Below are 57,671 nucleotides of genomic sequence, written 5' to 3'. Positions count from 1 at the left end.
TAACAATGTCTGCTTGTGATTCTTCAGCTGCTTTATACACCGCTTTTTTTATTTCATCAGTAATATGTGGAATAACTTGTACAGTTTTACCGTTATAATCTCCACGTCTTTCTTTTTTTATAACGTCGTTGTAGACTTTTCCAGTCGTAATATTAGATCTTTGAGTTAATTCTTCGTTAATAAATCTTTCATAATGGCCTAAGTCTAGGTCAGTTTCTGCTCCGTCTTTTGTTACAAAAACTTCTCCATGTTGATAAGGACTCATAGTACCTGGGTCTATGTTCAAGTATGGGTCAAATTTTTGCATGAATACAGAAATCCCTCTATCTTTTAGCATTCTTCCAATACTTGCTCCGCTAATTCCCTTACCTATACCAGAGACAACTCCTCCAGTAATAAAAATAAATTTACTCATTACTCCTCCTATAATTATATTAATGATGAATATATGTCTTGAATATCACACAAACTATAATTTTTTTTGTAAACAAATTTTTCAAGACCGTCGTGTATTTCTCTGATTTCTTCAATTAATGGACTAATTTCATATTGAAAATATTTAGCCTTTTCGTATTTAGATTCAAAATCAGATTTTTGTATCATTTCTTCCAAATTATTTCTTTTATTGATGATTTCATTTAAACCATTTTTTAATTTTTCTTGAGTGGAAATTAAACTGTCTATACTGCATTTTTCAATTAAACTTGTGTTTTGAAGAAGTTGTTTTGAGAATGCATTAATTACAAATTTATCTAACATGTAAATCAAAGTCTTCGCTTCAATTCCATGAGTTGTTATTACATCTTCCAATCCAACATCGTAGATTGCATGTAATTCTTCCTCACTTAGTATACCACAAAAATCCTTGATGGATTCTTCTGAAATCAAGGAATACAAAGAATCAAAATAATGAACTAAATCCAATAAACCTCTCTTCTTCGCTTCTTCTCTCCAAAGTTCTGTGTAGTTGTCTTGTCTGTACAAAATATGTTTGTGATTTTTCAAAATATTGACAACTTCTGATTTAATAAATTGTTCTATATTTTCATTTTGAGATTTGAATTTTTCATATACTCTTTTAATTGCATTTGCATACATTGTATTTAAAACTATGTTCACATCGCTTGCACTATTTGAAGAGCCTAACATTCTAAATTCAAATTTGTTTCCACTGAAGGCAAATGGACTTGTTCTATTTCTGTCTGTCATATTTGGCGGAATGTAATCAAATCTATTTATCGAAAATTCAGGATAATTTCTGACAATTTCTTCTTCATTCATAAGAGAGTTAAATGTTTCTTCAATATCTTCCCCCAAATCCATAGATATTATTGATGGAGGTGCTTCATCTCCTCCTAATCTATAGTCGTTGGAAGTAGTGGAAGATGCAGATCTTAAAAGTGCTTGTGATTTGTCTACAGCTTCTATCAAACATGCTGTGAATATCAAAAACACAAGGTCATTTTCCATGTCTGCTTTTGGTGAGAATACATTTCTACCATGATTTGTAACTAATGAATAATTGTTATGCTTACCAGAACCATTTACGCCTTTGAATGGTTTTTCATGCAATAAACATACCAAATGATGCTTTCTAGCTGTAGTTTTAAGTATTTCCATTACCAAGTGGTTATCATCTACAGAAATATTTGCGTTTTCAAAAAGAATTGCTACTTCGAATTGATTTGGAGCAACTTCATTGTGCTCAGTCTTAGCGTATATTCCAAGTCTGAATAATTTCTCGTCAACATCTTTGTAGAATGCTTCAACTCTTTGTGGAATTGAACCGAAATAATGGTCAGTAAGTTCTTGTGATTTTGGTGCTTGTGCTCCTAAAAGTGTTCTTCCTGTATTAATTAAATCAATACGTTGTTTGTATACATTTTCATCTATAAGGAAAAATTCTTGCTCCAATCCGATTTTGACTTTCATTCTGTAACAATGGTCATCAGAAATCTCGTTGTAAAGTTTAGTAGCATAATCTGACAAATAATCCAAACTTTTAAGTAGTGGTAATTTTTTATCTAAAGTAGTTCCATCATAAGATACAAATACCGATGGTATATACATAATATTATCTACTATAAAAGTGTTAGATGTACAATCCCAATAAGTATAACCTCTTGCTTCAAATGTTGATCTAATTGATCCTGTAGGAAATGATGAAGCATCTGGTTCTCCTTTAATTAATTCTTTTGCTGAAAATCTATTAATTGGAGTATTATCGTCTCCTCTATCCAAAAATGAATCGTGTTTTTTTGCTGTTAATCCATTTAATGGTTGAAACCAATGACAAAAATGAGTGGCTCCTCTTTCAATTGCCCATTTTTTCATAGCATGCGCAATTATTTCTGCTGTTTCAATATCAAGTAAATCTTCTTTTCTAACTGCGTTTTTCCATTTTTGATAAATCGGAAATGGTAGTGAATCTTTCATTTGTCTCTTATCAAAAGTGTCAATTCCAAAAATTTTGTTTGTATCCATAATACCTCCATGTATTAAAATAAAAAAAATTGGCAATCAAAGAAAGCCAATTTATGAAAAACAAAAATAGTGTTTTTTTTATTATATTTAATCACAGTTTTGTTGTCAAGTATTTTATTGTTTTTTCTTATTCTTTTTTATGATTACTTGCATTTCAGAAGCATCGCTTGGATTGATAGGAATAAGTTTGTTAGTAGCTTTGGAATTTTTCAAAGTTAATTCCAAAAATCTCTTATCTTTGGAGTATTTCCATTGTTTGATGTCTTCATATTCAGCCAAAAATCCATTGAAATAAATCCCTTTATCTGTAAATGAGATTTTTTCGAATGTTAAATAAATGAATATTACTCCAAGTAATATATAAATTAATGGGAACCATGTTTTTTGTTGGTAAAGATACAATAATCCCAATATTACAATTGAATATGATGCAACCATCATTAAAACTCTTTTTCTTTGGTTAAAGTTTTTGATGACTCTACCAATATTTTTTTTGACTTTGTATACATTGTACATTTGCTTCAATCCAAAAAGCAAAATCAATATATACATCACATTAATAATATTTTGTGCGCTCATTATTTCTCCTGATTTTCTATATTGTTTTCTATTTCTTCGTCTTTTTTTCTTACATCGACTAATTCTTTTGGTTCATTTTCGTGAATTTTAGTCTTAGTGTATTTGTCAAATATAGCTTCGAATTCTTCTTGTCCAATAGTTTCTTTTTCTAAAAGTCTGTTTGCCAATGCATGTAACAAATCGATGTTTTCATTTAAAATATTTAAAGCTTTGTTGTACGCTTCATCGATTAGTTCTCTCATTTCAGAATCAATTTCATAAGCTATCTTGTCAGAATACTGCTTGTTCTTACCAAGCTCTTCACCTAAAAATACTTCAGAGTCATCTCCACCGTACATCATAGGTCCCAATCTTTTACTCATACCGTATTTTGTTACCATTGCATGTGCAATTTTTGTTGCTCTTTCAATATCGTTACTTGCTCCAGTGGAAATATCGTCAAGCACAACTTCTTCTGCTGCACGTCCACCTAAAAGCGAAATCAATTTGTGTTGCATTTGTCTTTTAGTCATAAATTTCGCATCTTCTTGTGGAAGATATGCCGTAAATCCTCCGGCTCTTCCTCTAGGAATAATTGTAATCATGTGAACTTTGTCATTATCTTCCAAGAATCCGGATACAATCGCATGACCTGATTCGTGATAAGCTGTAAGCACACGTTCTTTTTCTATTACAACTTGTGATTTCTTTTCTGGACCAGCAACAACTTTTATAGATGCTTCTTTGAACACTTCATTTGAAATTTCTGCTTCATTATTTCTTGCTGCAAGAAGTGCTGCTTCATTGCACAAATTTTCTAAATCAGCTGGAGAAAAACCAGTAGTTGTTTTTGCAATATTCTCCAAATCCACATCTGATTTAAGTTTTTTATTTTTTGTGTGAACTTTTAATATTTCTAATCTCTCTCTCACGTCTGGAAGTCCCACATAAATAGTTCTGTCAAATCTTCCAGGTCTCAACAATGCTTTATCCAAAATATCAGGTCTATTAGTAGCGCTCATTACAATTACGCCTTCATTTTTTCCAAAACCATCCATTTCAACAAGTAATTGATTCAACGTTTGTTCTCTTTCGTCATGGCCTCCACCAAGTCCTGCTCCTCTTTTTCTACCTACTGCATCTATTTCATCGATGAAAATGATACAAGGAGCATTTTTCTTAGCTTGTTCAAACAAATCACGAACTCTTGATGCACCGACACCAACAAACATTTCGACAAAATCAGAACCAGAAATACTGAAAAATGGAACCTTTGCTTCACCTGCGACTGCTCTCGATAAATATGTTTTACCAGTTCCTGGAGGCCCCACTAACAAAACTCCTTTAGGAATTCTAGCTCCGATATCAATATATTTCGAAGGATTTTTCAGAAAATCTACTATTTCCATCAATTCCTCTTTTTCTTCTTTTAACCCCGCTACATCAGCAAACACAACCTTTTCTTTTGAATCTTGGTTGAGTTTTGCTTTTGATTTTCCAAAATTCATAGCCTTAGAATTTCCAGAGTTTTGCGTTTGATTCATAAACATAAACCAAATTATTCCAAGGCCCACTATAATTAATATAGTTGGCATTATATCAACATACCATGGTTTGCCAGGATCTTTTTCGGTCTTCAATACGATTTTGTTGTTTTCAACAGATTCCTTCAGATAATTATTGTAAAAAACTTCCCACATTTCTGGGGGCATATACATTCTAAAAGGAGTACCCTTGCTATCTTTTAGAACGCCTTTTATATCATTTCCTCTTGCAACAATTTCTTTAACATTATCTTTCGTGACATTTACAATCATTTCGTTGACAGTAAAATATTTTGTGCTCAATGTATTGTTTTGAGTCATAGTCACGAAAAAAGCTATTAAAATAATTGGAACAAGATAAATCGCTAAACTTTTAGTTACTTTTTTCATTAAATCTCCTTTTCATAAAAAGATTTCTTCAATACGCAAATATCTTCAATATTTCTAAATTGTTGTGCAAAATCCAATCCATAACCAACTATAAATTCATTAGGTACTGTAAAACCTTTGAATTGAACATCAACTTCGTTAGTTCTTCTTTCAGGTTTATCCAAAAGACTCGCTATCTTAACTGATTTTGCTTTTCTATCCATTAAGTTTCGAACCAAATAACTTAATGTGCGACCACTGTCCACAATATCTTCAACTATAAGGATATTTTTGCCGGCGATGTCTTCTTCCAAATCTTTGATGATTCTTACAGTTCCACTCGATTCTGAAGAATGCCCATAACTTGATACTGCCATGAAATCTATTCCAACTTCTAAGTCGATATTCAATGTTAAATTACTCATAAACATCGCTGCGCCTCTTAGAATACCAACTACGATAAGTTCTCCCTTACCTCTGTATTCTTCAGTGATTTCTTTTCCTAATTCTTCAATTCTTTTGTCGATTTCTGATTTTGGTATTAGCACCTTTTCGACTGCATCACATAAATTACTTTTCATAAGTCACCTCTATAACTAAAACTTCTTTGCTGTTAGAATTTTTCATATACAAATTTGATCTTTTCAACGACAAAATAGCATATACATTTTCTTCATCGCTCAAAATGGGATAATTATCGCGTTCAATTTGTAAAACTTTATTATCAATAAATACATCTTTAATTTTCTTGGTAAATCCCTTTAATTTAATTCTATCTCCATTTTCTCTTCTTCGTAAAACAAGATTATGTGATAGAATTTTAGAATCAAAAACCATTTTATTTCTTGAAGGTTTAATATTAGTATCTTTTGTTAGATAACTACTAATTTTAAAATCCCCAAAAATAATTGTCCCAAGTTCAAATTTTACAATTTGATTTTTTTTGTAGTCTACATTTTTCCTAATTATTACTTTATCATAACTTTTGAAAAAACTGTAGTCTTTAAATATATATTCCCTGCCGTTTTTTAAATCAAATAATTCTATAATATTATCTATATAAGCCATTCTAATGTTTTGGTTAGACCCATTTAATTCAATTAAAAGTTTTCTAATTATATTTCTTTGAATAGAGATTTTTTCGATTTCAAATAATTTTACATCTATAGAATATTCACCATTTCTTTGACTAACTAATTTTTCGAATTTAAGATTAGTAATATCGTCAATTATTTCTTTTGAATCTTGTAAAATATTTATAGTCCTATATATCGATTCGTTTATAGAATTATTGAAATTTTCTTGAATATATGGCAACATTTCAAGTCGGATTTTATTTCTTTTAACATCGGCTATGAAATTTGTCTCATCAGTTACGTACTCAATATTATTGCTATCTAAATAATTTAGGATTTCATTTTTTGATACATCTAAAAGTGGTCTTATTACATTTTTGTTTCGATATTGTATTCCACACAATCCATCAATTCCACTTCCCCTAAACAAATGTAAGAAAAAAGTCTCCACCTGATCGTCCAAGTGGTGTGCTACAGCAATCTTATTGAAATTCTCTGTTTCTAAAATTTTATTGAAACAATTATATCTTAAAATCCTACCACTGTCTTCCAAACTAATAGAATTGTCGATAGAAAATTGTTTCATATCTACTTTTTTTGAAAAAAATTGAACATTTTTTTCTTCAGATATTTCCCTTGAAAAATTTTCATCTCGATCGGCAGTAACTCTGTAAGAATGATTAATGTGGCATGTTTTTATCTCAAAATCTAAATCATCTTTTAGTTGGTATAAAACATTGAATAATAATACTGAGTCTGCACCACCTGATAATCCTATCAAAATTTTGTCGTTTTTTTGTATTAAGTTTTCTCTGATGATAGTATTTTTTATTTTGTGTATCAAATCCATAATAATAAAAAAGCCGCATAAATCTGCGGCGTTACTCCTAATTATACTTTCTTTTCTTCGAAAACTTTTTATTCTCTCTTTGTCTAATGGAATCTAATCTCTCGTTACTTTCTTTCATAAACTTAGAAAGTAAATCATCAAAAGTTGATTCTTTGTTAGATTCTTTGTTTGAATTCTTATCATCTTCTGAATATGTTTTCTTTGAAAATTCTTTTTTGTGTTCTTTTTTCGGAAGACATTCCTTTATTGAAAAGCTAACCTTATTATCTTCAATGCTCATAACTTTACATTTTACTACATCATTAACTTTTAACACATCTTCAACTTTTTCTATGTAATCATTAGAAATTTGTGAAATATGAACTAATCCTTTAGTTCCGTCTTCGCATTCTACAAATGCCCCAAACTTAGTAATTCCTGTTACTTTACCTTCAACAATATCGCCCACTGATATAGACATACGCAATATCTTCCTCCTAATATAATACTATATACCAGTATATACTACTAAAAAAACGGTGTCAATAATTATTTATCAGGCTTTTTGTCAAAAGTTGGCGACGGTGTAAAATTTGTATCTTTTTTTGGTTTTTCCTTTTCATCCTTAATCAAAACTTCGTTAGGTTTTACCATACCTAATTTTTCTCTGGCATATTTTTCTATCAACTCAGGATTGTCTAAGTTTTTGGAATCTTCAGATAATTTTTTTATTTCTTTTTCAAGTTCATCCTTCTTTGTTTGTTGTTCCAACTTAACATTATTAATGTTTCTGATTTGAATTTGTTGTTTAAAAATTGTAAATAACAACGTAACACAAGCAAAAATAGTTACCACTGAAACTATTATTCTAAATTTATTAACGTTTTTTCTTCTTTTTCTTATCTGATTATCCCTGGCATTCATTTTAATCTCCTAAAGTTTCAAACATTTTATCTGCATCGTCTTTCTTTGGATTATCTATCAATTCAGTAACCTTTGCCTTTAAAACCGATTGAGCAAAACTTATTTCAATTATATCTCCGACTTTTACGTTGTCTCCAGGTTTAGCGATTTTGTCATTGATTTTCACTCTTTGGGATTCACAAGCAGTTTTTGCTACAGTTCTTCTTTTAATAATCCTTGAATTTTTTAAAAATTTATCTAATCTCATCTATTTCCTTATTTTCTATTCCTTCTAGTATTAATTTATAATCCAACTCTGATTCTACATTCTTGTAAATTATTTTATCATGTTTTTTTATGATTGCAGATTTCATTTTATCATTTCGATAGAAACAATAAATATCACAATCATCCACATTATCATTGAAAGATTCTCGATCAATAAAAAACATCGCTTTTACAAATTCTTTTGATTTTCTTCTGATTTTGTAAACGCCATTTTTTTCTTTTTCAAATTTTTCCAATATAAGCTTAATATCTTGTAAATTATCGACAATAAAATCAGCTTTGTCTTGTTTAAAATTAAATCTATTCTCTCTTCTGGCAATTACTGTTAATCCTGCATTCTTTGCAGAATCAATACCGTAATCAGAATCTTCAATTGCAATAGCATCTTTGGGACGTATTCCCAAAATCTCACATGTTTTAATGTAAATTTCAGGATTTGGCTTTGATTCTTTAAAATCCTCACCGCTTATTACCGCATCAAATTCATCCTTTATATCTAATTCTTCTAAAACATTGTTAATAGTTTTTTTTGGTGATGAAGATGCTAATGCAATCTTAAAATTTTTTCTTTTTAGTTCTTTTAGTAATGGATAAAATCCATCCATTACTATAGAACTGTAGTTTATTTTATCATCATCGATGTATTTTTTCATCAAACTATATACTTCCTCAGGTTTTCTATGAAGTTTTGATTTCAAAAATTCATCGGTTTTTTGTTGACTCAAACCAGCGAGAGAAAACAAATCCTCTTCAGATATTTCGACGTCAAAATCTTGAAGTACTTTTTTGAAAAAATCAATATAAATTACTTCGCTATCAATTATTACGCCATCCATATCAAATATTACAGTATTCATTTCCTACCTCTAAGTTTATTGTACCATATTACCGTTATAAAATCTTGGCTGCTCCACGATAAACTAACCCAGCTATTGGATCAATAGTCAAAATTTCTTGATCTTTGATTTTACTTACAGCATCTTTACATCCTACAATCGTTGGAATTCCCAAATGCAATCCAACAATTGCAGCAGGTGATGTTAGGCCACCTTCTTCCACAATAATTGCAGAAGCTTTTTGAATATATGGAACGAATTCTCTTTCCAAACTGTACAATACAATTGCATTTCCATCTTCAAATTTAGAAGCCAAATCTTCTACACCTTTAGCAACTCTAGCTTTTGCAGTAACGGATTTTTTACCAATTCCTGTTCCTTCAATCAAAATATCTCCAATTGTGTGTACTTTTAATAAATTCGTAGTTCCAGAAACTCCAACCGGAAGACCTGCTGTGATTATAATTAAATCTCCTTCGTGAACCAAATCTTTTTTGATACCCGCAGAAATTGATCGGTCAATTACTTCATCAGTGTTTTCGCTCAATTCGCTAAGAACTGGATGAACACCCCAAATTAAAGATAGTTTTCTCATTACACTTTCTAATGTTGTAGCTGCAACTATTGGTGACAACGGACGATATTTTGAAACATTTCTAGCTGTTGAACCTGAAGTTGTAGCTACTACAATCGCATTTGCCCCCAATTGTTCACTAATACTTCTAGTTGCAATACTTATTGCATTTGTTGTTGTAATGTCCAACCATTTCAACCTTTTATTCGCAGCTTCTTTAAACTCTTCAGAATTTTCAGTATTAATTGCGATATCATTCATAACTTTTACTGCATTTACTGGATAATTTCCCGCTGCAGTTTCTCCAGAAAGCATAACAGCATCGCTACCGTCCAAAATCGCATTCGCTACGTCTGTAACTTCCGCTCTGGTTGGTCTTGGGTTTCTAATCATAGAGTCTAACATTTGTGTCGCAGTTATAACTGGTTTTCCAGCTAATGAAGTTTTCTTGATTATTTCTTTTTGAACAATAGGCATAATTTCAGTTTGGATTTCTACACCTAAGTCTCCTCTTGCTACCATAATTCCATCAGAAGTGTTGATTATTTCGTCCAAATTATCTACGCCTTCTTGTGATTCAATTTTAGATATTATTTTTATGTCGTTTCCGTTATTTTCTTCTAAAATTTTTCTAATATCTAATACGTCTTGTGATTTTCTGATAAAAGATGCAGCTATATAATCAATTCCATTCTCAATTCCAAATTTTATATCTGAAATATCTTTTTCAGTGATTGCTGGTAATTTTATTTTTGAATTTGGAATATTGACTCCTTTTTTGCTCTTCAAAATACCGTAGTTGTTAACTTTGCAAATCACATCTGTATCTTTGATTTCTAAAACTTCTAATTCAACTAATCCATCATCTATCAATACTTTCTTCCCTATATCCAAATCATCAGCAAGTCCTTTGTAGCTCACAGAACAGATATTTTGATCTCCAGTTACATCTCTTGTAGTTAATGTGAATTGATCACCAATTGAAAGTTGAACTTGATCAACTCCAAAATCTCCCAATCTAATTTCGGGACCTTTTGTATCTAACATTATTGCTATTGGTAAATCCAATTCTTCTCGTGCTTGTTTTATGTTTTTTATTCTTTGTAAATGCTCTTCATGACTTCCATGTGAGAAGTTCAACCTACACACATTCATTCCACTTTGCATTAATGTTTTTAAAGTTTCTAAAGAATCTGATGCCGGACCTATAGTACATACTATTTTAGTTTTCTTTAACATATTTACTCCTATCTATATTGAAATTTCCTTAGATATGTCGTACAAATCTTCTCTGAAATTTCTTTTTGTTGCTACTGCTTCATCTATTGGAACTGTGATTATCTTATTGTCTTTCATAGCTATTGCTAATCCTGTTTTTTCTTCCATGATTAATTTTACTGCCAAATTTCCCATTTGAGTTGCCATTAATCTATCAAAAGTACAAGGTGTACCTCCACGTTGAACGTGACCTAAAATTGTAACTTTTGTCTCAACTCCTGTTTTTTCTTCAATTATGTCTTTAATATCGTAAGCTCCACCGACTCCTTCAGCAAGCATGATTAAATGATGAAGCTTTCCCCTTTTTCTTCCTCGTTCTATCTTTTCTGTAACTTCATCGATATTTAATTCTACTTCAGGAACTAGGATTGATTCTGCACCAGATGCAACACCTGAATAAAGAGCAATATCTCCACAATTTCTTCCCATAACTTCAATTATATTTGCTCTACCATGGCTTGAAGATGTATCTCTTAATTTTGATATCGCATCACTTACTGTTTCAACGGCAGTAAAAAATCCAATCGTATAATCAGTATAACCCATATCGTTATCAATTGTACAAGGAATTCCAATCGTAGATATTCCTATTTTGCTTAGTGCACTTGCACCTTTAAATGAACCATCTCCCCCTAAAACGACTAGTCCATCTATTCCGAAATCCTTTAATATTTGTGCGCCTTTGTTTTGACCTTCTTCAGTTTTAAATTCATTACATCTAGCAGAACCCAAAATAGTTCCACCTCTGTGGATAATATCTGCAACTGAAGACACATTCATTTCGTAAATATTTCCATTCATAAGACCATCATATCCAGATCTTATTCCCATTACTCTTATTCCATTGTAAATACAAGTTCTAGCTATGGAACGAATGCAGGCATTCATTCCAGGTGCATCGCCACCACTTGTCAGTATTGCTATTGTTTTCATAATTAACCTCTATTTTAAAACTACATTTTCTCTTCCTAATAATGAAACTAATTGATCAATAGTATTATCTTCACAAGAAATTCTAAATTCATTTCCAAGCAAGTAGTTTTGTTTCTTTTCTTCAAAATATATATTTGATTGAGTATTTCCTTTGCTATTGAGTAGTACTGGTTTGACTTTATCCACGATATAACTTGGCATATTTTTTGTAATTCTTAAAAATAATTTTGGCTGTGTTTCATCTTGCTTTTCAACGTTTGGAATGGTTTTGATACTTTGAATGTTATCTACCAAAATTTTTGGATCTTCTCCTTCAATAATATTCAATCTTCCACTCACAATCAAAATTTCATCTTCATTTAAAATATCTGAATATTGTTCGTACTTTTGTGGAAAAACTATCAATTCCATAGTTCCATACAAATCTTCAAATTTAACAAATTCCATTATCTTTTGATTTTTGGTGAATTTTTTATTGATTAATTCAATTATTCCTACGACTTTAACTCTTTTCCCGTCGAAGTTTTTCTCATTGTAAGCATCATCTTCTAAGTCCCCTGTAGAAAAATTAGAATATTTCTCTATCATGTTCGAGTAAGTTCTTAAAGGATGGTCTGATAAATATATACCCAATACCTCTTTTTCCATTCTCAAAAGTTCTGATTTATCGAACTCTTCTCTTCTAGTAAAATCGTCTCGTTCATCTTCATCTTTAGACTCAAACATATCAAACAAATTTGATTGACCAGGTACGTTGTTTTTTAAACCGGATTGAACTGAGTCAATGATAGATTGATATTGAAGCATTAATGTCGCTCTTGTTTCTCCCAAAGATGTAAATGCTCCCGCTTTTATTAACGATTCAATCGATCTTTTATTTATAGCTGATTTATCTTTTGCATAAATTCTTTCCACAAAATCTCTAAAACTTTTGAATTTACCATTTTCATTTCTTGAAATAATTGTTTGCTCTATTAAATTCGTTCCTACATTTTTTATAGCTTTCAATCCATAAATTATAGAATTATCTTTCACATCAAATTTATCTAAGCTGTAATTGATATCTGGCGCCTCAATTTTTATGTCCAGTCTTCTTGCTTCTTCAATATACAACGAAAGTTGTGAAGTGTTTCCCATAACCGAAGATATAAGCGCTGCTAAGAATTCTACTGGATAATAATATTTTAACCAAGCCGTCCTCATTGCTACTAATGAATAAGCTGCAGAGTGAGATTTGTTGAATGCATACTTTGCAAAGTCTATCATCAAATCGTAGATTTTATTTGCAATATCCTCACCGACTCCTCTTCTAATAGCTCCTTCAATCAAAATATTTCCATCTTCATCTTCTTTTCCAAAGATAAATTCTTTCCTACCATCTTCCATAACTTTCATTTTTTTCTTACTCATAGCACGTCTCAAATTGTCAGCTTCGCCCAAGCTAAATCCTGCAATTTTTTGTACAATTTGCATAACTTGCTCTTGGTAAACAATCGTACCGTAAGTTGGTTTCAAAATATCTTCAAGTAACGGAGATAAATATTCAACATCTTTTTCATTGTGTTTATTGTGAATGTAAGTCGGAATTTCATTCATTGGACCAGGCCTAAACAAAGCATTTGCAGCAATTAAATCGTCAAATTTAGTTGGCTTTAATTCTTTTAAGAAATTTCTCATGCCTTGTGATTCAAATTGAAATATTCCCAGAGTTTGTGCAACTGTAAACATTGACAAAACTTTAGGATCATTTTCGTCCATATCTTCAAAACTTACATCTATATTTTTATTTTTTTTGATAAATTTCATGCAATCACTGATTACAGTTAAAGTTCTAAGGCCCAAAAAGTCCATCTTCAGCAATCCGAGCTCTTCAAGTTCTGTCATATTGAATTGTGTAATGACAGCATCTTTGTTAATTGCCAACGGAACATATTCCATGATTGGGAGCTTGGATATAACCACACCAGCTGCGTGAGTAGATGTGTGACGTGGCATTCCTTCAACTCTTCGTGCAACATCGACTAATTTTTTTACATCACGGTTTTCTTCGTAAGCTTTTCTAAATTCCGGAGAAATTTCAAGTGATTTGTCAATATTAATATTCAAAAGATTAGGAACTTTCTTAGCCGTGTCATCCACTGTTTTAAAATCCATAGCAAGAACTCTTCCAACATCTCTTATTGCATTTCTAGCTGCCATTGTTCCAAAAGTTACAATCTGAGCAACCTTATCTTCGCCGTACTTATTAACTACGTAATCTATTACTTCTTCTCTTCTTTCATAACAAAAATCTATATCAATATCTGGCATAGAAACACGTTCAGGATTCAAAAATCTTTCGAAAATTAAATTGTAATCTAGTGGATTGATATCTGTAATTTCTAAGCAATAACTTATAATACTTCCAGCTGCAGAACCACGTCCAGGTCCAACAGGAATTCCTTGTGATTTTGCAAATCTAATAAAATCCCATACGATTAAAAAATAATCGACATATCCCATCTTTTCAATTACAGATAGCTCATATTCGCATCTTTCTTTCGCTTCTTCTAATCTGTCATCATTTGAAAATCTTTTTTCTAGTCCGTCAAAAACAAGTTTTTTTAGATAGCTACTGTTTGTAAAGCCGTCAGGAATCGCAAAATAAGGTAGATGAAGATTACCGAATTCAAGTTCAACATTACACATTTCTGCAATTTTTTTCGTGTTTTCGATTGCTTCGGGATAATCTTTGAACAAATCTCTCATTTGTTCTTCACTTCTTAGAAAAAACTCCCCTGGAATGTAGCTCATTTTATTGTCTTCTTCGATTGTTTTGCCTGTTTGAAGGCAAATCAAAATATTGTGTATTTTATAATCTTCTTTTTCAATATAATGAACATCATTAGTACACACAAGTCTGATATCTAATTCCTTAGCGATTTTTGGAATATTTTCCATAACAACCATATCTTCTCGTGAAGAATGGTTTTGTAATTCTAAGTAAAAATCTTCTCCATAAATATCTTTTAGTTCCTTTGCAACATCTTTTGCCTTATCATATCCATATCTAATTAGAGATTCTTGTACTTCTCCTTTCAAACACGCAGACAAAGCAATGATTCCATCAGAATATTTTCTCAAAGTATCCTTATCCACTCTTGGTTTATAATAAAATCCTTCAACATATCCAAGTGACACAATTTTCATCAAATTAGAATAACCTATTTGATTTTTAGCCAAAAGAACTAAATGATTGTAGAATTTATTTTCTGGATTTTTAATTTTATGATCCTTATTAGTCGTGTAGATTTCACAACCAATAATAGGTTTTATGTTTCTTTTTTTGCATTCCTTATAAAACTTTACTGTTCCAAACATACTACCGTGATCAGTAATAGCGATGGATTTCATTTGCAATTCTTCAACTTTATCTAAAAGTTTTTCTATTGGAGAAAATCCATCTAGTAAACTGTATTCTGTATGAACATGTAAATGCGTAAACGTATCTATCATTTCAAACTCCTTTAGCCTTATTTTATAATAAGTTTGGTTATTTTAAAAGAAAAATTGCTGACAATTATAAATCATCAGCAATTTTTTTAAGTTTATTAAGTCTGTAACTAACTCCAGATTTTGAAATCTTAGGAGTCATCATTTCTCCTAATTCTTTTAATGAAACATCTGGATTTTCTATTCTGGCATAAGCTAATTCCAACAATAGTGGATCTAGCGATTCAAGACCTATCGTGTTTTCAATTTTTTCTATTATAAGCTTTTGTTTCAAAGCAGCATCAACCGTTTTATTCAAATTTGCTGTTTCAAAATTAAACCTTCTGTTGACATTATTTTTTATATCTTTGAATGCTCTGATATTTTCAAGTTTTAAAACACTATTATATGCTTTAGCCAAACTCAAAAAATCAGAAATTGCTTCAGCTTCTTTGATATACAAAACATAATTTTCACTTCTCTCAAAAATAGAAGATTTTATTCCAAAACCTTGAAGTAAATCTTTTACTTGATTACCAACATTTTCTTGCTTGAAAATCATCTCTAAATGATACATTTTTGATGGGTCATAACAAAAACCCGTACCCAAAAAAGCGCCTTGTAGGAAACTAATTTTCTTGATATTAGAATCAATTAATTCTTCATCAATTCCCAAATCAAAGTCAAAAGGGCTAGTTGAAGTGTGCGTATCTTCACAAAATTGTTTTGATATCTTATCATCAATCAATATTTCGTAGATATTTTTCTTACGAAGATTATTGTTGTGAATAACTTTCATATCACATTCATAATTGTAATGTTTTTTTAAATTAGAAAAGATCAATCTTGCAACTGGATTACTTTCTGTTTTTAATGTAATCTTTACACCTAATGAATTATAATTTAAAGTTCCTATTGTTTTAGTAAAAGCTGATAGCATTGCCAAAACATCATAGTCATCAAGATTACTTATTATTTCAGTTTTAATATCAGATGAAAAGCTCATATCTTTACCTTTTTTCTATAAACGATTTAGCTGTTTTTATCATATTTTTTTCTGCGCTGTGACGCACATATCTTAAAGCTTTGTCGAGATTCATAAAATCTCCTTCTGCAAAGCCTTCTTCTCTTTGTGGGATAATATTATTATCTTTCGTTACCATATAAAAATAGTGAACTGTTTTAAGAACTTTCGTGCCATCCATATGTCTGTATTTATATTTTACATATCCAATATACTTAACAATCTCAGCTCTTAGTCCCGATTCTTCAAAAACTTCTCTAATTGCAGTTTCTTCTAAGCTTTCTCCTTTCTCTACCCTACCTTTAGGAAGAACCCATTCACCACGGAACTTTTTAAGCACAGCAACATTACCATTATTGATAACAACCCCACCTGCACTTATTTCTTCCATATATCCTCCTGTATTTTATTTTGAAAATCTAATACTATTATAAACTGAATTGAAAATATTTAAAAGTCAAAGCAAAATTTAAAAAATAATTTGAATTTTTGTAAAATAAATTCATTTAATTTCAACTACTATATATGATACAATAGTAATAGGAAGGTGTGAAATGAAGAAGAACAAATTAGAAGAATATATAGATAACGCTATAAGCGACAATGATTTTTCGAAAGTTGGTGAAATAATAGAAAAATCTATTGATATGGCGTTAGATTTATCAAAAAACGGTTTAAATGTAGTTATGAACACATTTAATCTAAAACCTAAACCGAAACAACAATATCTGGCAAACAAAGACTCTAAATTAGTAACTCAAAAAAAGATTAATCCAAAAAGTTATTTTGCACTAAGAAATATTAGTTATGCTATAGGCGCTATGACTTTATTTGGCTCTGTCTCATCGTTGACCCATAGTTTACCCGATCTGTTTTCTGGTATTATGGTAAGCTTAGCTTTTGGTGTTGTGGGATTTTTGTCACATATTCACGCATCAAAATTACAACGATTTTTAAGATACAAAACAGAAATTGGAGACAATAAAATTTTAAGCGTAGAAGATTTTGCATCGGCTGTTAATCTTCCTGTTGAAAAATGTAGTAAGGAACTAATTTATTTCATAAACAAAAGATACTTCCCTCAAGCTCGTGTTGTGGAAAACGGTCATTTGTTTTTATTGGACAGGACAAGCTACGATGCATACAAAGCTCATTACTTAGATGAAAGCAAATCAGAAGAAAACCAAAAAGAGATTGAATCTAACAGAGATATTACTAATTATATTACGATAACTGAAAATTTAATCACATCTGTAAAGGATTTTGATTTCAAACAAGATGTCATTAAATTAAAGGATTTGTTAGTGTCGATAAATAATCAAATTCAAAACGAAAATTCTGATGTCAATGGGCTTAATAAATTCGTTGATTATTACACTCCAACTGCTATAAATTTGGTGAAAAATTATATTCAATTTGAAAATGAAAAGAATGATATATTAAGCGTAGAAAAATCAAAAAATGATATTAAAAATGCTATTCAAAATATCAATAAAGCTTTTTCAAAGCTTTTAACAGATTTGTACAGCGATGATATTTTGAATATTAACTCGGAAATCGAAGTTATGAATACTTTGTTGTCACAAGATGGATTGATTGAGAAAAATACTATGTTTAAGAGAGGTGCTGAATAATGGAAGATAAACCTATAAAATTGACTTTAGATGTAGAAGAACCTACGCTTGATGAAGTAAAAGAAGATGAAGTTTTTTACCCTGAATTTGAACAAAAAGTTAACCTTACTCCTGAAGAGCAAAAAACAGTTGATGAATTTGTTAAACAAATTGATTTATCTAATTCCAACATAGTTTTACAATACGGAGTTGGAGCACAAAAGAAAATCGCTAGTTTCTCTGAAAAAACATTAAATTCAGTAAAGACAAAAGATTTGGGAGAAGTTGGTAATCTTTTATCTTCCGTAGTTACGGAATTAAAATCATTTGACGAAACTGAAGATAAAGGTGTGTTTGGATTTTTCAAAAAAGGCGCCAATAAAATTACTGCATTGAGAGCAAACTACGAAAAAGCAGAGAAGAATGTAGATGAAATTTCAAAAATTTTGGAAAATCATCAAATTACTTTGATGAAAGATATTTCATTATTAGACCAAATGTACAAGCTAAACGAACAATACTTCAAGGAATTGAGTATGTACATTCTTGCTGGGCAAAAGAAATTAGATCAAGTAAGAAATGAAGAACTTCCGAATATGCTTAAAGAAGCTGAAAATTCTCCTAACTCAATCACTGCACAAAAAGCAAATGATTTGAGAGATTTAGCTACCAGATTTGAAAAGAAACTTCACGATCTTGAACTTACAAGAATGGTAAGTTTACAAATGGCTCCACAAATAAGAATGGTTCAATCTTCAAATGCTGTCATGGTTGAAAAAATTCAATCCACAATAGTCAATACAATTCCAATTTGGAAAAACCAAATGGTTTTATCATTAGGCGTTTACCATAACTCTCAAGCTGCAGAAGCTCAAAAGAAAGTTTCTGATTTGACCAATGATTTGTTGCGTAAAAATGCTGACACATTGAAGATGAGTACTATAGAAACTGCAAAAGCAACCGAAAGAGGAATTGTTGATGTCGAAACAATTAGACACACTAATGAGCAACTTATCAGTGCATTAGATGAAGTGCGCAATATTCAAATAGAAGGTCATGAAAATAGAATAAAAGCAAAACAAGAATTAATGGCAATGGAACAAGAATTAAAAAACAGACTGTTAAATAAACCTAATTAATTTTTATGGGGTGATATTTTAATATCGCTCCTTTTTTGTTGAAATTTATACTTCTTTATAATAAAATATACTAAATTATAAATGGAGGTCTTATGAAAGATAAAAAAAAAGTTTTTCACTCAATGGGAATTTATAAACTTCTTTACACATTAGCTGGATTACTGATGGTAGTGGCGTTTTTATTTAATTCTCCGACAGAAATTTTTAACGGTTTGATAACTATAATTAAAAGTCCCTGTACTTTAATTACTGATTATATGTATTTAGCAAATATTGGAGCAGCATTTTTTAATGCTGGCTTGATTTGTCTATTATCAACTATTTTATCACATAGTTTTAATGTTGTTATTTCTGGTCCAGGAGTTGCAGCTGTTTTCACTATGACTGGATTTGCTTTTTTTGGCAAAAATATTTTCAACACAATTCCAATAACTATTGGAGTGTTAATTTATGCAAAAATAGAAAATACATCAAGAGCATCTGTAATACTTCCAGCGTTATTTGGTAGTGCATTAGGCCCTCTAATTAGTGAAATAGCATTTGACTCAAATTTATCTATTGTACATTCAATTATATTAAGTTATTTAGTTGGAATAAGTATAGGAATTATTATGGTTCCTTTATCCGGAACTTTTTTGAGATTTCATCAAGGTTATAACTTATACAACATGGGATTTACAGCAGGAATTGTTGGAATGCTCTATGTAGGAATTTTAAGAATGTTTAATGTGACTATAAAATCTGTGAACTTAGTATATCCAGTTAATGATATAAGAATAATAATATTTTTGTATTTGCTTTTTATTTCCATATTTTTGTTAGGATTTATAAAGAACAATTTATCCTTCCATGGATATGAAAATATAATGTACAATTCGGGTAGATTGGCGACGGATTTTATATCGCTTGATGGTTTATACCAAACGATGATTAATATGGGCATTATGGGACTAATTGCGACAAGCTACATCATAATTGTAGGTGGCAAGATAAGTGGACCAATAATAGGAGGAATTTTTACTGTAACAGGTTTTTCTGCATTTGGTAAACACCCTAAAAACACTATCCCTATTTTAATTGGTGTATTCTTAGCATCTATTCTAAATACAGTTAATCCTCTATCTACATCAAGCCTTTTAGCTGCTTTATTTGGAACGACTCTTGCTCCAATTGCTGGTGAGTTTGGATTTTTCAGAGGTGTTTTAGCTGGATTTTTGCACATGGCCATGGTTTTAAATATAGGAGTTGTTCACGGCGGAGTTAATTTGTACAATAATGGTTTTTCAGGTGGATTTGTCGCCGGAATTTTAGTTCCAGTATTTAGTGAAATGGATAATTTTTTAATGAGAGTGAGGTTAAAAAACGATGATTAGTAACGAAGAGAAAAAAGCAAAATTAATCGTGTCAGAAATTTTAAGTTATTTTTTCATGTACGACACAAAAAGTATAAGAATTGATTCGGAATTCAAAGACGATAAATTAATAATTATTGCCGAAGGAATGCCAACAAAAACACCACAACATCTTGAAGATATGAAAAGACTTATAAATGTAAGCAGATCTCCTCAAATTGAAGATTATTATGCAAATTTATTGGGATGGGAATCAGATTATAACGATATAAATCTTCTTGGCTCAATGGTTGACTCTGGAATAATTTCTTATGATGGAAAAATATTGAGCTTTTATGTAGAGCGTAATTTAATTTAGTGGAAATTTAAAAGGTAGTGTGAATTTCACACTACCTTTTATATTGCTTTCCTTTTACATAAAGTAAACAAACCCTCATACACGAATATCTAGACTACAAAAATTGTTGATTTCTAAATTTCAAAATCCTAAAATCGCAAACTCGCTAAGCGCTCAAACAATGCGATTTTAAACGGATTATTCAAGTTGAAATCAAATCAATTTTTTTCGTATGATATTCTAAGTATGAGGGTTTATAACTTTAAAAGATTTCATTTACTAGAATTCAATCACTTTAATTGCTCTATTAAAGTGCTATATCATCTTTCAAATAAGGAATTCCATCTGCTGTAGGCGCTTTTGTTTTTCCACCAAATAGTATCAATACAACTAATGTTGCAACATAAGGAATCATTGATATTAATTCTGATGGTATTGGTAGATTTGTTCCTCCCAACACAACAGATATTGATTGAGCGAATCCGAAGAATAGAGCTGCTAACATAACACCTTGTGGAGTCCATTTTCCGAATATTACTGTAACCAAAGCTATAAAACCTTGTCCAGCAACTAATGCAGGGAAGAATGAAGATACAAGTGAAATAGACATTGTAGCTCCACCTAAACCAGCCATAAATCCTGAGAACAAAACTGCCATGTATCTAACGAAAAATACATTTATGTTCAAAGTTTCTGCTGCTTTCGGATGCTCACCAACTGCAATCAATCTCATTCCCCATTTTGTTTTGTACATAAATATATAAATCAAACATACTAATACAAATACCAAATATACTGTAGCAGGTAATGAAATTACGTTAGCCAAGAATTTGTTTTGAATCCCATCAAATAATACTGGAATTTTGAATTGTGGTTCAATTGGTTTCGTTTGAGTTGCTCCATCGAAGAATATTCTAGAAACAAATAAAGCAACACCAGGTCCTAAATAATTTATAGCTATTGCAGAAATAGTTTGATCTCCTGCAAATGTGATGGATACAACTGCGTGAATTAATGCAAATACCATTCCACTTAGTCCACCACACAAAAATGCTAACCAAGGATTGTGAGTGTAGTATCCTACAGTTGCTGCAATTAATGCACCAATTGTCATCATCCCTTCAAGTCCGATGTTTGTAACTCCTGATTTTTCAGAAATCATACCACCTAATCCAGCGTATAAAATAGGAGTCGCATTGATTAATGTATTACCTATTACTAATCCTAAAAGTACTAAGTTCATTATTTGCCTCCTTTATTTTTAAATCTAGATTTTATTATTCTGAACATCAATGGAATTGCTGTGAACAAAATAATTGTTCCCATTATTATATTAATCATTTCGGTTGGCGCATGCAAAACTCTTTGTACGTTGGCACCGCTGTATTTCAATCCACCAAAAAATAATCCAGAGAAAATACAACCTATTGGGTTATTATTTGCAAGTAAACTTACTGCAAGTCCATCAAATCCAAAGTTTTCCATACTAGATAATGCAGAAATTGTGTATCTGTATCCTAAAACTTGAGTGATTCCACCAAGTGAACACACTGCCCCACTTATAGCCATTGATAATGTCATTTTTTTATTGACGTCAATTCCACCGTATTTTGCTGCATCTGGGTTAAGGCCTACAGCTTTTAATTCATATCCTAAGTTTGTTTTCTTCAAAATATACCATAACAAAATTGCTGCTACAATTGCTAGAATCAAGCCCAAGTGAATTGGAGCTTTGAAGAAGTTATCAATGGCTTTCGGAAGTCCTTTTACATTTTGCATCAATGTAATTTTCGCAGTTTCTTGAACTTCGTGAGTTCCCATAGAGTTCGGTGCTTTGAATTTTGGATAATTCGCAACCATATTGTTAAAGTAAAAAGCTATCCAGTTAAGCATTATTGTTGAGATAACTTCATGTATTCCAAATTTTGCTTTCAAAAATCCAGCTAGTGCTCCAAAAGCTGCCCCAGCTAACATTCCCACAATTATTACTACAGGTACATGAATAAATGCTGGTAAGTGAAGATTATATCCCAATAAAAATGCTACCATTGTTCCAACAATGTATTGACCTTCTGCCCCGATATTGAATAAACCTGTTTTAAAAGCAAATGCAACGCCAAGTCCAGTAAATATAATTGGAATAGCATTTACAATTGTCCAACCAACATTCTTCGGTCTTTTAAATATTCCTTCAAGCATTAGCTTATATGCTTCTAAAGGACTATAACCTGCTAATACTAAAGCCAAGGCTCCAACTAATAAACCTATAACGATAGATAAAAGCATGAAGAATAGCTTGTTGTACTTTGTGAATATTGAAATTTGTTCATTGTTATTTTTCATCAACAACACCCCCAGCCATTAATCTACCAAGTTCCATTTCATTAGTTTCTTTTGCTGGTTTTTCTCCAACGATTTTGCCATCAAATATAACTGCTATATTATCTGATAAATCCATTATTTCATCTAATTCAAATGAAACTAACAATACTGCTTTGTTTTTGTTTCTTTGATCTACTAAATATTTGTGAATAAATTCTATTGCCCCAACATCCAATCCTCTGGTTGGTTGAGCAGCTATTAACAAATCAGGATTGTTGGAAATTTCTCTTGCGATAATTACCTTTTGTTGATTACCTCCTGACAAATTCTTTGTTTTTTGATGATAATCATTAGGTCTGATATCGAATTTTTCGATTAATTGTTTTGCATTGTTGTTTATAGCATCAAAATCTAGCTTTAATCCTTTGCTAAAAGGTTTCTTTTTAACATTTTCCAAAATTAGATTGTCGGCTATAGAATAATCCAATATAAGTCCGTGTTTTTGTCTATCTTCTGGAATAGTATTCATTCCTGAATCTATAATATCTCTTGGAGAATGATTTGTAATTTCTTTTCCTTTTAATGTAACCCTTCCAGATTCTATTTTTCTAAGACCAGTAATTGCCTCAATCAACTCCGATTGGCCATTGCCATCTACGCCTGCAACGCCAACAATTTCTCCTCTCCTTACTTGAAGATTCAAATTCTTTACAGCATCAATATTTCTGGAATCTTTTACAACCAAATCCTTAATATCTAATACAACTTCGCCTGGCTCTTGGTCTTGTTTTTCAACATTAAATCTTACATCACGACCAACCATTTTTTCTGCTAAAATATTTTCATCGATTTCTTTGACGTTTAATTTATCGATAAATTTTCCACGTCTAATAACCGTACAATAATCTGCCATTGCTTTAATTTCAGATAATTTATGTGTAATTATTATTATTGATTTTCCTAATTCTGTAAGATTTTTTACAATTTTTATAAAATCATCTATTTCTTGTGGAGTTAAAACTGCTGTTGGTTCATCAAATATCAAAATATCCGCTCCACGATATAAACATTTTAAGATTTCAACTCTTTGTTGCATTCCTACTGAAATATCAGAAACTTTCGCTTCTGGATCAATCATCAAACCGTATTTTTCAGACAATTCTTTTACTGTATCTATTGATTTTTTATTATCCAGAATTCCGTTTTTACTCGTTATTTCTTTTCCTAAAACAATATTTTGATAAACAGTAAATGGTTCTATAAGCATAAAGTGTTGATGCACCATTCCGATACCCGTTTGTATTGCTAACTTAGGAGTCATTTGATCAAAAGTTTTTCCTTTTACTGTAATGCTTCCAGATGTAGGTTCATACAACCCATAAAGTATATTCATTAGAGTTGTCTTCCCAGCTCCGTTTTCACCTAACAAAGCATGAACCTCTCCTTTATGGAGCGTGAAATTTACATTATCAAGTACTTTATTGCTGCCAAAAGATTTTGATATGTCTTTTAAATCTACAACAATGTTTTTTTCATCGTTCATGTTTTTCCCTTTCATCTTTAAAAACAGTTATAAAAACAGGGATTTTTCAATCCCTGTTCTCAACCTTATTTATCAAATCCGAATTCTGTAAATTCTTTTTCGTTTTGTGGAACTTTGATTTTTCCTTCTTTGATATCATTCTTTAAGCTTTCAACTTTGTCTTTAACATCTTGTGCTACCAAATCGTTGTTAGCATAAGCAATGTCTACAGCATCTCCATCTTTTAATGAATAAGTTACTGTGCTTCCACCTTCAAACTTACCATCTTTAAGATCTTTTGAGATTTTTTGAACAGCAACGTTAACGCCTTTTACTGTAGAAACTAACATGTTTTTCGGAGCATCAGCTGATTGATCCCTGTCAACTCCTATAACGTATTTGTTATTGTCGATAGCAGCTTGAATAACACCATAACCTGTACCACCTGCTGCATGGAATATAACATCTACGCCTTTTTGATACATTAAGTTAGCGATTGATTTACCTTTATCTGGTGCAGCATAACTATCTGCATATTGTGATTGGAATTCAATTGGTTGTTTCTTTTGTCTTTCAGCTTCTTTAACTCCGGCTTTGAATCCGTATTCAAATCTGTCGATTACATCACTCTTCATACCACCAACAAAACCAACTTTGTTTGTTTTAGTAGTCATACCAGCAATGTATCCAACTAAGAATGAGTTTTCGTTATCTGCGAATAAAACCCCAATCATGTTTGGTCTTTTTTCTACGTTTGCATTGTCGATTATTGCGTATTTTTGGTCAGTGTTTTCTTTAGCTGCACCATCTGTTGCTTTAAACAATGCATAGCCAATTGTAAATATTACATCACTTTCATCATCCAAAGCAGTTTCCATATTTGGAGCATATTCTGCTTCTTTGTGTGATTCGATATATCTGTAATCCAACCATCCTTCTTTTTTTGCATTTTCAAATCCTTCATATGCAGATTGGTTGAAAGATTTATCGTTAATTCCACCTTGGTCAGTAACCATAGTTACTTTTACTTTTTCTTTCTTTTCATTTGTATCTGATGATTTTCCATTATCAGATGAATCTTTGCCAGCACCACCACATGCAGTAGCAAAAACCATGCTTAAACAAAGAAATAAAGCAATTATTTTTTTGTAAACTTTTGACATAATGTCCTCCTTAAATTTTTGTAATAACATTTGCTTACAATTAAAAAACTTAATAATAATTTATCGATTTTCAATTGATAACGTAAACGTTGTTATCGTGTAAATATAGATACCTTCTATACAATATAATATTAGCAATTATTAACAATATTGTCAAACGAAGAATGAATTTAACACTGCTTTACTTTTCTGGTATGATATATATAATTATAAATAAAAAATTTACTGAAGGATACAAAATGAAGCATTTAGTTTTGGGTGGCTGCGGTCACGGGCATATTTTTGTAATCAAAAATATAAAAGAAAAATATCCAGATATTAAAATAACTGTTATAACAGACAATGAATACCAGTATTATTCTGGTATGTATACTGGTTTTTTGGAAGGAGTATACACTCATGATGAGATATGCTTTGATGTAAGAAAAGTTTGCGAAAAATACGGAGCAGATTTGATTTTCGATAAAATCGTAAAAATCGACGATGAAAGTAAAAAAGTTATAGCAAAAAATCACACAGTAAAATACGATTATTTGAGTATTAATTTAGGAGCGACTCAAAAAACTATTGGAACTGGAGAAAATGTAATAAATTCCAAACCTATCAATACAATTATCGATTTAAAAGAAAAAATCAAACACACTGATAAAAATATACTTATATTAGGAGCCGGTGCAAGTGGATTGGAATTAGCTTTTGTGCTCAAAACTATCTATCCTGATAAGAATATATCCATAGTAACAAGAGGCAGTGTGAATATGGAAGGATTCAGCGACAAAGCTAATGAAAAAGCCAGAAAGTTATTAAAGGAAAAGGGTATAAAAGTTTACGAAAACAAAAATGTATCTTCTATTGATGAAATTGATATTGATTTTGATAAATTGATTATGTGTATTGGTTCTAGCGGTGTGAACGTTGATTTTGGAAATCTAAATACTACTGATAAAAACTTCTTGATTTCCGATGAATACATGAGAATTTCTGACAAAATATTTGCCGTTGGGGATTGTGTTAGTATCGACAAATACCCTAATTTACCAAAAGCTGGAGTGTACGCTATAAGGCAATCTCCAATTTTGATGAAAAATATTGCACATACATTGAACGATGAAGAATTGGAATCTTATGTTCCAGACACTGACCCTATGCAAATTTTATATTGTGGAAATGAAAAAGCACTATTATACTACAAAGGATTCACTTGGTATTCACACCTTTCATTCGTACTAAAAAGGTACATTGATAAAAAATATATGAAATATTAAAATCCCTCTTTCGAGGGATTTTTTAGTCTATTTCTTTTCTTTCTTTTTCTTCTTGTTCTAATGTTTTTTCTGGAATAATAATATTCAAGAAAAATACTATCAACGTTGCAACGACTACAGGTGATGCTGTAAACACCATTCTAAACCATTGTGGAAAATATCTTACAGCGTTTGGGCCAACTTGTGTGATTCCCATACCAAGTGCAACTCCCAATCCAACAATAGTTGTATTTCTTACGCTCATTTCACTTGAAGTTATAAGTTTCATACCACTCATAGCTATTTGTGCAAATACTGATATAGTTGCCCCACCAATTACTGCTTGTGGAACTGAAAGCATCAATGCTCCAAATTTTGGAATCAGTCCACATACAAATACCATACTAGCAGTAATCAACAAAACTTTTCTGGCAATTACTTTTGTCATTGAAACAATGCCTACGTTTTGTGAATAAGTCGCAGTAGGAAGCGCCCCAATAAATGCACCAATAACACTTACAATACCATTTGCCTTGATACCACCAGACAATTCTACATCTGTAGGTTCACGATCCATTCCTCCAATAGTAGTGCTAGTTAAATCTCCCACTGCTTGAACAGAATTTACAATGTACATAATTGACATAGTCAAGATAGCATCCAAATGGAATTGGAATTTGAATGGATAAATTTGTGGAAGCATAAACCAAGACGCACTAACAACATTGTCAAATTTAACCATTCCTAAAAATAATGATATTATGTATCCTACAATAATTCCAACCAAAATCGCTGCTAATTTTATGTAACCTTTCATAAACATATTACAAAACAAAACAACACACAAAGTTATGATTGCCACAACCCAGTTTCTAATTTCGCCTTGCATAGGTCCATTTCCACCTGACATATAATTTACAGCAACTGAATACAAACTAAGCCCAATAGTTAATACAACTGTTCCTGACACAATCGGTGGGAAAAACTTCCTAATTTTTCCAATAAACATTCCAGTGAATATCGCTACAATACCACCAATCAACTGTGACGCATACACAGCACCTATTCCGTATTGCTTACCAATTGATAATAAAACTGGAATATAAGCAAAACTAACTCCCATAATAACTGGTAATTTTGCACCAAATTTTAAAACAGGATACAATTGCAATAATGTCGCTATTGCAGCAATAAACATTCCAGCTTGAATCAAATAAATTGCTTGTGCATCTGTAATTGCATGTTCACTTGATTTCAAAGCACTCGCCAAGACTATTGATGGCAACGCATTACCCACAATCATAGCCAATAAGTGTTGCATAGCTATTGGAAATGATTTGAGCATGGAAGGATTACCATAATAATCAAATAATGAATTCGAATTTTTTTCCATATACACTCTCCTTTTAATTTCATTAAAGTATATTCTATATTAAATTCAAAATAATTTAAAGAGCAATAAAAAAATACTTCCAAAAACATCAAATCAATTTTTGTTTTGGAAGTACTATTATTATTTTACAAATCTAGTTCCTGTTAAACCATTGATTCCTTCTTTTGCTTTTTCCAAAGAAGTTATCAAAGCAATTTTACCTTCACCTGATTGGATAAAATTCAAACAAGCCTTAACTTTAGGAAGCATAGATCCTTCTGCAAATTGTTTTTCTTCTATTAACTTTTGAGCTCTAGATAAATTTAATTCATCCAAGCCTTCTTCATTTTCTGTTCCGTAATTAATACAAACTTTTTCTACTGCAGTTAAAATGATTAACAAATCCGCATCAGAAATCTCAGCTAATTTTTCTGAAGTGAAATCCTTATCTATAACAGCTCCTATGCCTTCTAATTGTCCATCATTTTCTACGACGGGAATTCCACCGCCACCTCCAGCTATAACTATGAAATCTTTCTTAATCAAAGTATTGATTTCTTCTTTTTCAATTATATCAATTGGTTTTGGAGATGGAACAACTCTTCTATATCCTCTGTTTGCATCTTCTTTGAAAGTATATCCACTTTCAGCAGCAAGTTTTTCAGATTCTTCTTTTGAATAAAATAATCCCACTGGTTTTGTTGGATTAGCAAAAGCTTCATCATCCTTATCTACTTTAACTTGTGTAATTATTGTAGACACTGCGTTTTTCATGTTTCTTTTTGATAATTCGTTTTTGATAGCCTTTTGTAAATGGTATCCTATGTATCCTTGACTCATAGCAACACATTCTGCAAATGGCATGTTAGAAATTTGTGGATTAGAATTATGAGCAGTTTCCATAGCCAAATTAATCATACCAACTTGTGGACCATTTCCATGGCAAACGATAACTTCGTTACCATCTTCAACTAAATCAACTATAGATACAGCTGTTTTTCTAACAGCTTTGATTTGTTCTTCAGGTGAATTTCCGAGAGCGTTTCCACCTAATGCTAAAACTACTTTCTTCATTTTAACTCCTTTTATAAATTAAAAATAGTATCCAAATATAAAATCCCAATGTTAACCATTGAGATTTTAATTATTAAGACACTTCGATAAATATATATTACACTGATTTTATAAAAAATACAAGCTTTTTAGGAATTTTTTGTAATTTTTTCTATTAAATTGTTGCTAGTTCTGGTAAAATTTGACATACCTTTTTCATATTCTCTGATTAATCTTTCACCAACTTCTGTTAATGTAGAGCCTCCGCCATTAGCTCCTCCGATTTCGGTATCCACAAACTTCTCTCCATAAATTTTTTCGCTATTTTTTATAATATTAAAAGCTTTGCTGTAACTCATTTTGAGATTTTTTGAAGCCTTGTTAAGAGATTTTGTCTTGTCAATTTCTTTTAACAGAAGATAATTTCCTTTTCCGAAAAACTTCTTACCATTGTCATCTTCAAACCAAAACTTACAATTTACCTTCATCATTAAGCTCCCTTATCCTTCCTTCAGTTTTCTTAATCCACACAGGAATTATACAATCAAAATCATTGTAAATGCTTAATATTCTATCGAATTCTCCTGTCAAGTCAACATCATGTTCTCCATTTAATTTTGGTTCCAGAATGTCCAAAATAGTGTATATAGCGAGAATTCTATAAAATAATCTGGGAATTTTCCCGTTAAAATAAGATTTTAATAAAGAATAGTAGAAAATCCTATTTTTCTCATCAGCTTCGTTTATTTTTCTAAATTCATAGAAAGAATCCGCCATATAACTTACATTTTTTGATACAAAATTCAAATTATTTTCGTCTGCATAAATAGATTCTAAATTATCAAACAGATAAATATTACTCAACTTTCTCGATTCAATTAAATATCTATTATTTTCAATGTAGTCAAAAACAATATAATCCTTATCTCCTCTGAAGTTTGTCATTGAGTAATTGTATATAAGATTATTGATTTTATAATTAAAAATCTTCGACCAAGTAGTATCATCATTAATTTGGCTTTTTTCGTGAAGTTTTCTAAGAATTTTGCCTATTTCACTTCCAAGTTGTATTTGTTTTTCAACAGAGATTTGATCTGTAAGATTTTGAATGAATTTTTTAATCACAAAAGTATAACCATTTTCAAATCCACTGTCTTCAATCTTTGCAAATTTGTCATTTAACTCATACAACAAATAATTATTTTGTTGGTTGTATTTCAAAAAAGACTCCAAATCCCCCTCGTATATTTCAACGATATATTTACCAGAATCTGTATTTACAATGTACTTATCATCTTGTAAATCACAATCGTAAATATTTTTATCTTTAAAAAATTGTAAATCTTTGATTTCCATATAATCACCAATACAATTTTATCATTAATAATCAGAATTTTAAAACAAAATATTTATTCAGAAATTTTCCTCTCAATTTCTGACGTTTTTTTCATTTTTAAAATTTCATCTGCGTAAATTTTTGCTTCTTCAAATGAATTGTTAGCAATAACATCCTTTATTTTAGGAATTGAAGCTGCAGGCGCAGAAAATTCATCCAATCCCATACCCAAAAGAAGTTTCGTTGCTTTAGTATCACCGGCAAATCCTCCACACATTCCAGTCCATTTTCCGTGTTTGTGGCTAACATCAATAACCTTTTTGATAGCTCTAAGAACTGCTGGATTGTATGTGTTATAAAGACTTGAAATTTTATCATTTCCTCTATCACTTGCTAAGACATATTGCGTCAAGTCATTGGTTCCAATACTAAAGAAATCAACGTATTCTATTAAATCTTCGGCGACAATAACACTTGCTGGCGTTTCAATCATTATACCAACTTCTATATTTTCATCGAAATCAATATTTTTATCTCTCAATTCATCTTTATTATTTTCAATTATTTCAAGTGCTTTTTCTATTTCTTCAACTGAAATAACCATAGGAAACATAATCCTTATTTTTCCGAATGCAGAAGCTCTCAATATTGCTTTGATTTGAGCATCAAAAACATCCTTCATATCAAAACAAAATCTCAAAGCTCTCCAACCTAAAAATGGATTATCTTCTTTAGGAAACTTGTAATAAGGAAGTTCTTTGTCTCCACCAATATCTAAGGTTCTAATAATTACAGATTTCCCGTCTAAAATTTCCACTACTTTTTTATAAGATTTAAATTGTTCATCTTCTGTCGGGAAATTGTCATTATACATATACAAAAATTCTGTTCTAAATAAACCAACGCCTTCAGCACCAGATTCTAAGCCTTTTTCTAAATCTTCAATATTTCCGATATTTGTCATTACATCAACGTCTCTTCCATCTTTAGTAATTGCTTTGTTATACCTGTTTTTTTCAAGCCTTGACTTTTCATCATCCAACTCAGACTTTTTATTTTTGTATTCTAAAAGAGTTTTTTCATCAGGATCAATTATACAGATTCCCTTATATGAATCTATAATAACCGTTTGAGAATCCTTAACATTTTCTGTTATATCTTTCATGCCAACAAGACAAGCAATACCTAAGGTTTGCGCAATAATTGAAGTGTGTGCAGTTTTTCCTCCCAAGTCCATTAAAAATCCAACAACATTATCTTTATCAATTATTGATGTTTCATAAGGAGTCAGCTCTTTTGAAACCAAAATAGTATTAGGTTCTAATGAATCTAGTTTCTGATTTTCAATTCCTTTAATTTTGTACAGTAATTGTTGACCGATATCTTTATAGTCGGACGCTCTTTCTCTCATATACTCATTGTCTAGCGACTGCATCATTATAACCATTTCATCAATCGTATCATTTAAAGCTTTGTCGCTTGCAAAATTTTCATTAATTTTTGAAATCACACTTTCTGATAGAAAAGGATCGTCCAACATACTTAAATGGGCTTCTATAACTTGTTTTTGTGTATCATTGTCAACTTTTGTTTCTGATAATATTGTTTTGTAATCATTCAAAGCTTTATTAAATTTATCAACATGAAGTTTAATTTCATCATCAGAAATTTTTTCGCTACTTATCTTAACTTCTTGTTTTTTCATAAGTTTAATTTTGCCAATAGCTAAATTTTCACTTGCAATAATACCTTTTTTAATTAAACTCATAATACCTCCTGATAAACTAAAGCCGCCACAAAAGTGACGGCTATGAATTCTTGCTTTAATTAGTCTTCTAAATTTTCTATAAATTCAACTAGTTTTTTTAAGTTTTCTTCTTCGTTTTCACCATCTAATCTAACAGTGACTTCAGTATCTTGAGAAATACCTAAAGCCATAACGTTGAAAATAGATTTTGCGTTAGCTGTTTTACCATCTTTAATAAGTTCAACTTTACCATCAAAATTTTTAACAAATTGTACCAAAGATGCAGCTGGACGAGCATGCAAACCAGTTTCGTTTTTTACTATAACATTTTGTTCTACCATAATAATAATCCTCCTATGACTACTTTATTTATATCCTATTAATTGATTTTTTAAACAGGAAAATATTTTAATTGATATCTTTTACAGATTCTCTCTTCATTATTTGAGAACCTAATATTGCCTTTTCGTTGATAATTTTATTTTCTTTCAAAACCTTTACTAAAGTTCTCATAGATACAGCACCTATGTCATAATAAGGTTCTTGAACTGTAGTAAGAGTAGGTCTGTAAATACTTGTCATTGGTATATCGCCAAATCCAGATACGGAAATATCTTCTGGAACTTTCTTATTATTATCATAGCAATAATTTATAAATCCTATTGCTTGTGCATCTTCACTAAAACTTACGCAAGTTATGTCTTTCGAATCTTTCATTTCGAAAATCTTATCTCCTGCTTCGTAACCATCTTTAACTGAAACTCCTTCTGATGAAATTTCAATTTTTTCTATTTTCAAATCATCACAAGCTTGTCTGTATCCTTTAAGTTTTTCTTGACCTATTTCAGTATCTTGATTTTCTTTTACGAATAAAATTTTCTTGTGACCTAAATCATAAATATGATTAATCATATTTATCATGGCTTCTTTGTAGTCGATTTGTACTGTGTGCACGTCTTTTATATTCCAGAATTTATCCAATTGAATATAAGGAACAGTTTGATCTTTCAACTTGAATATAACCTCTGGTTCAATGTCTTCTGAAATCAAAATTATTCCTTCTACTTGCTTTGTAAACATGAAGTCTATAATCTTCTTTTCTTGTTCCAAATCTCCGTATGTAGAAGACAATAGTATATCGTATTTGTACATTCTTCCAATTTCTTCTGCACCTCTTACAATTTGTGCCATATATGGAATGCCGATATCTTTCACTACTACACCTATTAAATTGGACCTTTTCATTACTAAAGATCTTGCCAATTCGTTTGGTTTGAAATCAAGTTTTTCAATTGCATCTAAAACTTTTCTACGTGCTTCTGGGCTAACAGGCTTGGAATCATTCATAACTCTAGATACTGTAGAAATCGAAACTCCAGCAAGTTTTGCTACGTCTTTAATTGTTGGTGATGACATTTAATCGCTCCTTACTAAAATATTTATTGGTTTATTATTAATCTCAACTTTCACTGGTAAATTTCCACCATATTCTCCATCAACATCTCCTGGAACTGTCTGATTAGATTCAATGGATAAAGTATCAGTTTGAAAATATAATACATCTTCAGAATAAATATGCTTTGAACTAAAAGCATCTATTAAAATCTGAGCAACTTCTTTAAGACGGGAATGCTTAATAATTAAAACATCTAGTTTTTGATCGTCAATTTTTGCTTGTGGGCAAATATTTTCAAAACCACCTACAGTATTTGAATTCGAAATAATCATAATAGGAGATTTTACTTCTAAATAATCATCATTTGTTTTAATCTTCAATTCCATAGGTTGATTTAATGTGTTAGGAAGTTCTTTCAACCCTTCAACAATATACGCCAGCCTACCAAATATCGCTTTTTGAGCTTTATCGGTAACATAACTAACAGAAGCAATATTCCCAACTGCAAAAACATTGATAAAATACCTGTGCGAGTCTTCATTGCTGACTTTTCCAACATCACTTTTAATTATTTTCCCAGTTTTAATCATTCTATATAATTTGTAAGGTGTTGAGGGCAAGTTTAAGTATGTTGCGAAATCGTTTACTGTACCTGTGGAGTAAATCGTAATAGGAATATCGCTTTCGCTATCGCAAATTCCATGAACAACTTCATTAACCGTTCCATCTCCGCCTGAAACAACTATCAAATCCCATTCATCAGAAGATGTGTTTAACGCCTCATTATATGCATCATTCTTGCCTTTTGTTTTATAAAGCTGAACTATAAAATTATCCTCAATTAAATAATTAATAAGTTTTATTAAATCTCTTGCGTGTGTTTGACTTCCTGATGAAGGATTTGAGATAATTTTTATTTTTTTCATTCTATCCCATCTTTCCTTAATAGCATACCAAAAAACTAACTGTTTTTCAATAGGATTTTAACAATTTCTACAATTGTTTTCATGAATTATAAAAATTTTTAAAGATTTACGATAAGCCAATCAGAAATTTTCCGATTGGCTTATAAAATCTTATTTAATTATCTTTTAGCTAAACTTTTTACGAAATTAATAATATCTCTTGCAGAACCAACATAATCTGTAGAATTTAAGAATCCGTATTTAATGTTAGTTGCAGTATCAGTTACAGATTCAGCAACATAATCCACAGTATTTGATACGTTGCTTGAAACTGACTCAACGTGTGATAAAGTGTTACTTACATTGTTTGTAATATTTCTTACATCTGGAGACACATCACCTATTAGTCGATCGGCTTTGTTAGTTATACCAGTTACATTGTCTAATATTTGTGGTACTTCACCAATTGATCTATCGATATCCTTTTTGTTATCTGCTAAAACAGCTTTTATGCTCTTTATTAAGTCAGTAAGTTTGAACAAAAATACGATTAAAGCAATTAAGAATCCAGATAAACAAATATATAATATTATTTTAAATATATATAAAGCATCTACCATTTCTTACCTACTTTTTTATTTCTTTTTTAACTTCTTTTGCTTCTTCTTTTGCAGTGTCAGCAGTTTTCTTTGCTTGTTTTTTTCCTTCTTCAACAGTTTTTTCTGCACCGTCTTTTGCTTCTTCTGCTACTTTTTTAGCTGAATCTCCAACTTTTTCAGCAGAATCTTTTACTTGGTCTTTAGTATCTTTAACGTCTTCTTTGATAACTTTTCCGTCTTTTTTTACTACATCTTTAAGATCTTCACCAAGAACTCCCAAATCAGTTTTAACTTCATCGAATTGATCAGAAACTCTATTTAGTTCAGTCATTCCTCTATCTTGGAAATCTTGATATTTGTCTTTAACACTGTCTGTTACATTGTCAGCAGTTAATTTTACAGTATCTACTGCATCGTTTAAGTTATTTACTGCTGTTTTCTTTGTTTCTTCTGCAAATTTTTTGATGTCTTTTCTAGTTTCTTCACCTGATTTAGGTGCTAATAATAATCCTGCTGCTAAACCTAATGAAGCACCAATAACTGTACCTAAAGTAATTTTAGCTTCGTCTTCATATTTACGTTTAGCAATTTCCCATTTGATTTGTCTTTCCTTTTCTCTTCTTTTATGTTCTAAATAATCCATTAAACTCATAATAACATCTCCTTAAATAAATTTTCTTATGATTATTGTATACCCTCTAATTTAAATTCTCAAACATTATTAGTGAATTATTTATTAAATTTAATCTTTCAAATACAATCTAACCCAGGTTTCCCAGCCAACAGTTTGTTTTGGCGATTTTAATAAACCATTTTTCCCTTTGGCAACCATTCTTACAAAATCTTGGTCTTCCGTTAAATTCTTTCTGCCTTTTTCATTAAACTTATCAGTAGTAAGTCCAGTGTTTTTGTCATTTACAAATACAAGGCAATCATCATCTATTGTTTTTCTGATTTCGTAATTTTTCTCTCCACTTGCTACATCAAAATCAGGCAATGTTTTATTTATGTCTACAATATCCCAATTAATCGCATTATTTTTTGAGAAAAAGGATAAATCATAATTTTGTCTCAATGTTAAATCATTAGATTCTATTAATAAAATTTTCTTTCCTGGAAATGCGTATTGTGAAGCATTTTCTAAACTCAACTTTGCGTTTTCTGGATTTTCTATTGTTAACTTTATAGGATCAATCAAAATTTTATATCCGTCATTTTCTTTTACCATTCTTAATGGGTTAGTACTTTTATAAGATTTATCTGATTTTAGATTTGCTTCATCATCTTCTAACCATTTCAAAATAGTTGTTTGATGCTCTGGATTAGAATTTATTTCGTTAATAAATTCTTCAGCATCTTTGTTTTTAAATGGCACAGATTGATTTGATGATTTTACAATACTTATCATTTGTTCTGAGGATTTTGCTTGTACTGCTTGAATAAATTTATCTTTTACAGTTTCAGCTGTAATAGTTTTACCAGCAAGATTTTCTTGGAACATAGGTTTTATGTATTTAATACCAAATACAATACCAATTAATAAAGCCACACCAATAATTGAAAATATAATTTTCTTAAATATCGATGATTTTTCATCATCTTCATCATAATAATCGTAGTAATCATCATAATCTGTATTTGCTTCTTGGAATGCTTTTTCTCTTTCTTTTTTCAATGATTCAGATTCAATATCCACTACATTTAATCTGTCAGTTGTATCTTGATTAGAGCCATTATCTATCTTAGAATAATTTTTCTCATTATCTGTTGAATTATCTTCTTCTTTTTTTATAAAACCAAGATCGTGATTTTGAGTTTCGTTTCTAAATTTAGAAGCCTCTAACAAAAAATCCTCAAATGTTTTTCCTTCAGAAGAAAAATCATCATCTTTTGAAAAATCATGACCACAAACTCTACAAAATCTATCTTCAACGCCAACAAATGAATTACAATTTGGGCATTTCTTTAAATTAGAATCTTTCATAATATCACTCACCTTATCTATCATATATTATACATTCTCATACTACTTTAGTGAATAGATAATCTCAAATTAAACACATAAGAAAAAAGCATGAGATTTTGTCCCATGCTAATAAGCGAAATCGCTTTTATTTTCAAAATATCCTCAGAAGACCCTAATCAATTAATGACCTTCAGTATGTGAAGGTGGGTTGACTGTCTCAAACATCTGACATCCCTTCAAAGAGGGCTCGTCATCAATTATCGAACGTCCGTCATCCCTTATAGTGTGTGTCGGTTTAATTTTTCAGGATTCCTCTTCTGAGGTTAATTTAATTATACTACAACATAAAAGTGTTTTCAAGTAAGATTAATTATTCAAAAATTTATTAAATCTTTGTGGAATTTCTGTCGTAATAATATGCTCATTTCTTTTCATATCAACAAATTCTATTTCATTTGCATGTAGCATTTGAGAAAATCCTTCTATTTTTTCTCCGTACAAACTATCTGCGACTATTGGACAATTAATATATTCCATACTTACTCTTATTTGATGAGTTCTACCTGTCACAAGCTTTAAACTAACCAATGAATAATCCCCATAATTTTTAAGATTTTGTAAAATAGTTACACTATTTTTACCATTTTCATCAACCTCAGTTTTAACTCCATCGCGTTTTAAATTTAATTCTATCTTTTGATTTTTAGGATTTCCTTTTACGATTGCTAAGTATTTTTTCTTAAACGAGTTTTTTTGATAATAAGCTTGAGCTATTTTATTCTTAGCAACCATTACAACACCTGATGTATCTTGATCCAATCTATTGATAAATCTAACTTTCTGATTAATATTACGTTGTTTAAATAAATAAGACACAAAATTCGCTAAGCTTTCTTCTCCGTCTGTATTCATTGTAAGTTTGTCAGGTTTATTTAATACAAAAATATCATCATCTTCATACAAAACTTCAATGTATAAATTTATTGGTTTGTAATTATTCTCTTCATCTCTAAGATTGATGGTTACTTTGTCACCTGGTTTTAATTTAGAATTTCTCTTTGCATGTTTCCCATTTATAAAAATATCATCTTTGTAAATACTGAGAAATAAATTTTTGGAAATGTGATTTGATTTCAAAAACTCATCTAACCTAATTTTTTTATCTACATCAAAACTAATTTGTTTCATTGTTTAAAACTCCACTTTTTTGGTATAATAAAATTATATCAAATATTAGGAGCTTTTAGAATAAATGAACAAAAACAGCAAAATTATAAATATATATGTAAACGATAACCAAAAATCACTTGAAACAGCTTTAATTGTAAAGGAAAAATTAGAACAGAAAGGATTCAAACCTACATTCGATTTTGACGAGAATGCCCTGATAAATTTATGCATCGGTGGAGATGGTGCCTTTTTAAGAGCTGTTCACAAGTATGAGTTTTCTACGATTCCTTTTGTAGGAATTAATACTGGTCATTTGGGTTTTTACCAAGAAATTCTTATTCCAAATATAGACAAATTCATTTCGGATTTAGTAAATCAAAATTATGGTGTAGAAAAGATATCACTTTTAGAATCTAAAACAGCTATTCGTAACAGTAGCAAGACATATACTCACAAAGCATTAAATGAGTTTGTTGTAAAAAGTGACGATTCATCAATTGTTTATTTAGATGTATACATTGATGACAATCACCTTGAATCATTTGCTGGAGATGGAATCATAGTATCGACTCCTTCTGGTTCAACTGCATATAATTTTTCAGCAGGAGGATCTGTGTTGTATCATGGGCTCGATGGTTTTCAAGTAACACCTCTTGCTCCTATTAATTCAAAAGCGTATCGCTCACTTTTGAATTCATTAGTCGTTCCTTCAAAAAGTAATGTAACATTTTATTTTAGAGATCACAATTTTGACAAAAAAAGCTCCATCGTCTTGGCAGATGGATTGAACAGAAGCTATGATAATGTCGATTACGTAAACTTTACTTATTCAGACCAATATATTAACAAATTAGTATTCTTAAAAGACTGGTACTGGTTAAATATTAAAGATAAATTCTTATAAAATCAAAAAACATGGATTACAATGTACAAGCATTGTTAATCCATGTTTTATTTTTATTTTTCTAAACCTAATTCATTTATTGCCGCATTAAGCATTTTTGAAGCTATAGGTCCTGCAGTTCTAACTCCATAAGAGTTATCATCTTCCAAAATAACCGCTATCGCAAATTTTGGTTTCTTTGCAGGAGCCGCTGCAACAAACCAAGCATGCGTACTTGTTTTGTCTTTGATTTCAGCTGTACCTGATTTTGCAATTACTGACGTACTTACATTTAGTGTGTCATAACTTTCAGCAGTAGTTCTTAGATAATCTTTTAGTAATTCCATATTTTTTTTGTTACCAACTTCAGACAACAATTCAGGCTTTGTTTCTTTTATTACTTTTCCTTCTGAATCGATGATTTGACTTACCAAATATGGTTTCATCATTTCACCATTATTTGCAACTGCACTCATCGCCATCGCCATATTTAATGGTGTTACTAAAGTTTCTCCTTGTCCGAAACTTGTAGTAGCAATATCAGCGTTACTTTTTGTTTTTGTATATCCATTGACACTTACTGCAACTGGCAAATCAAAAGGAATTTTCTTGCCAAGCATAAACTTAGAAGCATTATCTTCCAAAATTTTATTTCCTAATTTTACACCTTGAGATGCAAAATAAACATTAGAAGATTTTTCAAGAGCTTTTCGCAAATCAGTCTCACCGAACACCGCACCATTATTGTTAGAAATTGTGTATTTGTTGAATTCAATTGTACCGGTATTATCTTCTACATATTTATCAACTTTATCTTCATTTTCTAATATTGCATTACCTGTTATTATCTTAAAAATAGATCCAGGAGTATACATTCCTTGTGTGGCACGATTCAACAATGGAGAAGACTCTTTGTTTAAAAGTTCTTGCCATTGAGTTGAAACGTCATTTGGATTGTAAGATGGACAAGTTGCCATAGCATAAACTTCTCCAGTTGTTGGATTCATCAATACAACAGATCCTTTTTTCCCATCTAATAAATTATACGCCAATTTTTGTAATGTAGAATTAGTTGTCAGTACCAAATCATTACCTTTATTATTTTTTGAACTTACAATATTTCTCAACTGAGATAAAGGTGTGTCCTTATTTATGTTTAACAATTCCTTCATGTATGATTTTTCAAGACCAGCTGTACCGTAAGTTTTTGAATTATATCCTGTTATATTTCCATATATATCTGCATAATCGAAAAATCTATAATTCTTACCAGATTGATCTTTTTTTGTTTCTACCAAAACATTTTTGTCTCTATCATAAATAGTACCACGTTCGACCTTATCCTCATCAACCCACAATCTTTTATTATATTCGTTATTTGCAATTTTGTCGGCTTTAACAATTTGAAAATAAGTTAAATACAATACCAATAAAACAAATAAAGTCATCAAGAAAGATAAAACCACAATAATTCTCTTGTTCATTTTATTTTGCATAAATATCTTCCTCTCCTTGATCAGTTGAGCAGAATTGTAAAATTGCAAGGCATATGAACGACATAGCCATTGAAGTTCCTCCATAACTTACAAAAGGTATTGTAATCCCTGTCAAAGGAACCAACTTCATTACTCCCCCGAACATTACTAACCCTTGTATTGCAAAAATAACTGAAATTCCTAGAGCCACAATTTTGTAAAATTTATTTGATTGATACAAAGAAATCTTCATCCCTCTATAAATCAAAATTAAGAACAACATTATTACGCCCATTCCTGTAAAAGTTCCCATTTCTTCGCAAATCGCTGCAAATATGAAATCACTTGTAACTACCGGAACAACATCTGGTCTTCCTAGACCAAGTCCTGTCCCAAAAAATCCACCACTTGCAATCGCAAATAAAGCTTGCGTTATTTGATATCCTATTCCATCGATATTTTTCCAAGGGTCAAGCCAAGTAGAAACTCTTATCCTTATATGTGAAAAAAGCATATACGCAGCTACAGCTCCTGCTATTGCTATTAATAAATTCAACAAAATTAATTTGATATCTTCTTGATTTACTATTTGATATACTAAGAACAAACCGTAGAAAATCATCGCAGTTCCCAAATCTTTTTGCAAGAAAAACATTCCAATGAATAAATAAACGACAATCATCAAAAAATATCTTTTTATTATAGGTAAATATTTTTTATATTTATGTGCAGAGTCTAATTTTATTTTATCTAACATATCAGTATTATAATCATAGCTAGCCAAGAAGAAAACATACAATATTTTAGTAATTTCTGATGGCTGAAATCCAATCCCAAAAATACTAACCCAGTTTCTAGCACCGTATTTGTCTTGTGCAAGTACAAGTGTTATTAAAAACATTAGTATACAACCTATCAGATAAAACGCCGTAAATTTGTACCATTTATTGTAACTTTTTAAAATAAAAAATGTACCAAAAAATAGCAATATTCCAATAGTAAACCACATAATTTGTTTTAATCCTTCATATGGATTAAGTCTGTAAATCATGATTATACCAATACTAAAAAGCATGCAAGCTATCTGCAATATATAGCCGTCACCTTTAGTGATTTTGGTTACGTATTTATTTGCCAAAAACATGAAAATTGTAGCAAACAGAAAATAAACTAAAGCTTTTGAATCTAATCCTTTTTCGTTCGATCCTAAAGCTAAGAAAAAACCAAATATGTTAAACAGCAATATTAAATAAACAGGTTTTATCATCTTACTATTCACACGCATTGGTTTCAAATTATCGATAAATTCTTTAAATCTGCTATTTTTTTTACGTTTAGTTTGCATCTTTGTCACCATTTACAAACATAAATTCAATTTGTCCGATATCTATCAAATCTTTGTCGTTAAGTCTGGCAGAATTTACTAATTTATTGCCATTTAAAAAAGTTCCATTTGCAGAATTTAAATCCTCTATATAATAATTATTCTTTTCTTTGTAAATACGTGCATGTCTCTTAGATATGAATCTATCTTTTAATGCAACTTGATTGCTGTCGTCTCTTCCTATAGTCGCAGTTCTTCCTATAAAATAATGCTCTTGTATTTTAAAAGGCAAATTTTCTTTTCTATTTATTAGTTTTAAATAAGTATTTGAACTGTAGTTCATATTGTTTGTACCTTTTATGTCCAAATAAATCATCTTGATTATGTTGAAAATAAAATAGTAAATAATTATTACAAACAAATATTTAAAAAACATAGAAATTAAATTGTATAATTTTAAATTTGGAGTAATTTGTATAGAAAAGAATGCATCCAATATGTCAATAATGTATTTCACAGGTTTTCATCCTTTCTCATTTTATCCTAATCTAATATATCATATTTTTGACTTAATAAATGAAAAATAAAGTTACAATTTGTCAAAATTAATCTTCAAATATAACAGAATCATCAGTAAAGCCTTTTATTCTTGCCAACGATTCTATTGTGTAACCTTGTTTTCTTAAATTATCTCCACCCTTTTGAAAAACTTTTTCGATTAAGATTCCTATTCCTTCAACATGTGCATTTGCTTGCGAACAAATATCTATCAAACCTTCCAAGGCTTTTCCATTTGCCAAAAAATCATCAATTAATAGAACACGGTCATTTTCATCCAAATATTCCTTAGAAACCATAACTTCATAACTTCTATTTTTTGTAAAACTAAACACTTCTGTTCTGTAGCAGTTATCACCCAATGTTTTTGAGCTTGTTTTCTTCGCAAATACAACTGGGCAGTTAAATCTAATTCCACAAGCGTATGCGATAGCAATGCCGCTAACTTCAATTGTCAGTATTTTGTTGATTTTTTTATCCTTAAATTTTTCATAAAACTCATTTGCTAAATCTTCAAAAAGAACAGGGTCAATCATGTGATTAATGAACCTGTCTACCTTCAATATATTTCCCGGCAATACTGTGCCATCTTTCATAATTCTCTCTTCAAGTTTTCTCATTTTTCTCTCCTAGAATTTAATATAGTATATTATACATACAATATCAAAAAATCTCAATATCTTCCAATTTAAAAAATATCACTTACCCCAAGATTTAGGAATAAGTGATATTTAGAAATTATTTTACGTTCATCATTTTTTCTTTTGCTGTTTTTTCAATGTCCAAAACTTTTTGTTCAGCTTTTTCTTTAGAATCTGCAACAGAATAAATATATAATTTGATTTTTGGCTCAGTTCCAGAAGGTCTTAACGCATACCATGATCCATCATCATAGTAATACTTTAAAACATTTGACCTTGGAGTATTGTAATCTTCATAATTTACATCATAATCTTTTGTTTCAATCAAACTTGTTTCCCCAATTTTTTCGATAGGATTGTGTCGGAATTCTTCCATAATTCTTCCGATTTTTTCTTGGCCATCCAATCCTTCTAAAACAACAGAAGAAAGTGAGTTTTCATGATATCCAAATTCTTCATACAAAACATTTAATACATCAATCAATGTCTTGTTTTGTTTTTTGTAGAAAGCTAACATTTCTGAAATCATCATTGAAGAACTTACAGCATCCTTATCTCTCACAAAAGTTCCATAAGAATATCCGATACTTTCTTCATATCCAAATACCCAAGATTTTTCGCCAGTTTTTTCGTATTCATTTGCTTTTCCGCAAACATTTTTAAATCCTGTTAGGGTTTCAATCATTTCAACGCCGTATTTTTTAGCGATTTTGGCCGACAAATCTCCCGTTACTATCGATTTTACTACTGCTGGATTTTCTGGTAAATCGTGTTTTTCGTATCTTTGACTTAAAATATAATTTGTCAACAAAGCTCCAATTTTATTACCATCTAAGAACACGTATTCTCCATCATCAAAAACTTCTACAGCAGTTCTATCTGCATCTGGATCTGTTGCCAATAATAAATCAGCTCCTACTTCTTTTCCAAGATTAATTGCATATTCAAACGCTTCTGGGTTTTCGGGGTTAGGATATGGAACAGTCGTAAAATTACTATCTGGATGTTCTTGTTCTTTTACAACATAAACATTTTTGAATCCTCTTACATCTAGAATATGTCTAACAAATCTATTTCCAGTTCCATTCAATGGAGTGTAGACGATTTTAACATCCTTGTCTATGTTTTCATCATTTATAGTAAGACTTAATACATCTTCAAAATAATCCTTATCAAGATTTTCTCCAAAATATTCTATCTTACCTTCAGCTATTAGTTTTTCGAAATCTCCTATTTTAACTTCTGTAAAACTGTCAATCTTGTCTAAATTACCTAATATTTCATTTGCTTTATCTTCTAGAATTTGACTTCCTTCTTCCCAATAAGCCTTGTATCCATTGTATTCTTTTGGATTATGAGAAGCAGTAATCATAATTCCTGAAATACAATTGAATTTTCTGATTGAGTAAGACAACATTGGTGTTGGTCTAATATCATCAGACAAATAAACCTTTATTCCATTAGACGCTAATACATTTGCTGAAATTTCAGCAAATTCTTTTGAAAACTTTCTAACATCATAGCTAATGCTAACACCTCTTTTAATTGCTTCGTCACCGTAATTTTTGATAGTATCAGCAAGAGCTTGAGTTGTTTTCATTATGTTGTATTTATTCATTCTATTAGTACCAGCTCCGATTTTTCCTCTTAATCCCGCAGTACCAAATTCTAATGATTTGTAAAATCTATCTTTTATTTCTTCATCATTATCTTTTATTGACATCAATTCTTGTCTTGTTTCTTCGTCGTAAGACTCATCGTTTAACCACTCATTATATACTTTTAAATAATCCATAAAAACCTCCTATTGATAATAAATTAAACCTTTATACAAAGATTTTTCTTTAAACCATTTTTCTAAATCATACACTCTCTTTGTTCCCCAGTTTGAGCATTCAATTTTCCAACTATCATCATAATAAATCGCAGTTATCGTAACCCAATGAAATTTAACATCAGGATTTTTGTGATTTAACGTCAACATCAAAACTGGATAGCCATTTGCTATTGCGCCAATAATATATGTCACTATATTTCTGATATTCCAAGTAAAATTGTAGTTTTGTACAACAAGGCTCACCCCGTTTTTCTTGGCGTACTTTCGAATAGCACTGTTCATTGGAAATAAAAATGGAACGCCATATAGTTTAGGTTTAACAAATGTAGATAACTTGTCAGCAAATTTTATATAATCAGTCTTATTTATCGGAATTCCGATAAAATTTTCTGGAACTAACTTAGCATATTCTTTTTTTGTATTTGCAATGTAGATAAGGAAATTTGTGATGGCAATTACTGAACAACCTTTTTTAGTAAGATAGTTTGAATTCAAAACATCTTCAAACCATTGTTGATCTCCACCAAAGAAGCCTTCTATACTCAAAATTTTATCTACATCTTTAAGTTCATATCTAGTATCCATTATTTCTCCATACTTATTGAATATACCCCGCTTTTTCTCTCTCCAATCAAAATTACATTTCCGCTTACTTCTGTTTCAATTATTTTTTCATCAAAAATCTTCGTACAATTTACAAAATATTTAAAATAATTGCTCAAATCAAATTCGAATTGTTCCCCTAAATTTATAAAAACAAGCAAAAATCCTTTATCATTTTTAATACTAAAACAAATACAAAAATCATTTAAATCATAAAATTTGATATTGTTTCTAATCTCATTTTCATCTTTTAGATTGAATTCTGAATGTCTTTTTCTAAATTCAATTAACGATTTTACATGTTGGTATATTTCATTGTTATCATATTTCAACTTCCAATTCACTGCATTAATATCAAGTGATTGATTATAAGTATTTTTAAACATCAATTTGCTTCTCAAAAACTCATTTCCACAATGGAAAAATGGTATTCCTTGACTTAGCATTATCAAATCAAAACAAAGTTTTGTAGATGTTACAATATCTGCATTTGTTTTAAGTAATTTATCTTGAAGTATTAAATTATCGTGTGAATTAAAATAGTTAATAGATTCATTAGAATTTTTGCAAAACCCACGTCTATCTTCATCATAGTAAATCGATCCACAAATTCCTACTTCCAAACTAATTTTATCTACATTTTTTTGAACAAAACCTGTAGAAATATCATCGTTATCACCTTTAATGGCATTTCTAAAAAAAGGATTGAATAACGCATAATCTTTTCCTTTTTGACTACCAAAAGTGGTTCTTCTGTTTTTTGGCAGTGGGGATTCATCCGCCATCCATGGCTCTCCGTATATAATTACATTATCATCTTCTTTTCGAAGTTCACTTACGATTTTATCAGTTGTTTCTGAATCTATCAGAGCCATTAAATCAAATCTGAAACCATCAATGTGAAATTCTTTTTGAAAATATAATAAGCTATGAATAATAAAATCTCTCACAAATTCATCTTCTGTGTTTAATTCATTACCAACACCAGATCCATTTGTAAAATCTCCATTATTATCACGTCTATAAAATTGTGGATAAATCAAATTAAATGGATGATCTTTATTTCTAAAAGTGTGATTGTAAACAACATCCATAATCACACCGATATTATTTGCGTGTAAAGTTTGAATCATTTTTTTGAATTCAAAAATTCGATTCTTTGGATTTTCTGGTTCTGTAGCAAAGCTACCTTCAATACAGTTATAATTTTCAGGATTGTATCCCCAATTGTAATTATCTTCAGAAAATTTTTCTGAATTTCTCTCATCAACGCCTACAAAATCAAATACAGGCATTAAATGAACATGTGTTATGCCCAAATTTTTTAAATGATTTATTCCTGAAACATCATTTTCTTCTACCAATCCCAAAAATTTCCCGCGATATTTTTCATCAACTTTGCTAGAAATATTTGAAGAATAATCTTTTATCGACAATTCATAAATTATAGCTTCTTTCCTATTTGCTATTTTGTATTGTTGATCGATGAACCCTACTGGATTTGTGGAATTCAAATCTACGACACTTGACTTTAGGCTATTAATTGATGAGGCTTTACAAAACGGATCTACAATTTCAAACTTTTCATCAAGCTGATATTTGTAATATACTCCATCCAAATCTCCCTTAACCTTGACTTCAAAATATCCATCACTTTTTTTCATATCTATGGAGTTGTATCTGACATCATCGTAATTTTCGTACAACAATAATTTGACACTAGTTATTTGCGGAGCATAAATCTTAAAAACTGTATATTCTTTATTATAATTAAACCCTAAATCATACATTTATAACTCCTAAACATCCTTTAAATAGTTAATTCCGAATTTTTTGGATATTTCTATATTTTTAATCATTAAACCGTTCCATAAATTTTCATTCAAGTACGATTTTTGAATTTTTTCATTAACTTTAACAAAATTATCAAAAGAATTTATCACATTAAAACTATCGTTGTATTTAAGAATCAAATTATAAATCTCATAAAATTCATCTATGAATTTTTTGTTTTCTAATAATTCGATATTTTTTAATATAAAATCCATACAACTGGATTCTGTATTTACGAAATTATCTTCATCAAACTTCAATACTCCAATATCTTTTAATAGAATCATATTTTCATAAACATTGGAATTACTTGTCAAAATAATTGAACCGTTATTCATAAATGCGTAAGGGTATGTGTTTGAAATATCGAAGTTTTTATATGGTATATAATTGAAAACATCACAAGCTTTGGCGAAATCTGGCATTTGATCTAGCATAATATTTTCGACAAACACTAATTTTATTTTTTCTTGAATTAACTTATCCGAATTAATCATCTTAGATAAGCCAAGACACAAACTAATTGTTTTTTTGCAAAACAAATAATCAAACGAACTCATCCCTCCAATAAAAAACGTCGTAGGAGTAATTATCGTATTCACATTATCTTTTAGTTTTAAGTACAAATACAAAATATAAAAGACATTTACAGCTTGTCTCTTTCCTTCGTGAAAATCTGATAATTGCATATTAAAAATGCTCTTATCATTTATATTTTCTAAACTGTACTTTTCTACAAGTTTTTTCTTATATTTTAGTTTGCTTGAATACAAATTATCACATTCTAGACTTTTATAGAATAAATAGTCGTTAAACCCATAGGTTTCTACCACAATTTTAACTTCAACGTTTTTGATGATATTCACATATTTGCTATTCAAAAGATATTTTTTTTGATAATCAGACCCAACAATTATAGAATGTGTTACGAAAGCAATAAGATTAAAACAATCTAGAAAATTGTCTTTGATAATTTGTGCGTACCCATTTTTCTGAGCATTTTCATTTAGCAAATGGATAATATTTTTAATATAATCAAACTGATACAAAAATCTCAGATCCATTGATTCAAATGACTCTCTGTGCAGATTAATATTATAATACTTGAAAATTTTATTAGATTTTTCCAAAGCTTTTTCAAAATCATATCCAAAATCCAATAATTTTTGCAAGAATGCGATTATTACCAGAGCAACATTTGTTTCAACGATATTAATTTGAATATGGTCTTCGATGTTATCTGGATTTTTGAAAAATTTGATTTCGTCATTAAATATGTCTTCCAGTATTGAATCTGCAAGAAATTTTTGTTGCAAGAATTTAATATACTTTCCAAATTCGTCAATCTGAGGTGTGTAAACAAATTGGCAAATTGAGTCTAGTTTGTTTTCCTCAGAATAAATCTCCTCAATTTTTCCGCGAATAAAATTTTCGTAATTAAGATTGGGATTAGCTTTTGGTGCAAATAATCTAATAAAATTCGTATTCCAATTTATATAAGGAATATCGTATATTTGTGATTTAATTTTATTATTATCTAATTCTATGTCGTATTCATTAGATCTTTTAAAAACGACGCTTGTTTTTGGATTATTAAATACTGTCTCAATTTGATTTTCATCGACTATTTGCTGTTTAAACTGTGAATTTTTGTAAAAAATAGAATACACTTTACAAAACTTTCCTTGTTTTGAAAGTTTCTCAAACAAATCTACTGAGAATCTTCCTATATAACTTTGTCCTAAGTGCAGATCATTGTCCATATTTACAATATCTTCATATTTTTCTTGTAATATTTTTTGTAATGGAGTTTTTAAATTTAGTTTTTCAATATAATCTCCAAACAAATTTTCTACCATTAGTTCAAACGACACTATATATGTTCTAGAAGATTTGTTATTAGTTATATTTGTGCATTGTTCAGAAATAATTTCTTTAATGACTTCATTTAATGCTATTCTAATTTCATTGACATCCGCATCTTGAAGATCGACTAATGAGTTATACGATAATTTTATCTGTAATAGCTTTCTTAATCGATCTTCGGAAATATCAATCATTTAATTATCTCCTCATAAAGTTGGATGTATTCTTTTGCAGATTTTTGCCAATCATTTTTTGACTTCATAGCATTTTCTTGAATTATTTTGAAATCATCATTGTAATAAAATGATATTGCACGTCTCAATGTGTACAAGAAGTCATGCGCGTTGATATTTGTAAAGGAGAATCCATTTCCTTCTTTGCTAAATTCGTTAAATGATTGAACAGTATCCCTCAATCCTCCAGTTTCACGCACTACTGGTATTGTCCCATACCTCATAGCAATTAATTGAGATATTCCGCAAGGTTCAAATATTGATGGCATCATCAAGAAATCTGCTCCTGCATAAATCTTGTGTGATTCTTCATTGTTATAATAAATATTTGCTTTTAATTTATCTGGGAATTTCCACTCATAATATTTGAACATTTCTTCATAAGAATAATCACCTGTTCCCAAAATTATCACTTGTACATCTTCTGTCGTCAAAAACTCATCCATAATGTATCTTACAAGTTCAAGCCCCTTGTTTTCAACTAATCTAGTAACCATGGCGAATATAGGCACATCTTTTTCTTCCAAACCGTACATTCTTTGTAATGCTTTTTTGTTCACGGATTTATCTTTGATATTTTTCAGTGAGTAATTTTTAAATAAATATTTGTCTTTTTCTGGGTTCCAAATAGTTGTATCAATTCCATTTGTAATTCCAGATATTTTGTAGTGATATTGTCTTATAACACCATCCAAACCCTCTCCAAAAAATGAGTATTTAATCTCATCGGCATAAGTTTTAGAAACAGTTGTAACTTTATCGCTAAAAACTATCGCACCTTTCATAAAATTAATTGCATCGTAAAATTTCAATGCATCTTCAGAAAAATACATAGGTGATAAATCTGTTTGTCTAAGTGAATTTGAACTGAATACACCTTGATATTTTAGGTTGTGAATTGTAAAAACAGTTTTAATTGACTCATAGAACGGATCCCCTTTAGCAAAATCTCTAGCATAAACATTTACCATTGCTGTGTGCCAATCATTGGAATGGATAATGTCACAGTCAAAATCGATATATCTTAACAATTGAACACAGGCTTTAGAGAAAAATACGAATCTTTCACAATCGTCATTTTCGCCATACACATTATCTCTGTTAAAATAATCTTCGTTATCTAAAAAATAAAATTCCACACCTCTATGAATGTATTTGAACACACCAACATAATGATGTTTAAAATCTAAATCTACATAAAAGCTTCCCTCAAATTCAAATTTTTTTCTGTATTCCTCATTTATCAATTTGTACAGAGGGATGACCACTTTCACATCATGACCTTGCTTTTTCATTTCAAGTGGAAGTGTGCCTGCAACATCTGCAAGTCCACCAGTTTTTATAAACGGATCAGCCTCTGCTGCACAATATAAAATCTTCATTTACTTTCCCCTATTTATCTTCTAATATTGCATTCTTTTTTAATTCGTACGGATAATTTGGATTACCAACCGCAGTTACATTTTCTTTTATCAAAACTCCTTTATCAGTAATCGTATTTACAACTACTGCATTTTTTTCTATAACAGTTCTCTCGAAAATAACGGAATTTTTGATAACAGAACCCTCTTGAATTTCTACGCCTCTAAAAATAATTGAGTTTTCTACTTTACCATCTATTTTGACTCCGTTTGCTATCAATGAATTTTTCACACAAGCAGAATCACCATACAATGCTGACGGCTCGTCTTTTGATTTTGTTAACAACAATCCATTTTTGAAAAATACATTATTGTAAATATCGGCATTCAATAATTTCAAATTCGCATCGTAAAATTGCGTCAAATTTCTGATTACCTCAACATATCCGTCAATCATGTACACACCGATTTTTAATTTATCCAAATTAGAAATAATAACATCAATTAATTCATTAGAATTAGAATTTTTAGCTGCATCGTGAATCAAATTCAAAAAGACTTCTTTTTTCATGTAACCGATGTTAGTCATCAAATTAAATTCATCATCGACTCCTTGATTTGTTCCTATGCTGATTAGATTGCCTTCATCATCCAAGTTTAATCTAGTCTCACCGATGAATAATCCCGTTGCATTATCCATCTTTTTGCAGAACAATAATATGTCCAAATCTTCTTTTATAAATCTATCATGAGAAACCGAAAAATCTTCTCTAAAAATAACCATTGGATCGTAGAAGTACAACTCATCTTCTTTAGATCTCAAATAAAAATCTTTAGTTTCATTATAAGCTACAATTTCCTTACCTGCATTTTCAAAAGTTGGAGGAAATATAACAAGTCCATTTCGTCTTCTGTTCAATTCGTAACTTTCACCATTTCCCAAGTGATCAAGAGTAGACCTCATAATTTTGCCACCATACAAAACAACATTTGAAAATTCATTGTTTGCAAAGTTACTCAATGCAATATCTATAATTCTATATCTTGCTCCATAAGGAAGCATATATTCTGGTCTAGAATCTGTTAAATAACCAAAATCTTGTCTGCTTTTTCCGCCGTATATAATTCCAATACAATTTTGCATAAATTCCTCCTAACACTCTTCAATTCCATCTTCGCTAACCAAGAAGATTTTGTCGGAGTTTTCTTCACCAATTACTTGATTTTCTTCAATAGTCATGGACTCTGCGACTACACAGTTGTAAAGTTTTGCACCTTTTTTGATAACGGTATCGCTTAAAATAACAGAATCATGAACTTCTGCATTCTTTTCTACAGTTATCGAAGAAAACAAAACGGAATTGTTCACATTTCCGTAAATCAAACAATTTTCATTAATTAAAGATTTTTTGACCTCTGCAACTTCATCAACATAATGAGGAGGAAGATTTCTGTTTTTTGTGTAAATTCTCCAATTAGTATCGTACAAGTCAAGTCTATTATCAGGATTTAATAAATCCAAATTAGCCTGCCAGTAACTTCTTACAGTTCCCACATCTTTCCAGTAGCCATCAAATTTCCATGCAAAAACATTTAGTCCATCATTTATAATCTTAGGAATTATATTCATTCCAAAATCGTGCTTAGAATTCTTATCTTCATTGTCTTCGATCAAATAATTTTTTAAAGTATGCCAATTGAAAATATATATTCCCATAGAAGCCAAATTACTTTTTGGATTTTTGGGTTTTTCTTCAAATTCAACAATTTTCCCATCTTCATCGGTATTCATAATACCGAATCTACTAGCTTCGCTCCAATCTACTTCCATTACTGCTATTGTAAGTTCGCTATTCTTATCCTTATGATATTTTAAAATTTTATTGTAATCCATTTTGTAAATATGATCACCAGATAAAATAACAACATATTCTGCATCCAATTCATCCAAGTAATTCATATTTTCGTAAATAGAATTGGCTGTACCTTCATACCAATTACCACCACTTTCTGTGGCAAATGGAGATAAAATTCTTAAACCGCCAGAATTTCTGGATAAGTCCCAACTAGATCCATTTCCTAAATGTGAATTTAATTTGAATGGTTTGTATTGTGTTAATATTCCTACATCTCTTATATCTGAATTTGCAGCATTACTCAAAGCAAAATCAATTATTCGATATTTTCCACCAAATGAAACTGCTGGTTTTGCAACATTTTTTGTCAATGCTTTTAGTCTTGAACCTTGTCCTCCCGCTAAAAGCATAGCGACAACTCTATTTCGCGCCTTCATACGCCCTCCTATTTTATATTGATATTTCTAAGTTTATTTAATTTTATAAACATCGCAGAAAATGGTTCTATATCAACTTTTATTGAAAATTTTCTGTCGTTATGTCCATTATTTTTGGAATAATAAGGTTTATTCCTTAGCAAATTACCACCATATTTTTTCATTGAAGAATTAAGTACAACTGAATAAAGCGCATAACAATCGACACCTACAGGATATTTCTCTCTTTTTACAGGTGTAAAATTAAAAATACAAATAATTTTTTCGTTTTTAGAATTTATTCTCTCGAAAATAATCAAAGATTCATTTGCGTTGTTCACATCTTCCCATTGAAAACCTGAATAGCTAGTATCCAAATCATAAAACTCGTTATTATCTCTGTAAAATTTATTCAAATCTTGCATGAAATGTTTTAATTGTTGATGTTTCTCGTATTCCAAAACTTCCCACGTGATGTCTTTGTATTCATTCCACTCATCAAATTGTCCTATGTCATTACCCATAAATAAAAGTTTCTTACCTGGATGAGCAAACATAAACGAATACAAAAGTCTTATTTGATCGAATTTATCATCGTAAGTTCCAGGCATTTTACCAATCATTGAGTTTTTCATGTGGACTACTTCGTCGTGACTAAATGGAAGGATGTAATTTTCATTAAAGGCGTACATTATCGAAAAAGTTAATAAATTATGATGGTCTTTCCTGAAGATTGGATCCATCTTCATGTATTTGATTATGTCATTCATCCAACCCATATTCCACTTAAAATCAAAACCAAGTCCATTTTTTTCTACAGACTTCGTAACATTTGGCCATGAAGTTGATTCTTCTGCAATGACAAAAGCACTTGGAAATTCTTGTTTGATTGTTTGATTTAATTTTTTAATAAATTCGATAGCTTCCTTGTTCTCATAGCCGCCATCTTCGTTTTTGATATCTTTCCCAGCAAAGTTCAAATAAATCATATAAGCAACTGCATCAACCCTTATTCCATCCAAATGATAGTATTTGAGCCAAAATAATGCAGAAGATATAAGAAAATTTACCACTTCTTTTTTGAAAAAGTCAAAGTTCAACGTTCCCCATTGATCATTATCAGCTAAGTATTGGTCAGATTTTTCGAATAAATTACTTCCGTCAAATTTTCTAAGTCCAAAATCATCTCTACAAAAATGAGCCGGTACCCAATCCATGATAACTCCAATATCATTCTGGTGTAATTTGTCAATCAAATACATCAAATCTTTTGGACAACCAAATCTAGATGTCGCTGCAAAAAAACCCGTAAGTTGATATCCCCATGATCCATCAAATGGATGTTCCATTAAGGGCATAAATTCAACATGTGTGTAATTCATTTCTTTGAGATAAGATACAAGTTCATCTGCTAATTGAAAGTAGGAGAGATAATTTTCATCATGTTTTCGCCATGAAGAAAGATTTATTTCGTAGATACTCATAGGACTGTGAAATATATCTGTTTTTTCTCTTTTTGTGAGCCATTTTTTATCATTCCATTTATAACCATCAATGTCATAAACCTTGCTTGCTGTTTTAGGTTTTAATTCGCTATGAAAAGCAAATGGATCCGCTTTATATAAAACTTCTGAATCTTGTGTTACTATTCTGTACTTATATGAATCAAAGATTTTAACATCTCTAATACAAATCTCCCAGATTTGTTCGTCGTGTAATTTTTGAAGCGGAAGTGAATAATCGTCCCAATCATTGAAATCTGCAACTAAATTTACGTGCTTAGCATTAGGAGCCCACACCAAAAATCTGGTGTAGGTTCCAAATCCATCTGAGTAAATATGAGATCCTAAAAATTTGTACAAATTATTATTGTTTCCTTCATGAAACAAATATACATCCATTTCATTATTTCCCTGATAAAAATATTTTTCCATATTTTCTCCCAGCTATTTAATTAGCCTTTTATACAGACTTATTCTCCAGTTATCATGTTTATTGTCATGATTTTATTCTTCAAATCTAAAATTTGATTGTTAAGTTGATTGTATTCTTCAGAATCCATATTTTTATGGTCGAATAATTCTTTATTTTCATACAATCGATCGATTTTTTTCTTTATCTTTTCTAATTCGTCATACAAATCATTATTTTCTCGGTTTGTAGATATTTCTTGTTCTATATTGTAATTTCCCGCTTCAAATTCTTCTGTTGAATAAATTTCTGGGATAACAGTCTCAACATCATACTTTTCTTTTAACAAATTAGATAAAGTTTCTGCACCTTCATTTTCACCATGAGTTATGAAGATTTTCTTAGGCTTTACTTTCATATTGTCTACAAAATCCATAAGATTGTTTTGATCAGCATGACCTGAAAATCCACCCAAATTATATATTTCAGCGTTGACTTTTATTGTTTCGCCAAAAAGTTTAACTTCATCTATACCATCTAATAAAATTCTTCCAAGTGATCCTTGCGCTTGATATCCAACAAAAACAACTGCGTTTTTTTCATCCCACAAATTGTGTTTCAAATGGTGACGAACACGTCCAGCTGTAGCCATTCCGCTAGAAGAAATAATTACCCTAGGGAATTTTACGCTATTAAGCATTTTTGATTCGTCTACATTTTTAACGTAATGTAAGTTTTCGAATTCGAATACATTATCTCCACTTGAAATATAATCTTTTGCTTTTTGATTAAACAAATCGGTATTTTTCATAAATGCTTTTGTCGCTTCGAGAGCCATAGGACTATCTACGTATACTGGGACTTTCTTCTCATAATGATTTTTTATTTGATAATCGTAATAACTGTTTAGTTCATAAATGATTTCTTGAGTTCTTCCAACTGCAAAACTAGGAATAATTACAGTTCCACCTCTTGATGATACTTTTTCAATTATCTCAATTAAAGAGTGTACACTTTCTTTGTAAGGTTCGTGGATTCTATTACCATAAGTGGATTCCATAACTAAATAATCGCAACCAGATAAAACATATGGATTGTTTAAAATAGGATTATTTGAAGTCCCTATATCTCCTGAGAAAATAATTTTTGTAGTCTTTCCATTTTCAGTGATAAATATTTCTAGACTTGACGAACCAAGCATGTGACCTGCATCTCTGAAAACAACTCTTATGTCCTCATTTATTTTAACTACCTCATCATAGTAACGCCCTTGAAATAATGAAATACAACTCATTGCATCTATCGTAGTATAAAGTGGACTTAAAAGTTTTTTTCCTGATCTTTGTCTTTTTCTATTTTCCCATTCAACATCACTCTCTTGAATCTTGGCACTATCCATTAGCATTATCTCTGCCAAATCTTTTGTAGCTTTTGTGCAGTAGATTGGCTTTCTAAATCCATTTTTATATAAAAATGGAATTCTTCCTGTATGATCAATATGAGCATGAGTCAAAATCATAAACTCCGCTTCACTAAAGTCTATTTCATCATGGTTTTTTTGTTCTAACTCTTTACTTCCTTGGAACAATCCGCAGTCAACCATAAATTTGTGTTTTTCAGTCTCCACAATATAACAAGATCCTGTTACCTCTTGTGCAGCTCCTAAAAATGTAATTTTCATTAAATCACCCCTTATTTACTATATACCCAAAATGTTCTATCATAGTAAAAAATCCGCAAAATAAAGTTTGCGGATAAAAAGTTATTTTTGTTTTCTTTTTCTTTTTTCTTCCAAATTTCTTGCTATTAAAGTATCTAGTACAAGTTCATAACCTTGAGCACCGTTTTGTAAAGATCTATTAACTCTACTAATGGTCGCAGTAGATGCGCCAGTATCTTTTTCAATTTCGCTATAAGTTTTTCTTATCTTGAGTAATTTTGCTACTTCTAATCTTTGTGAAATTGAATGTAACTCTCTCATAGTGCAAACGTCTTCAAAAAAACGTTGCAACTCCTCTTTTCCGTTTAACATCATAATTGCATCGAAAAACTCATTTAATGTGTTATCCTTGATATTAATTTCAGCCATAGTTTTACTCCTTAAAATTTTTTTGGGTAACCTTTACCCATCAACAAAATATAATATAATGCATTTGATAATTTAAGTATACACGCTTTTTCTAACTAAAGCAAATGTTTTTTTTAATTAAACTTCTAATACATATCCCTATACTAATTAAATAGAAAAACCATGATACTTTATATTTTTATATACATTATATACCCATTAATGTTAGTGTTTATTCTCGACAATTCAATTTTATTGTTAATTTTATTTTAAAAATTTTAAATTAAAAAAAGGGAACTTATCAGCTGATAAATTCCCGCTAAAATTATTTATTATATTTTTTTGATTTGTATCTTAATTGAGTATCCAAAATCTTCTTTCTCAATCTCAAATGATGAGGAGT

Annotated in this window: 52 protein-coding genes (2 of these 52 cut by a window edge); 6 read left to right on the top strand and 46 right to left on the bottom strand. The window is 30.3% G+C overall.

Annotation, left to right across the window (positions count from 1 at the left end):
• The 15 genes from ACU68W_RS04540 to ACU68W_RS04470 all read right to left on the bottom strand — a co-directional run.
• On the bottom strand, nucleotides 1–415 hold the 5' end (the start) of the coding sequence (locus ACU68W_RS04540; RefSeq protein WP_094223557.1) for a CTP synthase. It extends 1,184 nt beyond the left edge of the window; the window shows 415 of its 1,599 coding nt (coding positions 1–415); it begins with the start codon at nucleotides 413–415; its stop codon lies off the left edge, out of view.
• 14 nt (nucleotides 416–429) lie between these two features.
• Nucleotides 430–2,484, bottom strand: a complete 2,055-nt coding sequence (locus ACU68W_RS04535; protein WP_446756173.1) for a glutamine synthetase III — start codon at nucleotides 2,482–2,484, stop codon at nucleotides 430–432.
• Nucleotides 2,485–2,598: 114 nt separating this feature from the next.
• A complete protein-coding gene (locus tag ACU68W_RS04530; protein ID WP_094207269.1) occupies nucleotides 2,599–3,063 on the bottom strand; it encodes a DUF5673 domain-containing protein in 465 nt (154 codons plus the stop codon).
• The gene (gene ftsH, locus ACU68W_RS04525; RefSeq protein WP_446756172.1) at nucleotides 3,063–4,976 is read right to left on the bottom strand and encodes an ATP-dependent zinc metalloprotease FtsH; all 1,914 of its coding nucleotides are present in this window, start codon (nucleotides 4,974–4,976) and stop codon (nucleotides 3,063–3,065) included. The genes ACU68W_RS04530 and ftsH overlap by 1 nt, the downstream gene beginning before the upstream one ends.
• Complete coding sequence (gene hpt / locus ACU68W_RS04520) at nucleotides 4,976–5,536, bottom strand: hypoxanthine phosphoribosyltransferase (RefSeq protein WP_094207271.1); 561 nt, start codon at nucleotides 5,534–5,536, stop codon at nucleotides 4,976–4,978. The genes ftsH and hpt overlap by 1 nt, the downstream gene beginning before the upstream one ends.
• Nucleotides 5,526–6,881: a tRNA lysidine(34) synthetase TilS gene (tilS, locus tag ACU68W_RS04515; RefSeq protein WP_446756171.1), complete on the bottom strand. Its 1,356-nt coding sequence runs from the start codon at nucleotides 6,879–6,881 to the stop codon at nucleotides 5,526–5,528. The genes hpt and tilS overlap by 11 nt, the downstream gene beginning before the upstream one ends.
• A 37-nt stretch (nucleotides 6,882–6,918) precedes the next feature.
• Nucleotides 6,919–7,341 (bottom strand): S1 RNA-binding domain-containing protein, encoded by a 423-nt coding sequence (locus ACU68W_RS04510; protein ID WP_094223561.1) that lies wholly within the window; start codon nucleotides 7,339–7,341, stop codon nucleotides 6,919–6,921.
• Between the two features lie 68 nt (nucleotides 7,342–7,409).
• Nucleotides 7,410–7,784: an FtsB family cell division protein gene (locus ACU68W_RS04505; RefSeq protein WP_094208769.1), complete on the bottom strand. Its 375-nt coding sequence runs from the start codon at nucleotides 7,782–7,784 to the stop codon at nucleotides 7,410–7,412.
• Nucleotide 7,785: 1 nt separating this feature from the next.
• The gene (locus ACU68W_RS04500; RefSeq protein ID WP_094203802.1) at nucleotides 7,786–8,031 is read right to left on the bottom strand and encodes an RNA-binding S4 domain-containing protein; all 246 of its coding nucleotides are present in this window, start codon (nucleotides 8,029–8,031) and stop codon (nucleotides 7,786–7,788) included.
• Complete coding sequence (locus ACU68W_RS04495; RefSeq protein WP_306479315.1) at nucleotides 8,018–8,908, bottom strand: HAD family hydrolase; 891 nt, start codon at nucleotides 8,906–8,908, stop codon at nucleotides 8,018–8,020. The genes ACU68W_RS04500 and ACU68W_RS04495 overlap by 14 nt, the downstream gene beginning before the upstream one ends.
• A 34-nt stretch (nucleotides 8,909–8,942) precedes the next feature.
• A complete protein-coding gene (pyk, locus tag ACU68W_RS04490; protein WP_446756170.1) occupies nucleotides 8,943–10,700 on the bottom strand; it encodes a pyruvate kinase in 1,758 nt (585 codons plus the stop codon).
• A 12-nt stretch (nucleotides 10,701–10,712) separates the two neighbouring features.
• On the bottom strand, nucleotides 10,713–11,672 hold the full coding sequence (gene pfkA / locus ACU68W_RS04485) for a 6-phosphofructokinase (RefSeq protein WP_094208772.1): 960 nt from the start codon (nucleotides 11,670–11,672) through the stop codon (nucleotides 10,713–10,715).
• 9 nt (nucleotides 11,673–11,681) lie between these two features.
• The gene (locus ACU68W_RS04480; RefSeq protein WP_446756169.1) at nucleotides 11,682–15,167 is read right to left on the bottom strand and encodes a DNA polymerase III subunit alpha; all 3,486 of its coding nucleotides are present in this window, start codon (nucleotides 15,165–15,167) and stop codon (nucleotides 11,682–11,684) included.
• 64 nt (nucleotides 15,168–15,231) lie between these two features.
• Entirely contained in the window at nucleotides 15,232–16,149 is a 918-nt protein-coding gene (gene whiA / locus ACU68W_RS04475) for a DNA-binding protein WhiA (RefSeq protein ID WP_094207279.1), read from the bottom strand.
• A 4-nt stretch (nucleotides 16,150–16,153) separates the two neighbouring features.
• A complete protein-coding gene (locus ACU68W_RS04470; protein WP_002836712.1) occupies nucleotides 16,154–16,558 on the bottom strand; it encodes an NUDIX hydrolase in 405 nt (134 codons plus the stop codon).
• 163 nt (nucleotides 16,559–16,721) lie between these two features.
• On the opposite strand from ACU68W_RS04470, the gene ACU68W_RS04465 reads away from it, so the two are divergent.
• From ACU68W_RS04465 to ACU68W_RS04450, 4 genes are all read left to right on the top strand, one after another.
• Entirely contained in the window at nucleotides 16,722–17,801 is a 1,080-nt protein-coding gene (locus tag ACU68W_RS04465) for a 5-bromo-4-chloroindolyl phosphate hydrolysis family protein (protein WP_446756168.1), read from the top strand.
• Nucleotides 17,801–18,919, top strand: a complete 1,119-nt coding sequence (locus ACU68W_RS04460) for a toxic anion resistance protein (RefSeq protein ID WP_446756167.1) — start codon at nucleotides 17,801–17,803, stop codon at nucleotides 18,917–18,919. The genes ACU68W_RS04465 and ACU68W_RS04460 overlap by 1 nt, the downstream gene beginning before the upstream one ends.
• A 92-nt stretch (nucleotides 18,920–19,011) precedes the next feature.
• Complete coding sequence (locus ACU68W_RS04455; RefSeq protein ID WP_446756166.1) at nucleotides 19,012–20,292, top strand: DUF1576 domain-containing protein; 1,281 nt, start codon at nucleotides 19,012–19,014, stop codon at nucleotides 20,290–20,292.
• Nucleotides 20,285–20,629, top strand: a complete 345-nt coding sequence (locus ACU68W_RS04450) for a hypothetical protein (RefSeq protein WP_094203810.1) — start codon at nucleotides 20,285–20,287, stop codon at nucleotides 20,627–20,629. The genes ACU68W_RS04455 and ACU68W_RS04450 overlap by 8 nt, the downstream gene beginning before the upstream one ends.
• 286 nt (nucleotides 20,630–20,915) lie before the next feature.
• On the opposite strand, the gene ACU68W_RS04445 is transcribed toward ACU68W_RS04450, so the two are convergent.
• The 4 genes from ACU68W_RS04445 to ACU68W_RS04430 form a co-directional block, all read right to left on the bottom strand.
• Nucleotides 20,916–21,851 (bottom strand): ABC transporter permease, encoded by a 936-nt coding sequence (locus tag ACU68W_RS04445; protein ID WP_094207286.1) that lies wholly within the window; start codon nucleotides 21,849–21,851, stop codon nucleotides 20,916–20,918.
• On the bottom strand, nucleotides 21,851–22,951 hold the full coding sequence (locus ACU68W_RS04440; RefSeq protein WP_094224846.1) for an ABC transporter permease: 1,101 nt from the start codon (nucleotides 22,949–22,951) through the stop codon (nucleotides 21,851–21,853). Before ACU68W_RS04440 ends, ACU68W_RS04445 begins: the two co-directional genes overlap by 1 nt.
• Nucleotides 22,941–24,473: an ABC transporter ATP-binding protein gene (locus ACU68W_RS04435; RefSeq protein ID WP_446756165.1), complete on the bottom strand. Its 1,533-nt coding sequence runs from the start codon at nucleotides 24,471–24,473 to the stop codon at nucleotides 22,941–22,943. The genes ACU68W_RS04440 and ACU68W_RS04435 overlap by 11 nt, the downstream gene beginning before the upstream one ends.
• Before the next feature lie 65 nt (nucleotides 24,474–24,538).
• Complete coding sequence (locus tag ACU68W_RS04430; RefSeq protein ID WP_446756164.1) at nucleotides 24,539–25,615, bottom strand: BMP family lipoprotein; 1,077 nt, start codon at nucleotides 25,613–25,615, stop codon at nucleotides 24,539–24,541.
• Between the two features lie 239 nt (nucleotides 25,616–25,854).
• Here ACU68W_RS04430 and ACU68W_RS04425 point away from each other — a divergent pair, with 239 nt between their 5' ends.
• On the top strand, nucleotides 25,855–26,880 hold the full coding sequence (locus ACU68W_RS04425) for an NAD(P)/FAD-dependent oxidoreductase (protein WP_035109600.1): 1,026 nt from the start codon (nucleotides 25,855–25,857) through the stop codon (nucleotides 26,878–26,880).
• Between the two features lie 22 nt (nucleotides 26,881–26,902).
• Here ACU68W_RS04425 and ACU68W_RS04420 read toward each other — a convergent pair whose 3' ends face one another.
• From ACU68W_RS04420 to ACU68W_RS04365, 12 genes are all read right to left on the bottom strand, one after another.
• Nucleotides 26,903–28,252: a uracil-xanthine permease family protein gene (locus ACU68W_RS04420; RefSeq protein ID WP_002836726.1), complete on the bottom strand. Its 1,350-nt coding sequence runs from the start codon at nucleotides 28,250–28,252 to the stop codon at nucleotides 26,903–26,905.
• 120 nt (nucleotides 28,253–28,372) lie between these two features.
• A complete protein-coding gene (gene arcC / locus ACU68W_RS04415) occupies nucleotides 28,373–29,305 on the bottom strand; it encodes a carbamate kinase (protein ID WP_002836727.1) in 933 nt (310 codons plus the stop codon).
• Between the two features lie 128 nt (nucleotides 29,306–29,433).
• Nucleotides 29,434–29,772: a winged helix-turn-helix domain-containing protein gene (locus ACU68W_RS04410; protein WP_316061522.1), complete on the bottom strand. Its 339-nt coding sequence runs from the start codon at nucleotides 29,770–29,772 to the stop codon at nucleotides 29,434–29,436.
• Complete coding sequence (locus ACU68W_RS04405; protein WP_308611035.1) at nucleotides 29,756–30,640, bottom strand: hypothetical protein; 885 nt, start codon at nucleotides 30,638–30,640, stop codon at nucleotides 29,756–29,758. The genes ACU68W_RS04410 and ACU68W_RS04405 overlap by 17 nt, the downstream gene beginning before the upstream one ends.
• A 53-nt stretch (nucleotides 30,641–30,693) precedes the next feature.
• Nucleotides 30,694–32,388 (bottom strand): phosphoenolpyruvate--protein phosphotransferase, encoded by a 1,695-nt coding sequence (gene ptsP, locus ACU68W_RS04400; protein WP_446756163.1) that lies wholly within the window; start codon nucleotides 32,386–32,388, stop codon nucleotides 30,694–30,696.
• 59 nt (nucleotides 32,389–32,447) lie between these two features.
• Nucleotides 32,448–32,708 (bottom strand): HPr family phosphocarrier protein, encoded by a 261-nt coding sequence (locus ACU68W_RS04395; RefSeq protein WP_002836732.1) that lies wholly within the window; start codon nucleotides 32,706–32,708, stop codon nucleotides 32,448–32,450.
• 67 nt (nucleotides 32,709–32,775) lie between these two features.
• Nucleotides 32,776–33,783: a LacI family DNA-binding transcriptional regulator gene (locus tag ACU68W_RS04390; RefSeq protein WP_094208790.1), complete on the bottom strand. Its 1,008-nt coding sequence runs from the start codon at nucleotides 33,781–33,783 to the stop codon at nucleotides 32,776–32,778.
• Nucleotides 33,784–34,689 carry a diacylglycerol/lipid kinase family protein gene (locus tag ACU68W_RS04385; protein ID WP_094205902.1) on the bottom strand — a complete coding sequence of 302 codons (906 nt, stop codon included), beginning with the start codon at nucleotides 34,687–34,689 and terminating at the stop codon, nucleotides 33,784–33,786. It abuts the gene before it with no gap.
• Nucleotides 34,690–34,847: 158 nt separating this feature from the next.
• Entirely contained in the window at nucleotides 34,848–35,288 is a 441-nt protein-coding gene (locus ACU68W_RS04380; RefSeq protein ID WP_094205903.1) for a hypothetical protein, read from the bottom strand.
• 7 nt (nucleotides 35,289–35,295) lie between these two features.
• A complete protein-coding gene (locus tag ACU68W_RS04375; RefSeq protein WP_094205904.1) occupies nucleotides 35,296–35,919 on the bottom strand; it encodes a YtxH domain-containing protein in 624 nt (207 codons plus the stop codon).
• Nucleotides 35,920–36,009: 90 nt separating this feature from the next.
• Nucleotides 36,010–37,251 (bottom strand): zinc ribbon domain-containing protein, encoded by a 1,242-nt coding sequence (locus ACU68W_RS04370; protein WP_094223577.1) that lies wholly within the window; start codon nucleotides 37,249–37,251, stop codon nucleotides 36,010–36,012.
• 348 nt (nucleotides 37,252–37,599) lie between these two features.
• A complete protein-coding gene (locus ACU68W_RS04365) occupies nucleotides 37,600–38,421 on the bottom strand; it encodes an RluA family pseudouridine synthase (RefSeq protein WP_094223578.1) in 822 nt (273 codons plus the stop codon).
• A 64-nt stretch (nucleotides 38,422–38,485) separates the two neighbouring features.
• Between ACU68W_RS04365 and ACU68W_RS04360 the strand changes: the two genes are divergently transcribed.
• Nucleotides 38,486–39,307: an NAD(+)/NADH kinase gene (locus ACU68W_RS04360; RefSeq protein ID WP_094223579.1), complete on the top strand. Its 822-nt coding sequence runs from the start codon at nucleotides 38,486–38,488 to the stop codon at nucleotides 39,305–39,307.
• Nucleotides 39,308–39,360: 53 nt separating this feature from the next.
• On the opposite strand, the gene ACU68W_RS04355 is transcribed toward ACU68W_RS04360, so the two are convergent.
• The 15 genes from ACU68W_RS04355 to typA form a co-directional block, all read right to left on the bottom strand.
• Nucleotides 39,361–40,782, bottom strand: coding sequence for a peptidoglycan D,D-transpeptidase FtsI family protein (locus ACU68W_RS04355; protein WP_094223580.1), 1,422 nt, complete (start codon nucleotides 40,780–40,782; stop codon nucleotides 39,361–39,363).
• Nucleotides 40,772–42,106 carry an FtsW/RodA/SpoVE family cell cycle protein gene (locus tag ACU68W_RS04350; RefSeq protein WP_094223581.1) on the bottom strand — a complete coding sequence of 445 codons (1,335 nt, stop codon included), beginning with the start codon at nucleotides 42,104–42,106 and terminating at the stop codon, nucleotides 40,772–40,774. Before ACU68W_RS04350 ends, ACU68W_RS04355 begins: the two co-directional genes overlap by 11 nt.
• A complete protein-coding gene (locus ACU68W_RS04345) occupies nucleotides 42,096–42,602 on the bottom strand; it encodes an FHA domain-containing protein (RefSeq protein WP_094223582.1) in 507 nt (168 codons plus the stop codon). The genes ACU68W_RS04350 and ACU68W_RS04345 overlap by 11 nt, the downstream gene beginning before the upstream one ends.
• Before the next feature lie 88 nt (nucleotides 42,603–42,690).
• The gene (locus tag ACU68W_RS04340; RefSeq protein WP_094223583.1) at nucleotides 42,691–43,263 is read right to left on the bottom strand and encodes a xanthine phosphoribosyltransferase; all 573 of its coding nucleotides are present in this window, start codon (nucleotides 43,261–43,263) and stop codon (nucleotides 42,691–42,693) included.
• A 118-nt stretch (nucleotides 43,264–43,381) separates the two neighbouring features.
• A complete protein-coding gene (locus ACU68W_RS04335) occupies nucleotides 43,382–45,079 on the bottom strand; it encodes a phospho-sugar mutase (protein ID WP_094223584.1) in 1,698 nt (565 codons plus the stop codon).
• A gap of 9 nt (nucleotides 45,080–45,088) precedes the next feature.
• Nucleotides 45,089–45,706, bottom strand: a complete 618-nt coding sequence (locus ACU68W_RS04330) for a hypothetical protein (RefSeq protein WP_446756162.1) — start codon at nucleotides 45,704–45,706, stop codon at nucleotides 45,089–45,091.
• Nucleotides 45,706–47,514 carry a type I pullulanase gene (pulA, locus tag ACU68W_RS04325; RefSeq protein WP_446756161.1) on the bottom strand — a complete coding sequence of 603 codons (1,809 nt, stop codon included), beginning with the start codon at nucleotides 47,512–47,514 and terminating at the stop codon, nucleotides 45,706–45,708. Before pulA ends, ACU68W_RS04330 begins: the two co-directional genes overlap by 1 nt.
• A gap of 9 nt (nucleotides 47,515–47,523) precedes the next feature.
• Entirely contained in the window at nucleotides 47,524–49,617 is a 2,094-nt protein-coding gene (locus ACU68W_RS04320; protein WP_446756160.1) for a glycogen/starch/alpha-glucan phosphorylase, read from the bottom strand.
• Nucleotides 49,614–51,038 carry a glycogen synthase GlgA gene (glgA, locus tag ACU68W_RS04315; protein WP_094223588.1) on the bottom strand — a complete coding sequence of 475 codons (1,425 nt, stop codon included), beginning with the start codon at nucleotides 51,036–51,038 and terminating at the stop codon, nucleotides 49,614–49,616. The genes ACU68W_RS04320 and glgA overlap by 4 nt, the downstream gene beginning before the upstream one ends.
• Before the next feature lie 10 nt (nucleotides 51,039–51,048).
• Entirely contained in the window at nucleotides 51,049–52,161 is a 1,113-nt protein-coding gene (gene glgD, locus ACU68W_RS04310; RefSeq protein ID WP_094207309.1) for a glucose-1-phosphate adenylyltransferase subunit GlgD, read from the bottom strand.
• 9 nt (nucleotides 52,162–52,170) lie between these two features.
• A complete protein-coding gene (locus ACU68W_RS04305) occupies nucleotides 52,171–53,310 on the bottom strand; it encodes a glucose-1-phosphate adenylyltransferase (RefSeq protein WP_094223589.1) in 1,140 nt (379 codons plus the stop codon).
• Between the two features lie 8 nt (nucleotides 53,311–53,318).
• Nucleotides 53,319–55,223, bottom strand: a complete 1,905-nt coding sequence (gene glgB, locus ACU68W_RS04300; protein ID WP_094223590.1) for a 1,4-alpha-glucan branching protein GlgB — start codon at nucleotides 55,221–55,223, stop codon at nucleotides 53,319–53,321.
• A gap of 38 nt (nucleotides 55,224–55,261) precedes the next feature.
• Nucleotides 55,262–56,881, bottom strand: coding sequence for an MBL fold metallo-hydrolase RNA specificity domain-containing protein (locus tag ACU68W_RS04295; RefSeq protein ID WP_094223591.1), 1,620 nt, complete (start codon nucleotides 56,879–56,881; stop codon nucleotides 55,262–55,264).
• Nucleotides 56,882–56,962: 81 nt separating this feature from the next.
• Nucleotides 56,963–57,289, bottom strand: a complete 327-nt coding sequence (locus ACU68W_RS04290) for a YerC/YecD family TrpR-related protein (RefSeq protein WP_094207313.1) — start codon at nucleotides 57,287–57,289, stop codon at nucleotides 56,963–56,965.
• 304 nt (nucleotides 57,290–57,593) lie between these two features.
• Nucleotides 57,594–57,671: the 3' portion of a translational GTPase TypA gene (gene typA / locus ACU68W_RS04285; protein WP_094223627.1), read on the bottom strand. 1,782 nt of this gene lie beyond the right edge of the window; the window shows 78 of its 1,860 coding nt (coding positions 1,783–1,860); the start codon falls outside the window, past its right edge; the stop codon is at nucleotides 57,594–57,596.

Source organism: Finegoldia sp. P2-F-LR (genome assembly GCF_052932265.1).
The sequence above is the reverse complement of the archived record's forward strand: the minus strand, read 5'-3'. Positions and strand labels throughout refer to the sequence as shown.

What these genes read in the sequence shown, in the direction of transcription:
- ACU68W_RS04535 (WP_446756173.1), bottom strand. Translation starts at nt 2,484, where the DNA reads ATGGATACAAACAAAATTTTTGGAATTGACACTTTTGATAAGAGACAA.
- ACU68W_RS04530 (WP_094207269.1), bottom strand. Translation starts at nt 3,063, where the DNA reads ATGAGCGCACAAAATATTATTAATGTGATGTATATATTGATTTTGCTT.
- ftsH (WP_446756172.1), bottom strand. Translation starts at nt 4,976, where the DNA reads ATGAAAAAAGTAACTAAAAGTTTAGCGATTTATCTTGTTCCAATTATT.
- hpt (WP_094207271.1), bottom strand. Translation starts at nt 5,536, where the DNA reads ATGAAAAGTAATTTATGTGATGCAGTCGAAAAGGTGCTAATACCAAAA.
- tilS (WP_446756171.1), bottom strand. Translation starts at nt 6,881, where the DNA reads ATGGATTTGATACACAAAATAAAAAATACTATCATCAGAGAAAACTTA.
- ACU68W_RS04510 (WP_094223561.1), bottom strand. Translation starts at nt 7,341, where the DNA reads ATGTCTATATCAGTGGGCGATATTGTTGAAGGTAAAGTAACAGGAATT.
- ACU68W_RS04505 (WP_094208769.1), bottom strand. Translation starts at nt 7,784, where the DNA reads ATGAATGCCAGGGATAATCAGATAAGAAAAAGAAGAAAAAACGTTAAT.
- ACU68W_RS04500 (WP_094203802.1), bottom strand. Translation starts at nt 8,031, where the DNA reads ATGAGATTAGATAAATTTTTAAAAAATTCAAGGATTATTAAAAGAAGA.
- ACU68W_RS04495 (WP_306479315.1), bottom strand. Translation starts at nt 8,908, where the DNA reads ATGAATACTGTAATATTTGATATGGATGGCGTAATAATTGATAGCGAA.
- pyk (WP_446756170.1), bottom strand. Translation starts at nt 10,700, where the DNA reads ATGTTAAAGAAAACTAAAATAGTATGTACTATAGGTCCGGCATCAGAT.
- pfkA (WP_094208772.1), bottom strand. Translation starts at nt 11,672, where the DNA reads ATGAAAACAATAGCAATACTGACAAGTGGTGGCGATGCACCTGGAATG.
- ACU68W_RS04480 (WP_446756169.1), bottom strand. Translation starts at nt 15,167, where the DNA reads ATGATAGATACGTTTACGCATTTACATGTTCATACAGAATACAGTTTA.
- whiA (WP_094207279.1), bottom strand. Translation starts at nt 16,149, where the DNA reads ATGAGCTTTTCATCTGATATTAAAACTGAAATAATAAGTAATCTTGAT.
- ACU68W_RS04470 (WP_002836712.1), bottom strand. Translation starts at nt 16,558, where the DNA reads ATGGAAGAAATAAGTGCAGGTGGGGTTGTTATCAATAATGGTAATGTT.
- ACU68W_RS04465 (WP_446756168.1), top strand. Translation starts at nt 16,722, where the DNA reads ATGAAGAAGAACAAATTAGAAGAATATATAGATAACGCTATAAGCGAC.
- ACU68W_RS04460 (WP_446756167.1), top strand. Translation starts at nt 17,801, where the DNA reads ATGGAAGATAAACCTATAAAATTGACTTTAGATGTAGAAGAACCTACG.
- ACU68W_RS04455 (WP_446756166.1), top strand. Translation starts at nt 19,012, where the DNA reads ATGAAAGATAAAAAAAAAGTTTTTCACTCAATGGGAATTTATAAACTT.
- ACU68W_RS04450 (WP_094203810.1), top strand. Translation starts at nt 20,285, where the DNA reads ATGATTAGTAACGAAGAGAAAAAAGCAAAATTAATCGTGTCAGAAATT.
- ACU68W_RS04445 (WP_094207286.1), bottom strand. Translation starts at nt 21,851, where the DNA reads ATGAACTTAGTACTTTTAGGATTAGTAATAGGTAATACATTAATCAAT.
- ACU68W_RS04440 (WP_094224846.1), bottom strand. Translation starts at nt 22,951, where the DNA reads ATGAAAAATAACAATGAACAAATTTCAATATTCACAAAGTACAACAAG.
- ACU68W_RS04435 (WP_446756165.1), bottom strand. Translation starts at nt 24,473, where the DNA reads ATGAACGATGAAAAAAACATTGTTGTAGATTTAAAAGACATATCAAAA.
- ACU68W_RS04430 (WP_446756164.1), bottom strand. Translation starts at nt 25,615, where the DNA reads ATGTCAAAAGTTTACAAAAAAATAATTGCTTTATTTCTTTGTTTAAGC.
- ACU68W_RS04425 (WP_035109600.1), top strand. Translation starts at nt 25,855, where the DNA reads ATGAAGCATTTAGTTTTGGGTGGCTGCGGTCACGGGCATATTTTTGTA.
- ACU68W_RS04420 (WP_002836726.1), bottom strand. Translation starts at nt 28,252, where the DNA reads ATGGAAAAAAATTCGAATTCATTATTTGATTATTATGGTAATCCTTCC.
- arcC (WP_002836727.1), bottom strand. Translation starts at nt 29,305, where the DNA reads ATGAAGAAAGTAGTTTTAGCATTAGGTGGAAACGCTCTCGGAAATTCA.
- ACU68W_RS04410 (WP_316061522.1), bottom strand. Translation starts at nt 29,772, where the DNA reads ATGAAGGTAAATTGTAAGTTTTGGTTTGAAGATGACAATGGTAAGAAG.
- ACU68W_RS04405 (WP_308611035.1), bottom strand. Translation starts at nt 30,640, where the DNA reads ATGGAAATCAAAGATTTACAATTTTTTAAAGATAAAAATATTTACGAT.
- ptsP (WP_446756163.1), bottom strand. Translation starts at nt 32,388, where the DNA reads ATGAGTTTAATTAAAAAAGGTATTATTGCAAGTGAAAATTTAGCTATT.
- ACU68W_RS04395 (WP_002836732.1), bottom strand. Translation starts at nt 32,708, where the DNA reads ATGGTAGAACAAAATGTTATAGTAAAAAACGAAACTGGTTTGCATGCT.
- ACU68W_RS04390 (WP_094208790.1), bottom strand. Translation starts at nt 33,783, where the DNA reads ATGTCATCACCAACAATTAAAGACGTAGCAAAACTTGCTGGAGTTTCG.
- ACU68W_RS04385 (WP_094205902.1), bottom strand. Translation starts at nt 34,689, where the DNA reads ATGAAAAAAATAAAAATTATCTCAAATCCTTCATCAGGAAGTCAAACA.
- ACU68W_RS04380 (WP_094205903.1), bottom strand. Translation starts at nt 35,288, where the DNA reads ATGGTAGATGCTTTATATATATTTAAAATAATATTATATATTTGTTTA.
- ACU68W_RS04375 (WP_094205904.1), bottom strand. Translation starts at nt 35,919, where the DNA reads ATGAGTTTAATGGATTATTTAGAACATAAAAGAAGAGAAAAGGAAAGA.
- ACU68W_RS04370 (WP_094223577.1), bottom strand. Translation starts at nt 37,251, where the DNA reads ATGAAAGATTCTAATTTAAAGAAATGCCCAAATTGTAATTCATTTGTT.
- ACU68W_RS04365 (WP_094223578.1), bottom strand. Translation starts at nt 38,421, where the DNA reads ATGAAACAAATTAGTTTTGATGTAGATAAAAAAATTAGGTTAGATGAG.
- ACU68W_RS04360 (WP_094223579.1), top strand. Translation starts at nt 38,486, where the DNA reads ATGAACAAAAACAGCAAAATTATAAATATATATGTAAACGATAACCAA.
- ACU68W_RS04355 (WP_094223580.1), bottom strand. Translation starts at nt 40,782, where the DNA reads ATGCAAAATAAAATGAACAAGAGAATTATTGTGGTTTTATCTTTCTTG.
- ACU68W_RS04350 (WP_094223581.1), bottom strand. Translation starts at nt 42,106, where the DNA reads ATGCAAACTAAACGTAAAAAAAATAGCAGATTTAAAGAATTTATCGAT.
- ACU68W_RS04340 (WP_094223583.1), bottom strand. Translation starts at nt 43,263, where the DNA reads ATGAGAAAACTTGAAGAGAGAATTATGAAAGATGGCACAGTATTGCCG.
- ACU68W_RS04335 (WP_094223584.1), bottom strand. Translation starts at nt 45,079, where the DNA reads ATGGATTATTTAAAAGTATATAATGAGTGGTTAAACGATGAGTCTTAC.
- ACU68W_RS04330 (WP_446756162.1), bottom strand. Translation starts at nt 45,706, where the DNA reads ATGGATACTAGATATGAACTTAAAGATGTAGATAAAATTTTGAGTATA.
- pulA (WP_446756161.1), bottom strand. Translation starts at nt 47,514, where the DNA reads ATGTATGATTTAGGGTTTAATTATAATAAAGAATATACAGTTTTTAAG.
- ACU68W_RS04320 (WP_446756160.1), bottom strand. Translation starts at nt 49,617, where the DNA reads ATGATTGATATTTCCGAAGATCGATTAAGAAAGCTATTACAGATAAAA.
- glgA (WP_094223588.1), bottom strand. Translation starts at nt 51,038, where the DNA reads ATGAAGATTTTATATTGTGCAGCAGAGGCTGATCCGTTTATAAAAACT.
- glgD (WP_094207309.1), bottom strand. Translation starts at nt 52,161, where the DNA reads ATGCAAAATTGTATTGGAATTATATACGGCGGAAAAAGCAGACAAGAT.
- ACU68W_RS04305 (WP_094223589.1), bottom strand. Translation starts at nt 53,310, where the DNA reads ATGAAGGCGCGAAATAGAGTTGTCGCTATGCTTTTAGCGGGAGGACAA.
- glgB (WP_094223590.1), bottom strand. Translation starts at nt 55,223, where the DNA reads ATGGAAAAATATTTTTATCAGGGAAATAATGAAATGGATGTATATTTG.
- ACU68W_RS04295 (WP_094223591.1), bottom strand. Translation starts at nt 56,881, where the DNA reads ATGAAAATTACATTTTTAGGAGCTGCACAAGAGGTAACAGGATCTTGT.
- ACU68W_RS04290 (WP_094207313.1), bottom strand. Translation starts at nt 57,289, where the DNA reads ATGGCTGAAATTAATATCAAGGATAACACATTAAATGAGTTTTTCGAT.